General features: G+C 66.7%; 56 protein-coding genes and 2 tRNA genes (2 of these 58 only partly in view). 28 read left to right on the forward strand and 30 right to left on the reverse strand.

Going from position 1 to position 56,073, the window contains the following annotated elements:
• The 3 genes in view from NRB20_RS16595 to NRB20_RS16605 are tightly spaced (at most 56 nt apart) and all read right to left on the reverse strand, a layout consistent with a single transcriptional unit that may run on beyond the window.
• Positions 1–211 carry the beginning of a glycerate kinase gene (locus tag NRB20_RS16595; protein ID WP_153411020.1) on the reverse strand. 923 nt of this gene lie to the left of the window's left edge, so 211 of the gene's 1,134 nt are visible here — the first part of the coding sequence; the start codon lies at positions 209–211; the stop codon falls past the left edge of the window.
• 2 nt (positions 212–213) lie between these two features.
• On the reverse strand, positions 214–1,098 hold the full coding sequence (locus NRB20_RS16600) for an NAD(P)-dependent oxidoreductase (protein WP_319945005.1): 885 nt from the start codon (positions 1,096–1,098) through the stop codon (positions 214–216).
• A gap of 56 nt (positions 1,099–1,154) precedes the next feature.
• Positions 1,155–1,967, reverse strand: coding sequence for a hydroxypyruvate isomerase family protein (locus tag NRB20_RS16605; RefSeq protein ID WP_153411021.1), 813 nt, complete (start codon positions 1,965–1,967; stop codon positions 1,155–1,157).
• A 318-nt stretch (positions 1,968–2,285) separates the two neighbouring features.
• Here NRB20_RS16605 and uraD point away from each other — a divergent pair, with 318 nt between their 5' ends.
• From uraD to NRB20_RS16625, 4 genes are all read left to right on the forward strand, one after another.
• Complete coding sequence (uraD, locus tag NRB20_RS16610; RefSeq protein ID WP_227833574.1) at positions 2,286–2,783, forward strand: 2-oxo-4-hydroxy-4-carboxy-5-ureidoimidazoline decarboxylase; 498 nt, start codon at positions 2,286–2,288, stop codon at positions 2,781–2,783.
• Complete coding sequence (uraH, locus tag NRB20_RS16615) at positions 2,780–3,115, forward strand: hydroxyisourate hydrolase (RefSeq protein ID WP_153411022.1); 336 nt, start codon at positions 2,780–2,782, stop codon at positions 3,113–3,115. The genes uraD and uraH overlap by 4 nt, the downstream gene beginning before the upstream one ends.
• Before the next feature lie 3 nt (positions 3,116–3,118).
• Positions 3,119–4,027: a factor-independent urate hydroxylase gene (gene pucL, locus NRB20_RS16620; RefSeq protein WP_153411023.1), complete on the forward strand. Its 909-nt coding sequence runs from the start codon at positions 3,119–3,121 to the stop codon at positions 4,025–4,027.
• 125 nt (positions 4,028–4,152) lie between these two features.
• The gene (locus NRB20_RS16625) at positions 4,153–4,920 is read left to right on the forward strand and encodes an IclR family transcriptional regulator (RefSeq protein WP_319945006.1); all 768 of its coding nucleotides are present in this window, start codon (positions 4,153–4,155) and stop codon (positions 4,918–4,920) included.
• 115 nt (positions 4,921–5,035) lie between these two features.
• On the opposite strand, the gene NRB20_RS16630 is transcribed toward NRB20_RS16625, so the two are convergent.
• Entirely contained in the window at positions 5,036–5,728 is a 693-nt protein-coding gene (locus NRB20_RS16630; RefSeq protein WP_227833575.1) for a Uma2 family endonuclease, read from the reverse strand.
• 166 nt (positions 5,729–5,894) lie between these two features.
• Here NRB20_RS16630 and NRB20_RS16635 point away from each other — a divergent pair, with 166 nt between their 5' ends.
• Positions 5,895–6,902: a carbohydrate kinase family protein gene (locus NRB20_RS16635; protein WP_319945007.1), complete on the forward strand. Its 1,008-nt coding sequence runs from the start codon at positions 5,895–5,897 to the stop codon at positions 6,900–6,902.
• Between the two features lie 162 nt (positions 6,903–7,064).
• Here NRB20_RS16635 and NRB20_RS16640 read toward each other — a convergent pair whose 3' ends face one another.
• Positions 7,065–7,838, reverse strand: a complete 774-nt coding sequence (locus NRB20_RS16640) for a DUF5666 domain-containing protein (protein ID WP_153411025.1) — start codon at positions 7,836–7,838, stop codon at positions 7,065–7,067.
• Between the two features lie 254 nt (positions 7,839–8,092).
• Between NRB20_RS16640 and NRB20_RS16645 the strand changes: the two genes are divergently transcribed.
• On the forward strand, positions 8,093–8,797 hold the full coding sequence (locus tag NRB20_RS16645; protein WP_194289895.1) for a response regulator transcription factor: 705 nt from the start codon (positions 8,093–8,095) through the stop codon (positions 8,795–8,797).
• Entirely contained in the window at positions 8,775–10,490 is a 1,716-nt protein-coding gene (locus tag NRB20_RS16650; protein WP_153411027.1) for a sensor histidine kinase, read from the forward strand. Before NRB20_RS16645 ends, NRB20_RS16650 begins: the two co-directional genes overlap by 23 nt.
• A 246-nt stretch (positions 10,491–10,736) precedes the next feature.
• Here the strand turns inward: NRB20_RS16650 and NRB20_RS16655 are convergent, their stop codons facing one another.
• Both NRB20_RS16655 and NRB20_RS16660 read right to left on the reverse strand, forming a co-directional pair.
• Entirely contained in the window at positions 10,737–11,240 is a 504-nt protein-coding gene (locus NRB20_RS16655; RefSeq protein ID WP_153411028.1) for a hypothetical protein, read from the reverse strand.
• Between the two features lie 18 nt (positions 11,241–11,258).
• Entirely contained in the window at positions 11,259–11,699 is a 441-nt protein-coding gene (locus NRB20_RS16660; RefSeq protein WP_153411029.1) for a hypothetical protein, read from the reverse strand.
• Positions 11,700–12,014: 315 nt separating this feature from the next.
• On the opposite strand from NRB20_RS16660, the gene NRB20_RS16665 reads away from it, so the two are divergent.
• The 3 genes from NRB20_RS16665 to NRB20_RS16675 all read left to right on the forward strand — a co-directional run bounded on the left by NRB20_RS16665 (position 12,015) and on the right by NRB20_RS16675 (position 13,422).
• Entirely contained in the window at positions 12,015–12,188 is a 174-nt protein-coding gene (locus tag NRB20_RS16665) for a hypothetical protein (RefSeq protein WP_153411030.1), read from the forward strand.
• Between the two features lie 274 nt (positions 12,189–12,462).
• A complete protein-coding gene (locus tag NRB20_RS16670; protein ID WP_153411031.1) occupies positions 12,463–12,930 on the forward strand; it encodes a hypothetical protein in 468 nt (155 codons plus the stop codon).
• 12 nt (positions 12,931–12,942) lie between these two features.
• Positions 12,943–13,422: a hypothetical protein gene (locus NRB20_RS16675; protein ID WP_319945008.1), complete on the forward strand. Its 480-nt coding sequence runs from the start codon at positions 12,943–12,945 to the stop codon at positions 13,420–13,422.
• Between the two features lie 228 nt (positions 13,423–13,650).
• Here NRB20_RS16675 and NRB20_RS16680 read toward each other — a convergent pair whose 3' ends face one another.
• A complete protein-coding gene (locus tag NRB20_RS16680; RefSeq protein WP_153411032.1) occupies positions 13,651–13,974 on the reverse strand; it encodes a hypothetical protein in 324 nt (107 codons plus the stop codon).
• A 490-nt stretch (positions 13,975–14,464) separates the two neighbouring features.
• On the opposite strand from NRB20_RS16680, the gene NRB20_RS16685 reads away from it, so the two are divergent.
• On the forward strand, positions 14,465–16,504 hold the full coding sequence (locus tag NRB20_RS16685; protein WP_319945009.1) for an ArnT family glycosyltransferase: 2,040 nt from the start codon (positions 14,465–14,467) through the stop codon (positions 16,502–16,504).
• Positions 16,505–16,565: 61 nt separating this feature from the next.
• On the opposite strand, the gene NRB20_RS16690 is transcribed toward NRB20_RS16685, so the two are convergent.
• Positions 16,566–16,638, reverse strand: a tRNA-Gly gene (locus NRB20_RS16690).
• Between the two features lie 189 nt (positions 16,639–16,827).
• Between NRB20_RS16690 and NRB20_RS16695 the strand changes: the two genes are divergently transcribed.
• The 3 genes from NRB20_RS16695 (at position 16,828) to NRB20_RS16705 (ending at position 23,897) form a co-directional block, all read left to right on the forward strand.
• On the forward strand, positions 16,828–18,852 hold the full coding sequence (locus tag NRB20_RS16695; RefSeq protein ID WP_153411033.1) for an ArnT family glycosyltransferase: 2,025 nt from the start codon (positions 16,828–16,830) through the stop codon (positions 18,850–18,852).
• Between the two features lie 216 nt (positions 18,853–19,068).
• The gene (locus NRB20_RS16700; protein WP_319945010.1) at positions 19,069–19,455 is read left to right on the forward strand and encodes a CU044_2847 family protein; all 387 of its coding nucleotides are present in this window, start codon (positions 19,069–19,071) and stop codon (positions 19,453–19,455) included.
• Positions 19,452–23,897, forward strand: a complete 4,446-nt coding sequence (locus NRB20_RS16705) for an nSTAND1 domain-containing NTPase (protein ID WP_153411034.1) — start codon at positions 19,452–19,454, stop codon at positions 23,895–23,897. Before NRB20_RS16700 ends, NRB20_RS16705 begins: the two co-directional genes overlap by 4 nt.
• Positions 23,898–24,069: 172 nt before the next feature.
• On the opposite strand, the gene NRB20_RS39305 is transcribed toward NRB20_RS16705, so the two are convergent.
• From NRB20_RS39305 to NRB20_RS16750, 9 genes are all read right to left on the reverse strand, one after another.
• Complete coding sequence (locus tag NRB20_RS39305; RefSeq protein WP_319945011.1) at positions 24,070–25,284, reverse strand: DUF445 domain-containing protein; 1,215 nt, start codon at positions 25,282–25,284, stop codon at positions 24,070–24,072.
• 105 nt (positions 25,285–25,389) lie between these two features.
• Complete coding sequence (locus NRB20_RS16715) at positions 25,390–25,824, reverse strand: nuclear transport factor 2 family protein (protein ID WP_153411035.1); 435 nt, start codon at positions 25,822–25,824, stop codon at positions 25,390–25,392.
• Between the two features lie 209 nt (positions 25,825–26,033).
• The gene (locus NRB20_RS16720; protein ID WP_153411036.1) at positions 26,034–26,378 is read right to left on the reverse strand and encodes an MmcQ/YjbR family DNA-binding protein; all 345 of its coding nucleotides are present in this window, start codon (positions 26,376–26,378) and stop codon (positions 26,034–26,036) included.
• Positions 26,379–26,560: 182 nt separating this feature from the next.
• Positions 26,561–27,325 (reverse strand): enoyl-CoA hydratase, encoded by a 765-nt coding sequence (locus NRB20_RS16725; RefSeq protein ID WP_153411037.1) that lies wholly within the window; start codon positions 27,323–27,325, stop codon positions 26,561–26,563.
• Positions 27,326–27,387: 62 nt separating this feature from the next.
• Positions 27,388–27,777 carry a D-ribose pyranase gene (gene rbsD / locus NRB20_RS16730; RefSeq protein WP_153411038.1) on the reverse strand — a complete coding sequence of 130 codons (390 nt, stop codon included), beginning with the start codon at positions 27,775–27,777 and terminating at the stop codon, positions 27,388–27,390.
• A 41-nt stretch (positions 27,778–27,818) separates the two neighbouring features.
• A complete protein-coding gene (locus tag NRB20_RS16735; protein WP_153411039.1) occupies positions 27,819–28,766 on the reverse strand; it encodes a PfkB family carbohydrate kinase in 948 nt (315 codons plus the stop codon).
• Positions 28,763–29,623 carry an ATP-binding cassette domain-containing protein gene (locus NRB20_RS16740; protein ID WP_153411040.1) on the reverse strand — a complete coding sequence of 287 codons (861 nt, stop codon included), beginning with the start codon at positions 29,621–29,623 and terminating at the stop codon, positions 28,763–28,765. The genes NRB20_RS16735 and NRB20_RS16740 overlap by 4 nt, the downstream gene beginning before the upstream one ends.
• Before the next feature lie 9 nt (positions 29,624–29,632).
• The gene (locus NRB20_RS16745; RefSeq protein WP_319945012.1) at positions 29,633–30,628 is read right to left on the reverse strand and encodes an ABC transporter permease; all 996 of its coding nucleotides are present in this window, start codon (positions 30,626–30,628) and stop codon (positions 29,633–29,635) included.
• The gene (locus tag NRB20_RS16750; protein ID WP_227833576.1) at positions 30,625–31,617 is read right to left on the reverse strand and encodes a sugar ABC transporter substrate-binding protein; all 993 of its coding nucleotides are present in this window, start codon (positions 31,615–31,617) and stop codon (positions 30,625–30,627) included. Before NRB20_RS16750 ends, NRB20_RS16745 begins: the two co-directional genes overlap by 4 nt.
• Positions 31,618–31,785: 168 nt before the next feature.
• Between NRB20_RS16750 and NRB20_RS16755 the strand changes: the two genes are divergently transcribed.
• Both NRB20_RS16755 and NRB20_RS16760 read left to right on the forward strand, forming a co-directional pair.
• Positions 31,786–32,790 carry a LacI family DNA-binding transcriptional regulator gene (locus tag NRB20_RS16755; protein ID WP_153411042.1) on the forward strand — a complete coding sequence of 335 codons (1,005 nt, stop codon included), beginning with the start codon at positions 31,786–31,788 and terminating at the stop codon, positions 32,788–32,790.
• Positions 32,791–33,179: 389 nt separating this feature from the next.
• Positions 33,180–33,653: a ribonuclease domain-containing protein gene (locus NRB20_RS16760; RefSeq protein ID WP_227833577.1), complete on the forward strand. Its 474-nt coding sequence runs from the start codon at positions 33,180–33,182 to the stop codon at positions 33,651–33,653.
• Between the two features lie 70 nt (positions 33,654–33,723).
• On the opposite strand, the gene NRB20_RS16765 is transcribed toward NRB20_RS16760, so the two are convergent.
• A complete protein-coding gene (locus NRB20_RS16765; RefSeq protein ID WP_319945013.1) occupies positions 33,724–34,113 on the reverse strand; it encodes a winged helix-turn-helix transcriptional regulator in 390 nt (129 codons plus the stop codon).
• A gap of 57 nt (positions 34,114–34,170) precedes the next feature.
• Here NRB20_RS16765 and NRB20_RS16770 point away from each other — a divergent pair, with 57 nt between their 5' ends.
• The gene (locus NRB20_RS16770; protein ID WP_153411043.1) at positions 34,171–34,545 is read left to right on the forward strand and encodes a VOC family protein; all 375 of its coding nucleotides are present in this window, start codon (positions 34,171–34,173) and stop codon (positions 34,543–34,545) included.
• A gap of 57 nt (positions 34,546–34,602) precedes the next feature.
• On the opposite strand, the gene NRB20_RS16775 is transcribed toward NRB20_RS16770, so the two are convergent.
• Positions 34,603–35,709, reverse strand: coding sequence for an NADH:flavin oxidoreductase (locus NRB20_RS16775; protein ID WP_153411044.1), 1,107 nt, complete (start codon positions 35,707–35,709; stop codon positions 34,603–34,605).
• Between the two features lie 288 nt (positions 35,710–35,997).
• Between NRB20_RS16775 and leuS the strand changes: the two genes are divergently transcribed.
• The 3 genes from leuS to NRB20_RS16790 all read left to right on the forward strand — a co-directional run bounded on the left by leuS (position 35,998) and on the right by NRB20_RS16790 (position 40,740).
• Positions 35,998–38,496 (forward strand): leucine--tRNA ligase, encoded by a 2,499-nt coding sequence (gene leuS, locus NRB20_RS16780; protein WP_153411045.1) that lies wholly within the window; start codon positions 35,998–36,000, stop codon positions 38,494–38,496.
• A gap of 135 nt (positions 38,497–38,631) precedes the next feature.
• Positions 38,632–40,059, forward strand: a complete 1,428-nt coding sequence (locus NRB20_RS16785; RefSeq protein WP_319945014.1) for an MFS transporter — start codon at positions 38,632–38,634, stop codon at positions 40,057–40,059.
• A 105-nt stretch (positions 40,060–40,164) separates the two neighbouring features.
• Positions 40,165–40,740 carry a hypothetical protein gene (locus NRB20_RS16790; protein WP_153411046.1) on the forward strand — a complete coding sequence of 192 codons (576 nt, stop codon included), beginning with the start codon at positions 40,165–40,167 and terminating at the stop codon, positions 40,738–40,740.
• A 28-nt stretch (positions 40,741–40,768) separates the two neighbouring features.
• Here the strand turns inward: NRB20_RS16790 and NRB20_RS16795 are convergent, their stop codons facing one another.
• Genes NRB20_RS16795 through NRB20_RS16805 form a run of 3 tightly spaced genes read right to left on the reverse strand, consistent with a single transcriptional unit; the run spans position 40,769 to position 44,540 of the window.
• Positions 40,769–41,692, reverse strand: a complete 924-nt coding sequence (locus tag NRB20_RS16795; protein WP_153411047.1) for an intradiol ring-cleavage dioxygenase — start codon at positions 41,690–41,692, stop codon at positions 40,769–40,771.
• Positions 41,689–42,750, reverse strand: coding sequence for a maleylacetate reductase (locus NRB20_RS16800; protein ID WP_227833578.1), 1,062 nt, complete (start codon positions 42,748–42,750; stop codon positions 41,689–41,691). Before NRB20_RS16800 ends, NRB20_RS16795 begins: the two co-directional genes overlap by 4 nt.
• On the reverse strand, positions 42,747–44,540 hold the full coding sequence (locus NRB20_RS16805; RefSeq protein WP_319945015.1) for an FAD-dependent oxidoreductase: 1,794 nt from the start codon (positions 44,538–44,540) through the stop codon (positions 42,747–42,749). The genes NRB20_RS16800 and NRB20_RS16805 overlap by 4 nt, the downstream gene beginning before the upstream one ends.
• Positions 44,541–44,688: 148 nt before the next feature.
• Here NRB20_RS16805 and NRB20_RS16810 point away from each other — a divergent pair, with 148 nt between their 5' ends.
• Both NRB20_RS16810 and NRB20_RS16815 read left to right on the forward strand, forming a co-directional pair.
• Positions 44,689–45,615 (forward strand): helix-turn-helix domain-containing protein, encoded by a 927-nt coding sequence (locus NRB20_RS16810; protein ID WP_153411048.1) that lies wholly within the window; start codon positions 44,689–44,691, stop codon positions 45,613–45,615.
• A gap of 81 nt (positions 45,616–45,696) precedes the next feature.
• Positions 45,697–46,194 (forward strand): MarR family winged helix-turn-helix transcriptional regulator, encoded by a 498-nt coding sequence (locus NRB20_RS16815; protein WP_153411049.1) that lies wholly within the window; start codon positions 45,697–45,699, stop codon positions 46,192–46,194.
• 77 nt (positions 46,195–46,271) lie between these two features.
• Here the strand turns inward: NRB20_RS16815 and NRB20_RS16820 are convergent, their stop codons facing one another.
• A complete protein-coding gene (locus NRB20_RS16820) occupies positions 46,272–46,826 on the reverse strand; it encodes an NADPH-dependent FMN reductase (RefSeq protein WP_153411050.1) in 555 nt (184 codons plus the stop codon).
• 153 nt (positions 46,827–46,979) lie between these two features.
• Between NRB20_RS16820 and NRB20_RS16825 the strand changes: the two genes are divergently transcribed.
• Complete coding sequence (locus tag NRB20_RS16825) at positions 46,980–47,486, forward strand: VOC family protein (protein WP_153411051.1); 507 nt, start codon at positions 46,980–46,982, stop codon at positions 47,484–47,486.
• 56 nt (positions 47,487–47,542) lie between these two features.
• Positions 47,543–48,313 carry a pirin family protein gene (locus NRB20_RS16830; protein ID WP_153411052.1) on the forward strand — a complete coding sequence of 257 codons (771 nt, stop codon included), beginning with the start codon at positions 47,543–47,545 and terminating at the stop codon, positions 48,311–48,313.
• Positions 48,314–48,338: 25 nt separating this feature from the next.
• Here NRB20_RS16830 and NRB20_RS16835 read toward each other — a convergent pair whose 3' ends face one another.
• Genes NRB20_RS16835 through NRB20_RS16845 form a run of 4 tightly spaced genes read right to left on the reverse strand, consistent with a single transcriptional unit; the run spans position 48,339 to position 50,863 of the window.
• Positions 48,339–48,605 carry a hypothetical protein gene (locus NRB20_RS16835; RefSeq protein ID WP_153411053.1) on the reverse strand — a complete coding sequence of 89 codons (267 nt, stop codon included), beginning with the start codon at positions 48,603–48,605 and terminating at the stop codon, positions 48,339–48,341.
• Positions 48,605–48,847 (reverse strand): non-oxidative hydroxyarylic acid decarboxylases subunit D, encoded by a 243-nt coding sequence (locus tag NRB20_RS38925; RefSeq protein WP_264766353.1) that lies wholly within the window; start codon positions 48,845–48,847, stop codon positions 48,605–48,607. The genes NRB20_RS16835 and NRB20_RS38925 overlap by 1 nt, the downstream gene beginning before the upstream one ends.
• The gene (locus tag NRB20_RS16840) at positions 48,844–50,271 is read right to left on the reverse strand and encodes a non-oxidative hydroxyarylic acid decarboxylases subunit C (RefSeq protein ID WP_153411054.1); all 1,428 of its coding nucleotides are present in this window, start codon (positions 50,269–50,271) and stop codon (positions 48,844–48,846) included. The genes NRB20_RS38925 and NRB20_RS16840 overlap by 4 nt, the downstream gene beginning before the upstream one ends.
• Positions 50,258–50,863 carry a non-oxidative hydroxyarylic acid decarboxylases subunit B gene (locus NRB20_RS16845; protein ID WP_153411055.1) on the reverse strand — a complete coding sequence of 202 codons (606 nt, stop codon included), beginning with the start codon at positions 50,861–50,863 and terminating at the stop codon, positions 50,258–50,260. The genes NRB20_RS16840 and NRB20_RS16845 overlap by 14 nt, the downstream gene beginning before the upstream one ends.
• Positions 50,864–50,942: 79 nt before the next feature.
• Between NRB20_RS16845 and NRB20_RS16850 the strand changes: the two genes are divergently transcribed.
• Entirely contained in the window at positions 50,943–51,353 is a 411-nt protein-coding gene (locus NRB20_RS16850; protein ID WP_194289887.1) for a MarR family winged helix-turn-helix transcriptional regulator, read from the forward strand.
• Positions 51,354–51,515: 162 nt separating this feature from the next.
• On the opposite strand, the gene NRB20_RS16855 is transcribed toward NRB20_RS16850, so the two are convergent.
• Positions 51,516–51,589: transfer RNA gene (locus tag NRB20_RS16855), tRNA-Arg, on the reverse strand.
• A 107-nt stretch (positions 51,590–51,696) separates the two neighbouring features.
• Positions 51,697–52,125 carry a MarR family winged helix-turn-helix transcriptional regulator gene (locus NRB20_RS16860; RefSeq protein WP_319945016.1) on the reverse strand — a complete coding sequence of 143 codons (429 nt, stop codon included), beginning with the start codon at positions 52,123–52,125 and terminating at the stop codon, positions 51,697–51,699.
• A gap of 109 nt (positions 52,126–52,234) precedes the next feature.
• Between NRB20_RS16860 and NRB20_RS16865 the strand changes: the two genes are divergently transcribed.
• From NRB20_RS16865 to NRB20_RS16875, 3 genes are all read left to right on the forward strand, one after another.
• A complete protein-coding gene (locus NRB20_RS16865) occupies positions 52,235–53,320 on the forward strand; it encodes an FAD-dependent oxidoreductase (RefSeq protein WP_153411058.1) in 1,086 nt (361 codons plus the stop codon).
• 120 nt (positions 53,321–53,440) lie between these two features.
• Complete coding sequence (locus NRB20_RS16870) at positions 53,441–55,477, forward strand: cytochrome c oxidase assembly protein (protein ID WP_153411059.1); 2,037 nt, start codon at positions 53,441–53,443, stop codon at positions 55,475–55,477.
• Positions 55,474–56,073 carry the 5' portion of a serine/threonine dehydratase gene (locus tag NRB20_RS16875; protein ID WP_319945017.1) on the forward strand. 351 nt of this gene lie beyond the right edge of the window, so the window shows 600 of its 951 coding nt (coding positions 1–600); its start codon is at positions 55,474–55,476; the stop codon falls past the right edge of the window. The genes NRB20_RS16870 and NRB20_RS16875 overlap by 4 nt, the downstream gene beginning before the upstream one ends.

Here is a 56,073-nt window from a genome sequence, read left to right on the forward strand (position 1 = left end):
CCGTCGGCCCGGTGACCTCCACCTCGCACGGCTCGAACCCGGCCGCTACGGCCGCATCCACCGTCCCCTCCCCGCCATCGGCCACCGGAACCCAGGTGATCGACGCGTCGGGACGAACCCGCCGGATGCCCTCACCCACCGCGTCGGCCACCTGCCGAGCGGTCAGTGACCCCTTGAACTTGTCCGGTGCCAGGATGATTCGCGGTGCCATGACTATTTCCCGCCGATTCCGTTGAGATTCTCGACAACCTTCAGCAGCGCCGAATGATCCAGCGTCCCCAGCCCCTGTGCCCGCCCCGCGGCGATCAGGGAGGCGGTCAGCGCGGCGCTCGGCAGCGCGAGATCGGCCTGCCGCGCGGCATCGGCGACGATCCCCATATCCTTGTGGTGCAGGTCGATTCGGAATCCGGGCGTGAATTCCCGCGCCACCATCGATGCGCGCTTGCGGTCCAGGATCGTACTTCCCGCCAGACCGCCCGCGAGCACGTCCAGCCCCTTCCCTGCGTCCACGCCCAGCGACTCCATCAGCACGATCGCCTCCGCCACGAGCGCGTAGGTGCCGCCGACGACGAGTTGATTGGCCGCCTTCACCACCTGCCCCGCACCGTGCGGTCCGACGTGGATGAAGGTCTTACCGAGAACCTCGAAAATCGGTGTGGCCGTGGTGAAATCGTCCTCCTCGCCGCCCACCATGATGGACAGCACGCCTTCCTCGGCCCCGCCCTGACCACCGGAGACCGGCGCGTCCAGCACCCGGAAGCCGGCGGCCGCACCGGCCTCGGCCAGCGCGATCGAACTCTCCGGCCGGATGGTGGAGAAGTCGATCAGCAGCGCGCCCGCGGGTGCGTGGGCGAACACCCCGTCCGCCCTGAGCACCACCTCTTCGACCTGAGGATGGTTGGGCAGCATGGTGATGACGACTTCCGCATCCCGCACCGCATCCGCGACGCTGTCCGCGGAACTGCCACCATCGCCCCGCAATCGCGCGTACGCGGCCGGACTGTGGGTGTGGCCGATCACCTCGTGCCCCGCCTTGGCCAGGTGAGATGCCATGGGAGCACCCATGATTCCGAGTCCGATGAATCCGATCCTGGTCACATCTTCTCCAATGCTGTTGTATCCGAGGCAAGTTCGACAAGAGGGGCGATGCCGGTTCAGGGCGTCACGTGCATCCAACCGAAACTGTCGGCGCTCGCACCGGTCGGGATGTATTCCGCGGCAACGTATCCGCGATAACCGGCCGCGGCGATCCTGCCCAGATGCCCGAAGATGTCCACCTCGCCACTGCCCGGTTCGTGACGTCCGGGCGCATCGGCGATCTGCACGTGTGCGATCCGATCGCCGTAACCCTCGATCGCCTTGTCCAGGTCGTCATCGTTGACCGTCAGGTGGTAGAGGTCCGCGAGCAGACCCAGATTCCGCACGTCGTGCGCGGCGCTCACCCGGTCGATGACGCCGACCGCATCCTGCGCGGTCTGCAACGGATACGCCGGTATCCCGCTGACCGGCTCGATCAGCACGGTCCCGCCGATCTCCCCGAGCGCGCGGGCGGCCACCCCCAGATTGCCGATCGCCACGTCGTCCTGGATCCCGGGTACCTGGCCCTCGATCCGATTGCCGTAGAGAGCGTTGAACGCCGGGCAACCCAGGCGTCCGCCGATCCGCGCGGCCGCCGCGACACCGGCGGCGAACTCGTCCTCCCGGCCGGGCCAGGAAACCAACCCGCGATCACCGGCCGGCATATCCCCGGCGAACAGGTTCAGCCCGATCAGCCGCACCCCGGCCCGTTCGATCGCCGCGACGAAGGCGTCGACGTCGGCGTCGGGCGGGGTCGCGGTGGGGAAGGGCCACCAGAACTCCACCGCCTCGAATCCGGCGGCCGCGGCGGCGGCGGGACGCTCGAGCAGCGGGAGTTCGGCGAACAGGATGGACAGATTCACCGCGTAGGGCAGGGGGTGTCGGGTCATGCCGTATCTCTCCGTCTCGGGATGTTCGCCTGCGCGGTCCACTCCGCTGCCGTCTATTTCATCATGGATCGTGGCGATAAGTTTCGTAATATGGAATTTCACTTCCGTAATATGACGGTAACGCTCATCGGGCATGGTGGTCAACACTTTTCGTCGATGTCGGACGAACCGCGTCCGAACTGTTGACAGCGTGTCGCGCCCGCCTTAGATTCGCTATGACGGAACTAAGATTCCACAATGCAGAACTTTCGGAACGATTCGATCGTTCGGTCTCCGGCCGCGAGCCCGCCGGAACAATGGGACCCGGAGGTGTGGCGAATGCGGCAACCACTGATGATGACGCAGCTGAACGAGCTGCCCGAGCAGGACTGGCGGGCCGTGTTGCGCGAGGTCGTCGGCCTACCGGCATGGATCGAGGCGGTCGCCGCCGCCCGGCCCTACGCCGATCGCCCGACGCTGCTGGCCCTGGCCGAACGCGAGGTGCTCGCCCTGCGTCCCGATCAGGTGCGCGCCGCACTCGCCGATCATCCGCGCATCGGTGCGGCGACCGCCCCGGGCTCCCGGCCCGCGGGTGAGCAGTCCGGCGTCGATCGTGCCGATGCCGAACTGCTCGAGCGGTTGCGCGCGGGAAATCTCGCCTACGAAGCCCGATTCGGGCTCATCTATCTGGTGTGCGCCGCCGGTCGCACCGGACCGGAACTGCTCGCCGATCTCACCGCCCGCCTGGACAACGCCCCCGAGGACGAAATACTGGTCACCAGAGGGGAACTCGCCGCGATCGCGCGAAAACGCTTGGAAGGGACGGTAATCGCATGACCCGCAGCGCCATCACCACCCATGTGCTCGACACCGCCGAGGGGCATCCCGCCCGCGACGTCCCCGTGCTGCTCGAGCTGCGCACCTCCGAAGGCTGGCGGGAACTGGCCACCGGCCGCACCGACGAGGACGGCCGCTGCACCGCCCTCGGCCCCGAGCGCGTCGAGGCCGGACGGTACCGGCTCACCTTCGACACCACCGCCTACTACGGCGATCGCGCGCACTTCTTCCCCGAGGTGACGGTGACCTTCGCCATCACCGATCCGCAACAGCACCACCATGTTCCGCTGCTGTTGTCCCCGTTCGCCCTGTCCACCTATCGAGGGAGTTGACCCATGGCCATCCGGCTCGGGCCCAATCAGTACGGCAAGGCCGAGAACCGTCTCGTGCGCGTGTTCCGGGAGACCGAACGTCATCGGATCCGCGATCTCAACGTCTCCACCGCGCTGCGCGGCCGGTTCGAGGACGCGCACATCACCGGCGAGCAGCGCGACGTGCTGCCCACCGATTCGCAGAAGAACACCGTCTTCGCCTTCGCGAAGCAGCAGGGCGTGGCCGCGATCGAGGATTTCGCGCTCACCCTCGGTGACCACTTCATCGCCCGCTGTCCGGGGGCGGACGGCGCGCGCATCGAGATCGACGAGTACGGCTGGGATCGCATCCCGGTCGACGGCGCGCCGCACGACCACTCCTTCGTGCGGACCGGCGGGGGAGTGCGCACGACGGTGGTCAATATCGATGGGACCGGATCGGATCGGCGGGCGCAGGTGGTGGCCGGGATCAAGGATCTGGTGCTGCTGAAGACGACCGGTTCGGAGTTCCACGGTTTCTTCGAGGACGAATTCACCACCCTGGAGCCGACCACCGATCGGATCATGGCGACCTCCCTGATCGCGCGCTGGCGTTACGACCCCGTCGGCACGATCGATTGGGATGCGAGTTTCGACTCGATTCGCTCGATTCTGTTGCGGGAGTTCGCGGTTGTGCATTCCTACGCGTTGCAGCAGACGTTGTACAGCATGGGGCGCGCGGTGCTCGAGCAGCATCCGGGCGTCGCCGAGATCCGTTTCTCCGCGCCCAACAAGCATCACTTCCTCTACGACCTGGATCGGTTCGGTATCGAGAATCCGGGGGAGGTGTTCATCGCGGCGGACCGGCCGTACGGGCTGATCGAGGCCACTGTCGAACGCGATGACGCACCCGAACCCGGCAACGCCTGGCACGGTATCCCGGGCTTCTGCTGAACGGGATCTCTTGCCGCCACCGTGCCTCGGCGCGTTTCCCCGGAGTGAATTCCCCGGCCCGAACTTCCGTATGGCGGAACTTACTGGCAGGATGACGGAAACGCCTACCGAGGAGGACGAGCGCCGTGACCGAGACGCAGACGCGGGCCAGTGGCGGTGTGCAGTCCGTCGATCGGGCCTTCGAACTGCTGGAGTTGGTGGCCGACGCGGGCGGGGAGGCGACGCTGTCCCAGCTCGCGGAGGCTTCCGGGCTGCCGCAGCCGACGATTCACCGGCTGTTGCGCACGCTCATCTCGGGCGGTTACATCCGGCAGCAGCCCTCGCGGCGATACTCGTTGGGGCCCAGGCTGATTCGGCTCGGTGAGACGGCCAGTCGGGTGCTCGGCGCGTCGGCGCGACCGCACCTGACCCGGCTGCGGGATCTGACCGGGGAAACCTCCAATATGGCGGTGCTGGACGGGGATCAGGTCGTCTACGTCGCCCAGGTGCCCTCCCCGCACGCGATGCGCATGTTCACCGAGGTCGGCCAGCGCGTGGACCTGCACTGCACCGCCGTCGGCAAGGCCGTCCTGGCCACCCTGCCCCCCGCCGAGGTCGACCGCATCCTGTCCCGAATCACCATGAGCCCCCGCACAATTCACACCATCACCAACCCCGCGGTGATCCGCGCGGAGATCGACCAGATCCGCGAACTCGGCTACGCCCAGGACGACGGCGAACAGGAAATCGGCGTCCGCTGCTTCGCCGCCGCCATCCCCGACGCCCCCACCCGCGCCGCCCTCTCCATCTCCGGCCCCCAGGCCCGAGTCTCCGGCCTCGACATGAACACCATCATCCCCCTACTCCGAGACACTGCCACCGCCCTCGCCCGCGACCTCAACGCGGGCGGCTGACCCGACTCGCCTGCCGCGACACATCAGGCGATGATCATTCGCATATCGGCGCATTCGCTGGATCATCCGCACCCGATGTCGCTCGGCCGAGCCGCTTTCGTCCGGTGAGTCTGCGTCAGAATTCGAGTTCGCTCCAAGGGATTCGAATCGGGAAGGGAAACTCGAAAGTGATTCCGTCCGGATCGGATTTGTCCTGCACTGTGTTGTCGTTCGTGCCCGGTGTACCGGAACGCCACATCCCGGCGAGTACGTAGTTCGCCGGATGTAATGGTGTCACGCCTGCTGGCAACGTCCCATGGCCGGTTTCCAGCGCATACGCGCGGACAATCTTGATACGGCGAGGCGAATGTCCCATCTGTACCTCCCAGTACCACGGGATGCCTCCGCGCGCATAACGTACTTTCTTCTCTTCGATATCCCGGTCGGAGTTCGAGGGGGAAATGACCTCTCCGGCGACGTAGACATCCGCAGCGCGGATATCCTGAAACTCCTCCTCAAGGCAGCGATAGATCAGAAAGTCGGGAGTCACGTAATCGGACTTGCCGGTTTCTCCGAAGAAGATGTTCGTCTCGGTCGACACTCGCCAGCAATGTTCGAGATTGTCCTGCATGTCCTGCCGGGCGCAACGCCGCAGGCCCGACCAGAGCAGGTTCGTGAAGTCCTGATGTTCCGCCGGACCGCGCCGCGCCCACACCACACGCCCGTTCCACAGCTCGATCTGGCCCGCGATCTCTGCGGGAAGGAGTTCGAGCTCTTCCCAGGTCATATAGGCCGGGAGGTTCGACGGTGCGACATGTGGGACACCCATATCGGTCATGATAACCGCGGATCGGACGACGGTGTGAGCTCGTTTTCGATGGCTACCAGCGATGGACTCCGGCGATTCTTGGACGAGTTGCAGGTCACTGGCTATCGTCTCTGACGGCGTTGTCTTTTCGCGATGTGGTGATCGGATCGGTAAGGAAGTGTGCGCGGTGGCCGAAGTGAGCGCGGAATCCGGTGAAGCAGTAGGGCGGGGTGAGGGCGTTATCGCGGTGGCGGGGGAGGCGTTGGTCGATCTCGTGCCTGCCGATGTCGCGGGGCAGTTCGTGGCGATGCCCGGGGGGAGTCCGACGAATGTGGCGGTCGGGTTGGTGCGGTTGGGGGCGCCGGTGCGGATGTTGGCGCGGATCGGGGCGGGGGCGATGGGGGATCGGGTTCGGGATCATTTGCGGCGCAATGAGATCAGTCTCGATCATACGGTTGAGGCGGCCGAGCCGACCTCGCTGGCGATCGTGGACTTGGATTCGGATGGTGTCGCGCAGTACGACTTTCGGATCGACGGCACCGCGGATTGGCAGTGGACCGATGCCGAGCTCGCCGATGCGCTCGAGGGTGACGTGGTCGCTCTGCACACCGGGTCGCTGGCGATTACGCAGCAGCCGGGAGCCGATGCGCTGTTCCGTCTGCTCGAACGCGCCCGGCCCACCGCGACGATCTCCTACGACCCGAATATGCGGCCGCAGTTGATGATTCACGAGCAGGCGCGGGAGCGTTGCGAAGCGGTGGTGCGGCTGGCCGATGTGGTCAAGGTCAGTTCGGAGGATCTGGAATGGCTGTATCCGGGACGTTCGCCGCAGGACGTCGTGGTGGATTGGGCGAGTTGGGGCCCGGCGCTGGTCGCGGTCACCCTCGGTGGTGACGGTGCGCTGGCCGCCACCGCCGAGGGGCGCACGCCGATCCATCGCCCAGGCATGCCGATCGAACTGGTCGACACCGTCGGCGCGGGCGACGCCTTCTCCACCGGTCTGCTCGCCGGTCTGCACCGCCGCGACCTGCTCGGGGCGAACCGACGAAAGGCCTTGCGCGCCATCGATGAATCCGACCTGGATCAACTGCTGGGCGAGGCCGCCCTGATCGCCGCCCTGACCTGCGCCCGCCGGGGAGCGAACCCGCCGACCGCCGCGGAGGTCGAGGAGTACCGGCGCAAGGTGGGCCGCTGAACCCGACTCCGCGTCGGCGCGGTGAAGTGTCGTCGGCGGTTGCGGAACCTGATCCGCCCGCTATGGACATCCGGCCGGTCCGGCCGGACCGGATCGTCGGTGCCGACCTGCGGCATTCGGTACCTGCCCGTGTGGGCGTCGGGCCGGACGCGGCGGCGGTCGTCAGTTGGTCGTGGGCGCCTGCGCGTCCATCGGCGTTCCCGGACCACCGCCCATGCCGCCAGGGCCGAATTGTCCTGGCCCACTGGGCATCTGGTTCTGATCACCACTGGTGTCGTCGTTCGTGCCACCCGGTCGCCCGGACGTGTGGTTGTTGCGACGACTCAAACCGTTGCTGCTCTGACTGAGGCTGGGCTCGGTGATGACCGTCGCCGTGGACGTCCCGTTCGCATCGGTAGCCCGAATACTCACCGTGTCACCGACTTTCAGCCCGGACTCGGACTGCGTCGTGGTGTTGATGGTGTAGGTGTGGGTGTAGCTGTCGGTACTCTTCGCGGTGATCGAATCGGCGGAAATCGCTGTGACGGTTCCGGTTTGGGTGAGTTCGGTGGTGTATCCGCCGTTGCCGTCGGAGATGACGAACTGACCGTGCAGCGTCGGCGTGCCGATCGCATTGCCCGGCCCGGAGTTGCCGCCGCCCGGACCGGACGAATTCGCCCCGCCGCCCTGACTGTTCATACTCCAGCCGGGCCCGCCGCCCGGCCCGCCGAAGCGGTCGTGCTCGGACGAATTGCCCGACGCCGCGTAGATGACGCCGCCGCCCACCGCGGCGATCGCGGCCGCGATACCGACCGTGGCGATGGTCTTGCGCTTGTTCCAGGTCGAGGGTGTGGTCTGGGCCGCACCCCAGGTCGGCTCGGTGGCGACCGGTTCGGTCTGCGCCTGCTCGGCGTGTTCGGGCTGCTCGGGGCGCGGGGGCTGCTCGGGAGCGGTCATGATGGAGTTACTCCTTGGGTACGAGGCCCGACTGGGTCGTCGGTGTTGGCTCCACCGTGTGCGGCCAAGCTGGGTGCGGGCTGTGCGCGGCGTCAGTGTTCGATATGTGCGCCCTGGTCACGAATGGTTTTCCGGGTCCGCCGAGGTTTCACAGGTAGCGCACAGCAGGGACAAAGCCCGCTCCGAGCAGTGGGCGTGACCATGATGAGGTGACCGCTATGACCAGTGCCAATTCCCCGACCGAACGCCCCGTGATGCGCCGCGCCGACGGCAGTCCCGTGACCGTGCTGGTCGTCGACGACGAGCCGATGCTGGCCGAGATGTTGTCGATGGCGTTGCGGTTCGAGGGCTGGGAGGTGCACAGCGCCGGTGACGGCCGCACCGCCATCGCCCGCGCTCGTGAGACCCGTCCCGACGTGGTCGTCCTGGACGTCATGCTGCCCGATATGACCGGACTCGAGGTGCTGGGCAAGATGCGCGCCGAGATCGCCCATCTGCCGGTGCTGCTGCTGACCGCCAAGGATTCGGTCGAGGATCGGATCGCCGGACTCACCGCGGGCGGCGACGACTACGTCACCAAGCCGTTCAGCATCGAGGAGGTCGTGCTGCGCCTGCGCGCCCTGCTGCGTCGCACCGGAATCACGTTGCACGACAGCGGCGCTCAGATCGTCGTCGGCGACCTCATCCTGGACGAGGACAGCCATGAGGTGACCCGCGGCGGCGACCCGATCACGTTGACCTCCACCGAATTCGAGCTGCTGCGCTTCTTCATGCGCAACCCCAAGCGCGTGCTGAGCAAGGCGCAGATCCTGGACCGGGTCTGGAACTACGACTTCGGCGGCACCTCCAATATCGTCGAGCTCTACGTCTCCTACCTGCGCAAGAAGATCGACAACGGGCGCGAGCCGATGATCCACACACTCCGGGGGGCGGGCTATGTCCTCAAGCCTGCTACCTGAGCCCCCGGTCGCCGGCGCCGCGGCGGTGCCGTTGCGGCGGCACTACTCCGGGCACGATGCGCACGAATCTGCCAGGGACACAGCCGATTCCGGAACTTCTCGGCGGCATTCGCGGGCCGGTTCGGTTCGCGAGTCCGCGGGTGAATCCGACAGCTACCGCCGCTCGGGCCGCTGGTCTCCGCGACGCTGGTCGCTGCGCCTGCGGCTGCTGGTCGGCCAGGTGCTGTTGCTGGTGCTCGTCGTCGTCGGCATCGGCGCCGCGACAGAGCTTGCGCTGCAACAGTTCCTGGTGCATCAGCTCGACACGCAACTGATGGACACCGAGAAGCACGCCCTGATGGATTCCGGTGGCGGCTCCCTCGTCGGACCGCTCCCGGCCGACTGGTCCGCGCATCCACCGCCCCGCCTGCCGGATGCCACGACATCCGGTGCGGGCCCGACCTTCCTCAATCGCGGTGGCATCCAACCCGATTCGATCGGCGCGATGGTCGCCGACGGAAAGGTCACCGCTGCGGGCAAGATAGGTTCCGACGGTAGTCAGGTCGCGCTGAGTGACACCGCGAAGAGCCAGCTGGCGAGCCTCACGACCGACGGCAGGCCGGTCACGATCGATCTGGACGGCGTGGGCAGCTATCGCGTGGTGGCGAGCCAGACCTACAAGCACGTCACCATCGTCACCGGCCTGCCGATGGACTCGGTGAACGCGACACTCATGCGGGGACTTCTGGTTTCGGTGATCGTCACGATCGTCGCGCTGGCCGTCGCCATCACCGTGGGCGTCTGGGTGATCCGGCGCGCCCTGGCCCCGCTGGACCGGGTCGCCTCGACCGCGGCCCGGGTGGCCCGGCTGCCGCTGGATCGCGGGGAAGTCGAACTGCCCGTGCGGGTTCCGGCCGCGGACTCCGATCCCGGCACCGAGGTCGGCAAGCTCGGCGCCGCAGTGAACCGGATGCTGGAACATATCGCCGGTGCCCTCTCGGCCCGGCACGACAGCGAGATCCGGGTGCGGCAGTTCGTCGCCGACGCCAGCCACGAATTGCGCACGCCGCTGGCCGCCATCCGCGGCTATACCGAACTGGCACAACGCAATCGGGACGAGGTCCCGCCGATCGTGGCCGAAGCCATGGGCCGGGTGGACGCGGCCGCCCACCGGATGTCCGGCCTCGTGGAGGACCTGCTGCTGCTGGCCCGCCTGGATTCGGGCCGCCCGCTGGAACGCCAGCCGGTCGACCTGACCCCGCTGACCGTCGACGCCATCTCCGACGCCCACATCGCGGGCCCGGACCACCACTGGGACCTGTCGCTGCCTGATACGCCGGTGATGGTCCTCGGCGATGTCGCCCGCCTGCACCAGGTCCTGGCAAACCTGCTCACCAACGCCCGCGTCCACACCCCACCCGGCACCAGCGTCCTCGCCACCCTGCAGGTCGACACCGATTCCGCGGTCTGGACCGTACGAGACGACGGCCCCGGCATCCCCGCCACCCTGCAACCGGAGGTCTTCCAACGCTTCGCCCGCGGCGACTCCTCCCGCTCCCGCCACGCGGGCAGCACGGGCCTGGGCCTCGCCATCGTCGCGGCAGTGGTCAAGGCCCACGGCGGCGAGATCACCGTCGACAGCGAACCCGGCCGCACCGAGTTCAAGGTCCGCCTGCCCCTGGTGCGACCGAGCACGGCGGAGTCGACGGCCTAGGGTCTGTCCTGCAATTCGTTGTGGTGCGGCCCCTGTTGGTGAGGGCCGGGCACCAACGGCTGCCCCGAGACCGGAGTCGAAAGGCGGCGCCGAGCGCGAGGCCGGTGATGACGCAGCCGATACGGAGCGCGATCTTATGGCACAGCTTCATGGTCGTGTCCCTGCTGGGCTGATGAGGTCGTGAGATACACAGGGGTGCACCCCGGTCGCGTTGCTGCGGCCGGGGTGTATTTTTCGTCTCCAGGGTCAGTGAGTCGCGCGCACCGCGCGGCCGTCGCGGGTGTGCACGAATACAACCGGTTCGTCCTCGGCGTGGATCCGGGCGAACGCGAACGCTAGCCCGCCGTCGCCGATCGGCTCCCGATACTCGTGCCCGCCGACGATGACGGCGATTTCGGTTGCGTCCTCGGCGGCGAGCCCGGTCACGGCGTACCAGACATCCCCCACCCAGTTGCCTGCGGCGTCAACCTGTCCTGTGCGTTTGCGGTTCATGCGCGCCAACGGCAGATGATCGGGTGTGGCCGGTTCGCGTGGGCGTTCCGGTGGAGGGCTGCCGATGATTGCGCCCGGGGCGGTCCATATCCCGTCGGTGTTCTCGACGATCACGACGGCCCGAGCCTGCTCGCTGTCCATGACGACACCAGCAACATTGTCGTGAGGCAGAAAAGCTACGACGCTGAAGTCTCCAGGGAAGTTGCCGAGCGCTTCGTGCGCGACCGGGATCGCCGGGTGAAGTTCGGTACGGCTCACCGGGGCCATCCTTTCTGGTCAGCAGTCGAGTAGCGCGGGGTCGCTGTTGCCGTCATCGTGGCCAGCGGAGTAATCGTAGACCGCTGTGGCGATGGCTTCGGTGTGGAATTCCCATTGAACCGACGCATCCGAGCAGGATGCGTAGTAGATCTTCTCGTCCATTGCCTTGGTGCTGTGGTCGGTTCGTTCGGCGTGCATATAGATCTGTCCCGTGTGGACGTTCTTGCGCCACAGTTTGACGGTCACGGCCCGCGGATCAGGGTCACGTGGATAGCACGCGACTTTGAATCCGAAGCTGATCGGCGCGGTCGAGCCGTGTCCGATCTTGTGCGGCCCGATGGGGTGCACGAGACAGCCCGCATTGCTGACCGGGGTGACCGGTGCTGCCGCGACCGGTGCTGCCACGACACCCAGAAGCGTTGCGGCAGCTGCCCCCACGATTACGGTGACGATCTTCATTTGTTCTCCCCTGAATTATTCTGTGCCGCTGCGGTTCTCGCGGCCTTTCCTGGTCGATCCATACCGCGGTCTCGGTGCTGATGGCGAGGCGGATCCACGCCCACGTGCATGGGGTGTTGGCCGTCGATCATCCACGACCAGATCCATGGCCCGTCCATTCATCCTCCTGTGCAAGGGTTTTCGCGTGATCACGCTCGGCCCATGCATCGAGGCCGGTCGCTACGCGGATCAGCAGCGCGAAACTGGCTGACCCGGTTCGGTGTGGGGTTTCGGGCGCGCCGGGTATGCGGCGCGGCAGTTCAGGACTCATCGGAAATGGCCGTGCTCGATGAGGACGCCGCGCGCTGCGCGCTTACGCGGGCGCTGGTCCAGGTGGTCGCCTGGATCGTTCCCGTATCGAATCTCGATGCGCAGAAAGGGAATTGCGATTTTCTTCTGCGCAAGCTGTGTATCGGTCTCCATGAGGGTGCGCTGCCTTCTTCCGGCTGACGGATGGTGCGCGCCGCTGCCGAGGTGCCTCTCCACTCGGCGGCGGCGCGTGAAATCAACTCTCGCGCCGAATGATTCGCAAGAGAAGATCGGCGCGGGCCACGCTGGTATACGCTCGGTTCACGCTGGTACACGCAGCTCACACCGGGGACAGGGGATTGGGTATGCAGGTCATGTGGACTGGTGCCGACGCGACCGCGCTGCGCGATGCGCTGCGACTCTCCCAGCGGGATTTCGCTATGCGCGCTGGCGTATCCCTGTCGGTGGTGAAGAAGTGGGCTTTGGGCGGCCCTCAGCATTCCGGTGGGCGTGCGGCAAGGCATTCGACGAATTCTCCAACTCCGATCCGGCATCGGATCCTTACTGGATCAACTACTTCGACTCCGCGGAGCTGGTCGGCACTATCGGTGGTCGTCTGCTGGATATCGCCCGCCGAGACTCGACCTTTGCCGGTGAAGCCGCCGATTCGATCGCGTGGGCGATCGGTGCGCGGCGGCCGGAGCGGCTGCGCAGCTCCGCTCTGGACCAGCTCGGGATCGTCGAGGCCCGCATGATCGCCGGTGAGTACGAGGAGGCGTGCCGACTCGGCTTCGACGCGTTGGATACGGTCGGCAAGACCAGCTCCGACCGCGTGCGCAAGAAGCTCCAGAAGGTGTGCGACCGGACCGGACAGCTGGCCCAGGCCGGTCAGATCGCGGAACTGCGCGACCGGATCCGGCCCATGGTTGACGCAACGATGTAGAGGAGTCGAGCCGTGCGAATCGGTGTCACTGGACACATGAACCTGACCGCGGACACAACACCGTTGGTGTACGCGGAGATCACCCGCCAGATCACTGCGGTCGGTGGGGCCGCCGAGGTGACCGGTGTGAGTTGCATTGCGCGGGGAGCTGATTCGGTGTTCGCTCGAGCCGCACTCGACGCGGGCGGACGGTTGGAGGTTGTCGTGCCCTCGCGGAACTATCGGGAGCGGAAGGTGAAGCCGGATCACGCGCCGCTGTTCGATGAACTGGTGCAGCGCGCGGAACGCGTTCAGGTGATGGACTTCGATGACGCCGGCGCTGAAGCGTACGAGGCCGCGAACGAGGTCGTGGTCGGATCGTGCGATCGGCTGATCGCCGTATGGGATGGAGAAGGGGGCGAGCGCGGCGGCACCGGCAGTGTGGTCGCGCTGGCGCGTGAGCGCGGTGTGCCGGTGACGGTTGTGTGGCCGGAGGGCTCGGCGCGCGGCTGACCTCACTGTTCGCGAGGGGTGAGCGCGGGCCACCATGCTTCGGGAAAGGCTCGGATCGGCGCGAACGGGCAGGTACTGTCTCAACGGTGTGGGCGACTGTACTTTCCGCTTCCCTTTCTTTCCTGGCTGTCCTCGGGGGTTGTTGCCAACTTCCTCTACACGCAGAGGAAGACCGGTCAGCGCGAGATCGAGAAGTGGCGACGTGAAGAACTGCTGAAATTGACCAGCTCACTCCTCCGTCTGTCCGCCCGGCGCCAGGAAAACCTCATGGCAGTGCAACGAGGGGTCATCAATGGTTATACGCGTGTGAATCAGCCAGCGGAACCGGACACTGTGGAACTCGCTTTGCAGATGGGGCTGGACGTTGAGCAAATTCGGCTTCTGGATGGTGGGATGGCTCTGGCTGAGGCTGCCGCTGCTGTCTGGCAAGCGCACGCAGATACCGAGCGCGACTACTACCCTCAGCCGAGCACGTACGACGATGTCGACCAACTCATCATTGCGCCAAAGGTTTTGAATGCTCTGCACGCTGCTGTGGTCGATTGCTTCCATGAGAATGTAGGGGTGCGCAGGCGGCGTTGGGGGCCGCTCTCACCGAACGCCCGTAAGGTCGAGAGCAACAGAGAGAACGTAGCGGCGGCGATCCCCATCGCCTCTGTAACCAGCCAACAATCCGGTGGCGATTCGGCTGGCGGGCCGCGGGGGCGCGGAAAGGGCTGAGCGCGAAGGGGACACGTTGAGATCGACCGGCCCGAGTGGGCGTGATCCGAATCTGTTCGCTTGATTCGGGTTGGTGTAGGGCGGGCCGGTATCAGCCGGAGTCGGCGCGGTTCGAGCGGTATCGGGTCGTACCGCGTCGGGCGGTGTGGGCGGATGTGGCATGAAGACCTTCGAGCGTTGGGCGATATGCCGCTCACGCCGGAGGGCTTCGTCATATTCCGGCGGCGATGGTGACGGCCGATACGTCGGACCGCCCCACCCTCACAGCGAGTGCACAGCGGCAACCTAGGGGGCAATCACGAATGATCGCCAGAATTACAGCGTGACCTCGACATTGCTGGAACCTGTAGCCGCCCCGCCGGAGCCGCTGCCCGCTGTGAACCGGCGGCCGCGGTGGATTCGGCGCCTGAGTCTGGCGGCCCTGCTGGTCGCGACGGCGGTGTTGTATCTGTGGGATCTGGGGGCGAGCGGCTGGGCCAACCAGTTCTACGCCGCGGCCGTGCAGGCCGGGTCGTCGAGTTGGAAGGCGATGCTGTTCGGATCCAGTGACGCGGCCAATTCGATCACCGTGGACAAGACGCCCGGCGCGCTGTGGGTGATGGATATTTCCGCGCGGCTGTTCGGCTTCAACGCGTGGAGTCTGCTCGTACCCCAGGTGCTCGAGGGCATCGCGGCCGTCGCGGTGCTGTACGCCTCGGTGCGGCGGGTCGGCGGGCACTGGGCGGGCATCCTGGCCGGCGCCGTGCTGGCGCTGACTCCGGTGGCCGCCTTGATGTTCCGCTACGACAACCCCGACGCCCTGCTGGTGCTGCTGCTGACCTGCGCGGCCTACTGCACGCTGCGCGCGGTCGAGAAGGATTGCGCCGCTTGGTGGTTGCCGCTGGCGGGGGTCTTCGTCGGATTCGGTTTCCTGGCCAAGATGATGCAGGCGTTCCTGGTGCTGCCCGCGCTGCTGCTGGTGTATCTGCTTGCCTCGCACCGTTCTTGGCCGCGACGGCTGCTACAGGCCGGTGCCGCCGCGCTCACGATGGTGGTGTCCGCGGGCTGGTATCTGGCCCTGGTGGCACTGTGGCCCGCGAGTTCGCGGCCCTATATCGGCGGCTCGCAGCACAACAGCGTGCTGGAGCTGGCCCTGGGCTACAACGGCGTCGGCCGCCTGACCGGCGACGAGACCGGCGGCCTCGGCAACACCAACTACGACGCGGGCTGGAATCGCCTGTTCGCCGACTCGATGGGCGGCCAGATCGCCTGGCTGATCCCGGCGGCGGTGATCCTGGGTGTGGCCGGGTTGTGGGTGATCCGGCGGGCCCCGCGTACCGACCGCACCCGTGCGGCCCTGCTGGTGTGGCTGGGCTGGCTGCTGGTCACCGGCGCGGTGTTCAGCTTCGCGAACGGCATCCTGCACCCGTACTACACGGTGGCGCTGGCACCCGCGATCGCCGGCGCGGTCGGTATCGGCGCCGCGCTGATGTGGCGCAGCCGCAAGGACATTCGCTCTCGCGTCGTGCTGTCCGGGACGTTGCTCGTGACCGCCGCGCTGGCCTGGGTGCTGTTGCACCGCACCTCGGACTGGCTGTCGTGGCTGGCTCCCACCATCGTGGCCGTCTCGGTGGTCGCGGCGGTGCTGCTGCTGGTGATCGATCGACTCCCCGAAGTCGCTGCCGCGGCGGCGATCTCGCTTGCCGTGGTCGCCGGTCTGGCCGGTCCCGCCGCGTATACCGTCGCGACGGTGACGACCACGCACAGCGGTGCCATGCCCTCGGCGGGTCCGGACGGTGCGGGAGGCTTCCCCGGCGGTGGCCACGGCGGCCCCGGCGGCGGACATCGGAACGGCGGCTCGACCGCCAATGGCGCGAATGCCAACGGTGCCGCGAGTTCCGCAGGCGGACAGTCCAATTCGACCTCCGCATCGGGCACGGGCACATCCACGACGGGAACCCCGGCCGCCAACTCCCAGACCGGAAACCCCGGCGGACAACACGGCGGCCCGTTCGGCAGCGTCGAACCCGGCGCGAAAGTCGTTGCGGCACTGAAGAGCAACGCGAGCAACTACACCTGGGCCGCAGCCACCATCGGCTCCGACAACGCCGCCGGTTACCAACTGGCCGTGGACTCCCCGGTGATGGCCATCGGCGGCTACAACGGCACCGACCCCTCGCCGACCCTGGCGCAGTTCAAAACCTATGTGGCCCAACACAAGATCCATTACTACATCGACGCGTCGGTGATGGGTGGCATGGGTGGCCGCTCGTCCGGCAGCGGCAGCGAGGCGTCCTCGGAGATCGCGGCCTGGGTGAAGGCCAACTTCACCGCCCAGACCATCGACGGCACCACGGTCTACGACCTGACGGCCACCAACTAACCCTCGAAACGAATCCGGCCCCGCTCCTGAATCAGGAGGCGGGGCCGGATTTCCATTTCTGAGCGGATGACGGGATTCGAACCCGCGACCCTCACCTTGGCAAGGTGATGCGCTACCAGCTGCGCTACATCCGCATCTCCGCGTTTCGGCGGCGAGTAGAAACCTTAGCCCACCGCGCGGGGAAATATCGAATCCCCAGGTCACAAGGGTGTGCCGCGAACGCGCGGGTGAGATCTCCGGTTCACAGGATGCGCACAGGGCGGACCAATACCCGGCCCATCGCGGAATTCGACCATGGTGAGGACCGATGAGAGGACCTACCGATGACCATCACCGAAGCGCCCGTCCGCCGGGCCGCACCAGTCGAGCCCGTCGAGCCGCGCAAACAACCGCCGTGGCGTCGCTGGGTCTACGGACCACCCGATCAACCGCGCTGGGTCCGCCCGAGCCTGTGGGCGCTGCTGGCCGTGGCCGCGGTCCTGTACTTCTGGGGCCTGACCCGTAACGGCTGGGCCAACGACTTCTACGCCGCCGCAGTGCAATCCGGCACCAAGAGCTGGAAGGCGCTGCTGTTCGGTTCGCTCGATCCGGGTAACTCCATCACCGTCGACAAGCCGCCCGCCGCGATGTGGGTGATGGCCCTGTCCGGCAGGCTGTTCGGCTTCAGTTCGTTCTCGATGCTGCTGCCCGAGGCGCTGATGGGCGTGGCCTCGGTCGCGCTGGTGTACGCCGCGGTGCGGCGCTGGAGCGGTCCGGCGGCCGGTCTGCTGGCGGGTAGCGCGCTGGCGCTGACTCCGGTGGCCGCGTTGATGTTCCGGTTCAACAATCCGGACGCGCTGCTGGTGTTCCTGCTCGTCGCGGCGGCGTACTGCACGGTGCGCGCGACCGAGAAGGGCAGCGGTCGCTGGATCGCATTGGCCGGTGTGGCAGTCGGATTCGCCTTCCTGACCAAGTTGATGCAGGCGTTCCTGGTGCTGCCCGCGTTGGGTCTGGTGTTCCTGGTCGCCGCGCCGATCTCCTTCTGGAAGCGGATCGGCAAACTGCTCCTGGCGTGCGTCACGATGGTGATCTCCGGCGGCTGGTTCGTCGCCCTGGTTGCCTTGTGGCCCAGCGCTTCCCGGCCGTACATCGGCGGCTCCACCGACAACAGCCTGCTGGAGCTGGCGCTGGGCTACAACGGCCTGGGCCGCGTGCTCGGCGGTGAGGGCAACGGCGGCGGCGGAGGTGGCGGCGGGGGCACCATGTTCGGTGGCAGCACCGGCATCACCCGCCTGTTCGGCGACTCCTTCGGCACCGAGATCTCCTGGATGCTGCCCGCATCGCTGATCGGCCTGGTCGCGGGCCTGTGGTTCACCCGCCGCACCCCGCGCACCGGACGCACCCGGGCGGGTCTGCTGCTGTGGGGCGGCTGGCTGCTGGTGACCGGCATCGTGTTCAGCTTCATGCAGGGCACCATCCACCCGTACTACATGATCGCGCTGGCCCCGGCCGTGGCCGCCCTGGTGGGCATCTCGGTGATCGAATTGTGGCGCGGCAGAAGCAATCTCTCGGCGCGCATCGTGCTGGGCGCGATGCTGGCCTCGACCGGAATCTGGAACTACGTCCTGCTCGACCGCACCCCCGACTGGTATCCGGCGCTGCGCTGGATCATCCTGGTGGGCTCGATCCTGATCGCCGCGATCCTGATCGTCGGCGCGCACGCCCTGGGCCGGTTCACGGTGATCGTGGCGGCGGCCGGTCTGCTGTTCGGCTTCGCGGGTTCGGCGGCCTACACCGTCGACACCGTGGCGACCGTGCACACCGGTTCCATCCCGACCTCGGGCCCGAGCACGGGACAGGGCTTCGGCGGCGGACCCGGCGGTGGCGGCAGTTCGCACAAGCCATCGGGCACAACGAGTTCCACGGCACCGGGCGGTTCGACCTCTGGCACGAACGCTGCGACCTCGACCGACGCGAGCAAGACCGCGCCGTCCGGCGGCGGACAGGGCGGCCCGGGTGGCGACAGCAGCAACAACACCGAGTTGCAGCAGCTGCTGAAGAACGCCACCAGCTACCGCTGGGCCGCGGCCGCGGTCGGCTCCCAGTCCGCGGGCAGCCTCGAATTGTCCACCGGCGCTTCGGTGATGGCGATCGGCGGCTTCACCGGCAGCGACAACTCGCCGACCCTGGCGCAGTTCGAGCAGTACGTCGCCAACGGCGACATCCACTACTTCATCGCGGGCGGCCAGGGCGGCCCCGGTGGAAACTCCGGAGTCGCCTCCCAGATCACCAACTGGGTCAAGCAGCACTACACCGCGACAACGGTCGGCAGCACCACGGTCTACGACCTGACCAAGCCGATCTCCTGATCACCTCGACAAACCATCGGTGATCGGTACTCCGGGCCCGGAAGCCAAGGCACAGCCTGAGTTTCCGGGCCCGTGGCATGTGTGGGGCAATGTCTCCGAACCCGCGCGTCGGTCGTGATTTGCGTGGATGATTACGGGTGTAGTGGGGACGATTATCGCTGTCGTGCAGCATATTCGGATTCCGAGGGGACAGCCAACGGACGAACAGGAGCAGGCGTGAGCTATCTGGTGGAGCTACCGGTCGGCGACATGGACGGGGTGCCGCAGACGGTCGCGGTCGAGATAGATCAGGTCGACGAGGGTTTGGTGCAGGTCTCCCGGCCGGGCGAAGTAGTGGCGAGGGCCGGGCGGTCACTCGGCGAGATGGTGGCCGGAATCCGACCGGTCGCAGAACATTTCGTGCAGGGCTTGCGCGGTATGGTCCACGCGCCCGACGAGATCGGCATCGAGTTCGGACTGTCCCTGTCCGCCAAGGCCGATGTGATCATCACCAGTACCGCGACTCAGGCGAACTTCAAGGTGAGCCTGAAATGGCGTCGGCCCGGCGTAGAGGCCGCCGCCGACGAGCCTGCCCCGCCTGATCAGGAAAAGCCTAACGAATGACGAATCCGGAGCGGGCGACGCCCGATGCGACGGGTCCCGGTTCTCTCGACGCAGCCGTGTTGCGGATCTTCGATACGGCGGGTGGGGTGGTCGGGCTCGGCTTTCTCATCACCGAGCAGATCGCGTTGACGTGTGCTCATGTCGTCACTGCGGCAACGCATTCCGGGGCTGATGCGGAATCATCGACGGGTGCTTCGCTCGACGTCGACCTGCCGTTGCTGTCCTCGAATCATCGTGTGAAGGCGACGGTCGAACAGCTGATTCCGGCCACATCCTGGAGTTCCGGCGACGTCGCGGTGCTCCGGCTCGATGCACCCCTCGCCGACGCCCACCCGGTGCGGCTGATCGAGGCGGGACAGCTGTGGGGGCATCCTGCGCGGGCCTACGGGCTCCCACAAGGGCGGCCCGCAGGTGTCTGGCACAGCAGCGTGCTGCGACACCGGCAGGCCAACGGCTGGGTCCAAGCCGACCTCGCGGGTTCCGGGTATCAGGTCTCCCCGGGATTCAGCGGCGGCCCGGTCTGGGACGACGAACTGGCCGGTGTTGTCGGCATGATGGTGGCGGCCGAATCCGGTCAGCCACCGGTCAGCTATCTGATCCCGACCGAGAATCTGCTCGCGGCATGGCCAGGCTTGCGTGCGCATGTGGTGCCGCCCTCACCGTTTCGCGGACTGCGCCCGTTCTACGAGGCCGACGCCGCGGCGTTCCACAGCCGGGACGCCGAGAGCGACCGAGTGGCCCGAACAGTGGGCGAGCAACGGTGGACAACGCTCGTTGGGCCGTCCGGCTGCGGTAAATCCTCGCTGGCCATGGCCGGTGTTCTCCCGCGACGTCGAGCCGCCGGTGATATTCCGGTGGTGATGCGGCCGGGCTTGCATTCCGGGCCGCTGCACGCGCTGGCGGCGGGATTGCTTCCGCTCTTGGAGCCGGATCTGCCCGAGACTCGGCGTTTCACCGAAACCGAAACTCTGGCAGATGTTTTGGCGCGTCAGGGCTTGAGCGAGATTGTGCCCCGCATCCTGGAACTGCATCGGGCCGACCGGTTATTGGTCGTCGTCGACCAGTTCGAAGAATTCCTGGATCTGCCGCCGGATGTCGTCGACAGCATTGCCGACGTATTGTTCGGCGACGAGACACCCGCCGCGGTCAAGGTGCTGAGCACATTGCGAGCGGACTTCCTCGAGCCGTTGCTGGCTCATCCCCGGCTCGGACCGGTCGTCAGCCAGCGGGTTGTCGCGCTGGAGCCGATGCGCCCGGAACAGTTGCGCGAGATCATCACCAAACCCGTGGACGACACCCCGGGCGTGGCCTACCAGCCGAATCTGGCCGAACGGATCCTGACCGACGCCGGAGCCGAATCCGGTGCGCTGCCGCTGCTCGGTTTCACCCTGGAGCTGCTGTGGGAACGTCAGGACAGGGGCCTGCTCACCCATCGCGCCTACGAGAAGCTCGGCGGCGTCGCCGGAGCGCTCGGGGAATACGCTGACCGAGCCTGGTCCGAAAATGTACCCGAACAGGACGAGCAGGCCGCTGAACATGTTCTCGCGCAACTGATTCGGATTCCCATCGGCACCTCTGCGGCGACCCGCAGGATCGCATCTCGGTCGGAGTTGGGTGAGCAGGGCTGGCGCATCGCCCAGCGCCTGGCCGCGACCCGGCTGCTCGTCATCACCGTGGGCGACGGCCCCGATACGGTGGAGCTCGCGCATGAGGCCCTGATCACCGGCTGGGGCAGACTCGCCGTGCGAATCGTCACCGACCGCACCTTCCTGGACTGGCACGAATCGCTGCGCCACGATCTCGATCGCTGGCAGCGCAGCGGCCGCGCCCGTGACCTGCTGCCGACGCCGACAGCACTGGCCGTCGCCCGAGACTGGCTTCGCCAGCGCGGCAATGATCTCAGCGAGACCGAACGCGAATTCCTCGAGCGTGGCCGTCGCTATCACCGCTCGCGCCTGCGTCGGCGGCGTGCCTTCTACGCCATGCTCGGCGTTCTCATTCTGGCTATCGGTGGCGGCAGTGTCGTGCTGGTGCACGCGCGGCAGGATTCGGCACGCAAAGCCGCTGTCGTGCGGTCGAATACGCTTGCCGCCGATGCGCAGGCGCTGACCGTCAGCGATCCGGGGCTGGCCGCCCAGCTCGCGCTCGCGGCGTTTCGCTCCTCACCAACGGAGGCGGCCACGACGGCGGTTTACAGTGCGCTCCACGCGGCGATGCTCGACAACGTCCTTGCGACAACCAAGGATTCGGTCCTGCGGGTCGCGACTCAGCGCAACGGGCCGCTCGCCGCCGCGATGCTGAGTCCGGCCGATCACAAGTCCGGGACCGTTCAGGTGTGGAACCTCGGCGACCCCGCCAAGGCGGTCATGTTATCCACGATCCGAACCCCCGGTGCGACTGCGGTCGCCCTCGCACCGCGAACTCCGTTGCTGGCCGCGCCATGCGATGACGAGGGGTTGTGCCTGTGGAATCTCGTCGATCCGGCTCATCCGGTAGTGCAGGCTCATCTGCCGCCGTCGCCGCTGCATGGTGCCGTCACCGCGATGGCAATCAGTTCGGACGGCACGCTCCTGGCCGCCGCGATCGCCCCGGGCGGCACTGCGCTCTGGTCCATCGCCCAGCCCGATCGCCCCAATTTGATTGCGACACTGCCCAATCCATCCGATGGCAGCCAGCTCTTCGCCGCCGTCACCTTCGCTCCGAACGGCTCGCTTCTCGCTCAAACCCAGGAGAACGGAGCTACGAGCCTGTGGTCTCTCGCCGATCCGGCGGCACCAACCCGGATCGGCACGATCAATACCGGCTATCAAAGCATCGCGATCGACTCGACCGGCACCGTTCTCGCCGGTGCAGGTGACCTGAATCTGAACCTGTGGGACATCCGGAACCCGAGCGCCCCGGCGACGATCAACGTGGAAGATGCCGCCGGATTGTTGACCGTTGACCTTCAGGCACTGTCTGTGAGTCCTGACGGACGGACTCTCGCTGTCGGTGGTTCGGGTACAACCAACGGGAATTCCCAATTGTGCCAACTGGATCTGGCCGGGCTGACCAAGGATTCGGAGATGGCTGTCCCGAGCTGTCAGAGCACCGGCTCCTCCATGTCCACGATCGCATACACGAGCACCGGCGCACTGCTCGGTGGTGGATACGACAACACCCTGCGGCTCTGGCGAGACTCGCCGGCCCGCATTCCCAATACTGTTGTGTACAACGCGAATTCGACCCAGCTGGTCACCTCGGGCGAGCATGTGATGCTTGCCGCGATCATGGACTCACAGCGGGCTTCGGCGCTCGGCCTGTGGAATCTCGATGCAGTCGGTGGTCCGACCCTCGAGTCGACCATTCCGGTGGAGTCGGCGGCACCCGCGGAACCGGCCGGTGGTCTGTTCGCAAGTGGTCTGTTCGCGGCGTTCATCGCTACCGATGTGGTGCTCACCGAAACCGATGACGGCGACATCCGGATATGGAATATCGCGGACCCACACCATCCGCGTCGGACCGCCGAGTTGGGGCAGGTGAAAAACGGGCCGGGCGAAATCCCTGGCGGGGGTCCGCCGGACGTAGTCGGGTCGAATGGAAACATTCTGGCGGTCCTGGAAGACAAGGGCACGTTGCGCCTCTGGCATGTCGACAGCACGGGTACCGCGACCCAGGCGGGCGTCATCGTCGACCCCGACGCCACTGGGCCGGGAAGCGTGCTCGGTGGTGGTAATACGGCATTCTTGACCACGACGAACGGCATGGACTGGTGGGATATCAGCGACCCCGCGCATCCGGTGAAGACCGGCTTCTCGGCGCTCGCCGGTGCTGATACGGGGGAGGGGATAACCAGTTCGACCGGCGCGTATGTCGCCGCCACCAGACCGACGCTACTGCAGGGCGGCTCCACGCTCGCGCTGTACAACCTTGCCGAGGGGCGTGTGCTGTCCAGTGCGATCGTTTCCCGGCGTACCGGTTTCGTACTCACCCTGAGTCATGACGGAAATCTGCTCGCGGCCAGCGGTTTCGGCGGAAATGGGCTGAGCGTGTGGCGGACGAGCGACCCGCGCTCACCGCAGTTCGCGGTCTCGCTCACCACCGCTGCCGATCTCGCCGGCGTAGGCATCTCCGATGACGACACGATGCTGGTCGACTGGTCCGGCCGGACCGTACAACTGTGGGGCATAGGCGATCTCGGCGCGCCAGCCCTGGTCGGCAATTTCGATTCTTCACCGGGAGTGATCACGACAGCGGGATTCACCGGGGACGGAAAGTATCTCTTGTTGACCACCACGTCGTACGGATCCCCGTCGTCGGTCTATTTCCTCCGCACCGATCCGCGAGGGGCGGCCGACCAGCTCTGCTCGATCATCACAAGTCCCATCACCCCGGCACAATGGGCACAGGATGCCCCCGGCGTCACCTATCAGAACCCGTGCCCGGCTCCGCGCGACCGTTGACCACGTCCAGCCCTACTGGCAGGCGGCTCTCCCCGAGTCCGCGCCCACTCTCGAGGCCGGTGGGCGTGTAGATCGCACGGCGACGCCTGTGTCCCCCATCGGACGCAGGCGTCGCCGTTCTCGTGGAATCTAGTGCAGTTCAGCGGAATCCGCTGTGGTAATAGCGGGACGATCAGCTGAGCAGGAGGTGAACCTGGAGTTCACCGACCAGGAAGCCCAGGATGCCGCCGATCGCGACGAGTTTCCATTCGTCCTGCTTGAATGCCGGGCGCAGCAGGCCCTCGTATTCCTCGTCGGTGAGGTTGCGGGTTTTCTCCACCACCAGATTGCGCAGGTCCAGGGTCTGCATGGCCTGTTCTTCGAATCCGGCTGCGGCGGTGCGGATATAGGCGAGCATCTCCGGGACCATCTCGCGTTTGAGGGTGGCGATGGCGTCCCCGGCGACCAGGGTGACCAGCGGTTGCACGGGGGCGGACTGGGTGTCGATGAATTCGCTCATCCGCCGGGACAGAATGGCGGTGAGGCGGTCGGCGCGTTCGCCGTCCAGCACCGCTTCGAGCATCCTTGCGGGAGTGAGGATCTCGGTGGCGATCAGGGTGGCGTAATCATTGCAGACCTCTTCGCGGCGCTTGTGGAACAGGCCCTGCCACGGCACGATGCCCAGGATCCGGCGGCGGTTGATCGGCCGGAAGATCATCTGCAGCGCAAGCCAATCCGTACTCAGCCCGGTGAGACCACCGAACAGCGGCATCAACATCGGCGAATGCGTGAACGCCCAGGTGAGCATCTGCACGAAACCCAGCACCGTGCCGAACAGCAGTCCGGAGCGGACGATGAACCGCAGCTCGTTGGTCGCGATGTCGCGCACCAGCTTCACCAGCAGTGCTTTGTCGTTGACGAGCGTGTCGACCGCGACGGCGCGCAGATCCATCACGTGTTCGAGGTTGTCGCGCAGATCGTTGGCGATATCGTCGATCAGGGCGGGCACGTCCCGCTGCACGCGCGCGATCATGGTGGCGCGCGCGAATTCCGGCACGGTGACCCAGATGCGCGGCTCGTACCGCATCATCAGCTCGTGCACCAGGTGCGCGATGGCCTCGTTCATGGGTTCGCGCAGCGTGGTGGTGAGCTGGCCGACGTCGATGCGGCTGAGCAGTTCCTTGGGATCGATGAGCCGGGTGAACATCAGATCCACCGCGACGGTCGCCATCCGCGGCGCGGCCCTGGGCACCACGCCCTGCCAGCCGAACCACGGCCGGATTCCGATGAATTCCAGTGGCCGGAACAGCATCTCGACCGCGACCAGCTTGGTCGTCCAGCCGATCAGCGCCGCAACGAGGGGAATCGAGCAGTACAGCATCCAATGCTGGAGAAAATCGTCGATCACGCGACCGCTCCGCGCGCGACGGATGAATCTAGGCCCACGGCGGAACAGTAACAGGTTTCTAACGATGGCCCCGGAAACGGCCCGGGGATGTGAGGGCGAGTGCCATCACGCCGACGGCGCGACGAACATGTACCCCTTCTCCTCCTCGCGCCGCTGGATCCGCCACTGCCCGTCCACCCGCACGAACGTGTCGAGATACCACAGCCCGCACAGCATCAGGCTCTGCTTGCCCTCCGCGTCGGCGACGATCATCGGGTTGTGACACAGCGTCCGCCCCGTCGCGGTGTCCCCGTCCACACTGATCGACGAATTACTGATCAAATGTTGGAACGCAAGGAAATTCGGCAACATCGCGGCCAGAAACTCCTTCGTCGCCCCCAGATCCCCCGCAGACCCACCCATCGCGCTGTAGTCGATATACGCATCCGCCGTGAACACCTCGTCCAACAACCCCCACTGCCGCGTATCCACAGCATGCGAATACCGCACCATCAGATCCTGAATCTCCATCCGATCCGAAATCTCTTGCAGGGACAACATGATTACCTCCAACCAGCGCCGTGGATGATCATGTCATCAGCGATCGCGCTCCGTGGTGATGGTTTCGGCGAATTACGCTGTGTGACAGGTAGATCGACTGTCGATGGTCGTCCTCGTCGCGAGGCTCTCTACGAGGGAGTGAAGGCGCACTCGGCACGCGGGCGGTCCGTGGCCGACAGCTCCCGATATTCGAGCTGGCTGCGCGGTGGTTAGCGCCCGGAGTTCTCGTCGAAGGCGCGGACCAGGGTGCGGGGTGCTTTGTTGCGCCAGGCGTCGGTGAGGAGTTCGGTTAGTAAGGGGGTGGTGATTCGGGGGAGGGTTATGCGGGTGGCGGAAAGTCTTTTGCCCCACCATTTTTCCTCGCAGATGTCGGGGTGTTCGGCTACTGCCGCGTGGATGTCCTCCTCGCTGAGCATGACGTGGAGGTGGTCGGGGTCGGGGAGGGTGGCGAAGATCTTGCCGCGGATGCGGAAGGAGGCCATGTCGAAATGGGGCTGCTCGGTGGTTTCGGGCAGTCCGAGGGCGATGGTCCGGACGTCTGCGGAGTCGGCCATGCGGTCATTGTCGCAGGGTGCGGATAATGTGTGTGTGATGGGACACACTCCTGAGTCCGCCGAGTCGAGGAGGTGGCGAACCTATGAGGAGATCGCCGACCTCTGGGATGGTTCCGCGGACGAAGCTTGGGCAGCCGACCGCGACTTGATTGACCAGCGTCTGTTCCGCGATCGGCAGTAATTCACTTGGGCGAGCGAGCGATTCGGGCCTGCATGGCCGCGAGGCGTTCGGCGAACTCCGGGGAATCGATCGACTTCAGTTGCGGCGCGATCTCGGTGTCGACGGCGGTGGGGTGGTCGGGGAGTTCGCGGGTGATGCGGAGGGTGCGTTTGGTACTGATGAGGAGGTCTCGGGGGGCGTCGGCGGCGGGTTGGGCGAAGGTGACGGCATCGGCGATGAGGGTGTCGTGGTCGCCGAGGACCACGCGGTGGACCAGACCGGCGGTCTGCGCGGTCTCGGCGTCGAGGATTTCACCGAACAGGGTCATGGCGGCGGCGCGCTGCGGGCCCAGGGCGCGTTGGATCATCCAGGTCATGCCGCCGCCCGGATGCAGTCCGAGTTGCAGGAAACGGGCGTCGAAGCGGGCACGGGGACCGGCGATGCGGATATCGGCGGCCAGCGCCAGATTGAATCCCGCGCCCACCGCCGCGCCACCGACGGCCGCGATCGTCGGCAACGTGCAATTCGCCACCGCGAGAAACCCCGCGTAAACCGCCCGCAACCCCTCCTCCCGCGCCGCTCCCAGCAATGTCAGATCGGCCCCGGCGCAGAACGCGGGCGGCGTACCGGTCACCACCAGCGCATGTACCCCCGGATCCTGCTCCGCGTCGGCCACCGCCCCCGCCAGATCCGCCGACAAATCCCTGGTCAGCGCATTGCGCCGCTCGGGATCATGCACCGTGACAACAGCAACCTTGCCCTGCCGATCAACCAGGATCTCCGCCATCCGGCGATCGTATGTGACGGGACCGGCGTCGCCGGACGCGGCCTGTGCGCGTCGCTCGGAACTCAGGCCCAGGGGACTCCCGCGCGGAGCAGGACGTTGGCGTAGGGCTTGGCCTCGCCGGTGCGGACTACGAAGCGGCAGGCGGAGATTCGGGATTTGAAGGTCTCGTGGTCGAGGAGTTCGGGGTGCACGGTCTGGGTGAGAAGGATTGCGGCTTCGGGGTTTTCGGTGGTCACCTCGCGGCTGGCCCAGGCGGCTTCGATGGTCACATCCTGGAGGATGAGGTTCAGGATGGGCGCGAAGTTGGGGAAGCCGTAGGTGATGCCCAGGTCGATCACCGGAACGGCGGCGGGGACGGGGAGACCGGAGTCGCTGACGGCGAACAGATCGGTGTGACGTAGGCCGGTCAGGGCCGCGGCCAGTTCGGCATGGATGATTCCGGTGGTGCGCATGGGTGCTCCTGGTTGGGCTGACGCGGGCTCGCTGCTGCGAATTACGTTGTGAGCGTGCGAGGTTCCGGGACCGCGGCAAGCGCTTCGGTGATCCGCTCGCCGGTGGGGTAGGAGCCGTGGGTGCCGGGTGACTGGACAGCGAGAGCTCCGGCGGCCGTGGCGAAGGTGACGGCGGGGCCGAGTTCGGTTCCGGCGGCCAGCGCGGTGGCGAGGGCCCCGACGAAGGCGTCGCCAGCCCCGGTCGAATCGACCGTATTCACCTGGGGCGCAGGCTGATACGCGCCGACGACAGACGAGTCGGGGGTGGTACGGGCCCACACCGAGCCCGCCGCGCCGAGGGTGGCCACCACTGACGGCACTCCGCGCAGACACAGTGCGCGTGCCTGGGCGAATACGGCCTCGGGAGTCTCGGCAACGCTGCCGCTCACCGCCGCCAACTCGGATTCGTTGACGACCAGCGGGTCGCAGCGACGCAGCAGATCCTCGGACATCCGGGTGGCGGGAGCCGCGTTGAGTATGAATCGCCGGGCCCGCGTGGAAATCCATTCCACCACGCGCACAGGGATTTCGAACTGCGCGACGACGACCTGAGCCGCGTCCAGCAGTCCGGTCTCGATGCTCAGCCCATCCAGTTCGGCGTCGCTCTCCCAGACGAAGTTCGCCCCGGGATCCACGACGATCTGATTCTCCCCACCGGCCACGGTGATATACGCGGTACCGGTTCGACTGTCCGGCACTTCACGTACCGCGGTCAGTCCAATGCCGAACTCCAACAAAGACTTCCACAGTCCGGGATCGGCTCCCGCGCCCACCCTCGCCACGAACTCGACCTGTCCACCGGCCTGCGCCGCGGCAACGGCCTGATTGGATCCCTTGCCCCCCAGGTTCGTTCGCGACCCCGACGCCAGCACCGTCTCGCCGGGCGCGGGCAACCGCTCGACCTCACTCACCACATCCACATTCACCGACCCCACCACGACAACGGTCACGACGCCGCCTCGGAAGTGCCCGACGCGGCCGCTGCGCGCGAATCAGATTCCGCGTCAACGGAATCGGATGTTCGACTCTCCGTTGCCGCCTCGACATGCCGGGCTTCGAGATTGCCGGGAATCGCGCCGGTGATCAACCCGACCAGCCGATCACCATCGACCTCGGAAATCTTGTGCGCCGCAACAGATCTGCCTCGCCGCAGCACCACAACGTTGTCGCAGATCCGCATCACCTGAGCCAGATCATGACTGATGATCAACACCGTCACACCGCGATCACGCAGCCCCCGCACGAGCTTCTCCACCGCCGCGGTCTCCCGAACCCCCAGTGCCGCAGTGGGTTCGTCCATGATCACCATCGCCTTACCCCACGCCACCGCCCGCGCGATGGCGATCGACTGCCGCTGCCCGCCACTCATCCGCCGCACGGTGGTGCGAACCGAGGGCACGTCGACATCCAACTCGCGCATGATCTCCCCGCTGCGTGCGATCATGCCGCGCCGATTGACAATTCCCAACGGGTACACCAGTTCCCGATTGAGGAACAGGTTCTGCCACACCGTCAGATCATCGATCAGCGCGAGATCCTGATACACGGTCTCGATACCCATTTTCCGCGCATCCTCGGGGGAGCGCAGCCGCACCGGTTCACCACGGAACAGGATCTGACCGGTATCGGGCGACTGCACACCGGTCAAACAACGCACCAGCGTGGATTTCCCGGCCCCGTTGTCGCCGACGAGCGCGGTCACCTCACCTTCGGGGATGCGCAACGACACCCCGCCCAGCGCCCGCACCGAGTCGAAGGATTTGGTCAGCTCCCTGGCCTCGAGCAGGGGAGTGGAGTCAACAGTCATGGCGCACACCTACTTTCGGAACCGGGAGATCCCGGCGGCCAGCAGCAGCACCGCACCGACCGCGACCGGCTGGTAGTACTGCGAGATTCCCAGGATGGTGAACCCGTTGATCAGCGAGGTGAACAGCACCGCACCGGCAACGGTCCCCAGCACCGACGCCTTGCCGCCGGCCAGCGACGACCCGCCGAGCACCACCGCCGCAATGGAACTCAGCAGATACGTGGTCTGCAACGACGGATCCGCACCGCCGTTGCGTGCCACCAGCATCACCCCGGCGATCCCGCACAACAGCCCGGACATCGCGTACGCGAACAACCGGATCCGATTCACCGCGATACCGGTGTCGCGCGCGGCCTCCAGCCGCCCACCGGTGGCCAGCAGATGCGTACCGATCCGGGTGCGAAAGATGATGCCCGCCACCGCAAGTGCGGCGACCAGGGCCAGCAGCCAGAACCAGCGCACCGGACCGATACCGTCCAACGCGAGCTTCTGCAGGAAGGGCGAATTCACCGCCGTGGTGTTGCCGTGCGTGAGCAGCAACGTCAGCCCACTCAACACGCTGAGCATGCCGAGGGTGACCACGAAATCGGTCATGTGCAGCCGCCCGATCAACACGCCGTTGATCACGCCGACGACCAGTCCGCCCACGATCGCCACCACGATGCCGAGCGCGAGCGGATAGCCGTGACTGGTCGTATAGCCGAGAAGCGCTGCGGCCCAAGGCAGATTCGCGCCCACCGACAGGTCGATACCACCGACGGTGACCGCGAACTGCTGACCCAGGGCCAGCACGGTCAGGATCGTCGCGGAGACCAGCAGGTCGCCGATATTGGCGAGGGTCAGGAAGTCCGGGGTGGCGATGAAGAACGCCACCCAGAGCACGACCAGCGCGATCGGCGCCGCGAATTCGGCGAGTTTGGCCGTTACTTCGGTGCGCCCCTCACGCGCATCGACCTGTGCGGCCGGTCCCGGATCGGCGGGTGCGATATCTGCCGTGGAGCTCACTTGGTCAGGAGTCCTTCCAGCGGGTTGTCGAAGTTCACGATCGGCCGCGGGAACGCCGAGATCTGTTGTTCCACATTGTCTTTACCGATGAACGCGATCGGCGAGACCACCCGGTCCGGCAGCTTCTTGCCCTGATGCTGCGCCAGGCAGCCCTGCACCGCGAGTTGTCCTTCGGCATAAGGGTATTGGGTGACGGTCCCGTACAGCGTGCCTGCCTTGACCGCCTCCAGCGCGGCCTGGATGCCGTCGACCGAGATCACCTTGATCTGCCCGGTGCGGCCCGCGTTCTTGATCGCCTGCGCCGCGCCCAGACCCATGGTGTCGTTGGCGGAGAAGATGCCGGTGATGTCCGGATGTGCCTTCAGGATCGCCTCGGTGACCTGCAATCCCTTGTCCTGCTCGTAATCCGCGGGCGCTTCCTGGACGATGTCCAGCTTGCCCGCGACGGCCTCGGCGAACCCCTTGTCGCGGTTGATGCCGTTCTGCTCACCGGCGATGCCTTGCAGGACAGCGACTTTGCCGCTGCCGCCGAGCGCCTCGAGCAGCTTGCCGCCCGCGGTCTTCCCGGCCTCGATGTTGTCCGAGCCGATGAAACTCGCGTACGAGACCCCCGCGGACTTGGACGCGGCCGGATCGATCTGGGTGTCCAGGTTCAGGATCGGAATGTTCTTGCGCGCCACCGCGGTGAGCGGGGTGATGACGTTGGTGCCGTTCACCGGGACGACCCCGAAGCAGCCGAAGCCCTGCGCGGCCATGGTGGAGATCTGCGCGTTCTCGCCGTCGGCGTCGGTTTCGGACTGCCCGGCCTGCACGGTGACCTTCACGCCGAGCTTGGCCGCCTCGGCCATCGCCCCGTCGCGCAACGCCGCCCAGTACGGGTTGGTGAAGTTGCGGGTGACGATGGCGATCTTGAATTCCCCGGAGCTGCTGTTGTCGCCACGCCCGCAGGCGGCCGCGGCGAGCGCGCCGACGAGGACAAGCGGCACCATCGCACGCCTGAATCGAGCATTCATGGGTGTTCGACCTATCCCTCTGTGATCAACTCGTGTTGATCAACACGAATTGATGAGTAGTCTGTGACCCGAGTCACCAACTGTCAAGAGGTTGGTCCCAATAGCGTGGAATCGGACCGTGATCGAGGACGAGGAGAGCTCCGCATGGCAGTGACACGCGCGGATGTGGCGCGGCTGGCCGGTACCTCGCCCGCGTTGGTGAGCTATGTGCTCAACGGCGGGCCGCGGCAGGTCGCACCGGCGACCCGTGCGCGGATCGAGGCGGCCATCGCCGAGTTGGGGTACCGGCCCAATATGTCCGCGCGCAGCCTGCGGATGAATCGCGGGCACGCGCTGGGCATGGTGATTCCCGACGGTGCGAATCCGTTCTTCTCCGAGCTGTCCGCGGTCGTCGAGGCGGCGGCGTTCGCGCGCGGGTACCCGTTGTTCGTGGGTAACGCCGCGGGTGATTCCGAGCGTGAACAAGCCTATGTGCGGACCTTCATCGACCGGAGAGTCGAAGGGCTGCTGGCGATTTCGTCGTCCTGGGAGAGCGGCGTGGGTGATGCCTGTGTCGAGGCGGGGATGGCGTTGGTCGCCGTGGACCGCATCATCGATCCGGCCCGGTTCGCCCATGTGATGTGTGATTCGGTGGGGGGCGCGCGTGACGCGGTCGCCCATCTGATCGAGCACGGGCATCGCGAGATCGCCTGTCTGAGTGGGCCGCACGTTTCCACGGCCGAGGATCGCGTGCAGGGATACCGAAATGCGTTGTCCGAGCACGGATTGCCCGAAGGGCCGATAGTTCGGACGGATTTCGGCGGCGCGGCCGGTTACCGGGCACTGTCCGACCTGCTCGCCGAATCACCACGTCCGACAGCGGTTTTCGTCACCAGCGACCTTCAGGCGATGGGTATGCTGCGAGCCGCCTACGACGCCGGTCTGCGCGTCCCCGACGACCTGGCCGTGGTCGCCTTCGACGGCATCGAATACGCCCGCTACACTCGCCCCGGCCTCACCACCATGGTTCAGCCCACCCGCCGCATGGGCGAACTCGCCGTGGAACTACTGCTCGACCAGATCGACAGCGGTACAACGGATCCCGGCGTCCGAAACCTCGAAGCGGCACTCACCACCCGAGGCTCGTGCGGCTGCCCCGACGATTTCTGACCCCGTCGGTCGCACGAAGCTCCGGAGTGAAGTCGTTGCCCGCGAACAACATCGGCCCGGTGCGCTGTCGTCTACTCGGGAATCCCGCGCCGCGAGCCCGCTCCAACTGCTCATCCCGATGATTGCGCTGGTCTTGTCGCGCGGGTGATATCGATGTGCCGCTGGATTGCTGTAGCGGGACGGATCGGCGGTTTCCGATCGGTGGATCTGCCGGAACATCTCTGAGCAGCGAGGATGGTTTGCGGATGGCCGGTGATGGGAATTCGTCATCTGTTGTTGGCCAGTTGCTCGGCTGTGTGTTGCGCGATTTCGGTTGCGGCGACGGTAGATTCAGCGCGGGGTGTCGGAGCGGTGCCGGTGTATCGACGACCATTGCGAGGTATTTGATGATGAACGATCCGATGTCGCCGGACACGCTGTCGTCCGAAAGAGGCTGGACCAAGCCGTTCTCGCGGCTCGCCGCGATGACGCTGGCCACCATGGTCGCGTTGTCGGTGCTGCTGGGCGGCCTGGGCGCGACGCAGTCGACCGGTACCGCGACGGTGGCCACGCAACACGCCACCGACCTGCGGCTGATCGCCTGCACGGTCTCCGATCAGGCCCGCCAGACGCTGACCCTGATCGATTCCGGGCAGTGGCCCCCGCAGGACGGTTCCGGCACCAAGGGCGGCACCACCTGGAGCGACCGCGAAGGCAACCTCCCCAAGACCGACGCCGGCGGCAAGGCCATCCACTACAAGGAGTGGGACGTCAACCGCAAGATCCCCGGCCACAACCGCGACGCCGAACGCATCGTCACCGGCGACGACGGCTCCGCCTGGTACACCAACGACCACTACGCCACCTTCTGCCGAATGCGTTGACCCACAACCATTCCCACTGAACACCACCCGCGCGCCCGACCTTCGGATCGGGCGCGCGGTGTGTCTGTGGCTATCGCGGTCCGATCACATCCGGTTGGTCTGTCGGCTCGGGCCGGTGGGCCGGGGTGGCCAGGAGGTGGTCGAGGTGGGTGCGGGACCAGGTGCAGAGGGTGTGGACTGTGGTCAGGAGTTCGGTACCGGGGGTGGTGAGGGTGTAGTCGACGTGGGGGTTGGGGGTGTGGTGGTCGAATCTGGTTATCAGGCCGTGGTTTTCGAGGTCTCGTAGGGTTTGGGTGAGCATCTTGAAGCTGATGCCCTGGACCGCGCGGTGTAGTTCGCGGAAGCGGTGTCGTCCGCTGTCGATCTCCTCCAGGACCCGCAGTGCCCATTTGGTCGACACCACCGCGAAGACTCGCAGCGCGATGTCGTGTGCGTGTCGCTGTTCGTCGTCGGGGTTCACCGCTCACCTTCGAGTGCGTACTGCCGCTGTCGCCGGATCGGCCGTAGCGTCCGGCACATGCGAATTCTGAAGACCTATGCCCGGCTGTTCGTCGCCGATCTGGACACGGCATTGCCGATCTATCAGCAGCTCGTGGGGGCGGCGCCGGACCTTCGGGTCGGGTTCGAGGCCGCGGAACTCGCCGCGATCGGCGACTTCCTGCTCATCGCCGGCCCACCCGAGGCCGTCGACGGCTACCGCGCGACCATCGGTCCGGCGATCGTCGACGACCTGGATGAACTCGTGGAAGTCCTCACCGCCGCGGGCGCGACCCTGACCGGTGGCCCCTTCCACGGCCCGACCGGTCGACTCGCCTATCTCGACCACCCCGACGGCACGAACGTCGAATACGTCGAATGGACGGCATCGATACGCGAGCGCATACTCGGCTGAGTGCCGGTCGAAAACCGTTGGCCGGCACCGGATCATCCGGTGCCGGCCGTCGCGGGACTACCGGAACGGAACGATATCCGCGAGTTGCCGCGCGCGAATCTTGTTCACCCATTCCGGGTCGGCGAGCAGTGCCCGGCCCAGGGCCACGACGTCGAATTCCCCGCGTTCGAACTGGTCGGTGAGGAAGCGGAACCGGTCGGCCTGGGTCTCGTCGATGGTGTCGCCGCGGAATACGCTGTCCACGCCCACCGAACCGACGGTGATGACGGGGCGTCCGGTGATCTTCCTGGTCCAACCCGCCAGGCTCAGATCGGCTGCGTGGTCGGTGAATTCGGGCAGCCAGTGGCGGCGCAGCGAGGTGTGGAAGATATCGACTCCGGCGTCGACGAGCGGGGCCAGCAGTTCCTCGAGTTCACCGGGATTGTCGGCGATCCGGGCGGTGTAGTCGACGCCCTTCCACTGTGAGAAACGGTAGATGATCGGGAAATCGGGGCCGACCGCCGCGCGTACGGCCGCGACCACGCGCGCGGGGAACGCCGCCCGCCGACGCGGCGTGACGCCGTAGTCGTCGGTGCGCTGATTGGTTGTGGCCCAGAAGAATTGGTCCAGCAGATAGCCGTGCGCACCGTGGATCTCCACCCCGTCGAAGCCGAGTTCCTGTGCCAGCAAAGCGGATTCGACGTAGGAGGCGATCAGGGTGTCCAGATCGTCGACGGTCAACGCCCGGCCGACCGGCGCGCCCTCGTGATCCACACCCGACGGGCTCACCGACAACGTGTCCGGCTCGAATTCGGGCGTGTTACCCCGGTCGACGCCGGTGTGCCACAGCTGCGGCACGATCGCCGCACCCTCCGCGTGCACCGCCTCGGCCACCGCCTTCCAGCCCGCCGCGCTGTCCGTGCCGTAGAACCGCGGCACCGCCGAGAACGGCCCGGCCGCCGGGCCGCGCACATAGGTGCCCTCGGTGATGATCAGCCCGACCCCACCGGCCGCATGCTCCCGGTAGTACTCGATGTTCTCCGAATTCGGCACTCCGCCAGGCGATTTCACGCGCGTCATCGGAGCCATCGCGAACCGGTTCCGCAGTCGCAGCGATCCGGCGTCGAATTCGGTGAACAGTGCGTCGAGCTGGATCGCCGAGTCACCGGCCGATTCTTGTGACATGGAGCATATTTCCTTCCGATGCGGCATTCGATCGTGAAGATCCGATCGCCCGAACAACGCCGCAGACGTCCCGGCCATTCCTGCTCGGATGTGATCGCGGTAACCGGGCGCGCACTGCGCGGCTGTACGGTCCGGCGATATTCGACGGCCTGGGGCAGACGCATAACCGCTGCTCAGAGCCATTCTGGGCGGCTATAACCCGGGATATCCGGTAGCGCTCGAACCTCCCGATATGGTCGAGTGGTTGTCCCACCCGGATGCGATTTCCGAGCGAAGCGAGCCCGAGCGATGACTGCCGTCGAACCCCCGAACAGCGATGAGATCTACGACCCACAGGCCGTGATCGACAAGTGGCTCGCGGTGTGGGACGAACTCGGTACCTTCGAGGTGGACCGGACCGATAACGAGCCGGATCGGCCGCGGCGCTACGTGGTGAGCATGTTCGCGTACCCGTCCGGTGACCTGCACATGGGCCACGGCGAGGTGTTCTCGATCAGCGATGCGATCGCGCGCTTCGCCCGGATGCGCGGTGCCGAGACCCTGTTCCCGGTCGGCTGGGACTCCTTCGGCCTGCCCGCCGAGAACGCGGCGTTCAAACGCGGTCTGGATCCCCGGGAGTGGACCTACACCAATATCGAGACACAGGCGGATTCCTTTCGGCGGCTGGGGATCTCGTTCGACTGGCGCACCCGTCTGCACACCAGTGATCCGGAGTACTACCGGTGGAACCAGTGGCTGTTCCTGCGGCTGTTCGAGCGGGGGCTGGCGTACCGCGATGACGCCATGGTGAATTGGTGCCCGCAGGATCGAACGGTGCTGGCCAACGAACAGGTGGTGAGCGGTCGCTGTGAACGATGCGGAGCCGAGGTCGTCAAACGCGCACTCACCCAATGGTTCTTCCGGATCAGCGCGTACGCCCAGCGACTGCTGGACGACATGGATCGGATCGAACCGGGTTGGCCGCCGGAAATCCTGACCATGCAACGCAATTGGATCGGACGTTCGGAGGGCGCGCATATCGACTTCGCCATCGAGGGCCGCGACGAGCCGGTGCGTATCTTCACCACCAGACCGGAAACCCTGTTCGGCGCAACATTTTTCGTGATCGCCTTCGACGCGCCACTGGCCGCGCAACTGTGCGCACCCGAGTGCCGCGCCGCCTTCGAAACCTACGTCCGGCAGGTTTCCGCGAGCACCGATATCGAGCGCTTGGCCACGGATCGACCCAAAACCGGTGTGTTCCTGGGCCGGTACGCGATCAATCCGGCCACCGGCGAACGGATTCCGGTCTACGCGGCGGACTACGTACTCGCGACCTACGGCACCGGCGCGGTCATGGCCGTACCCGCACACGATCAGCGCGACCTGGATTTCGCTCGGACACAGGGGATTCCGGTGCAGACCGTGATCGACACCGGCGCGGCCGACCCGGCCCGAACCGGCGTCGCCACCGACGGCGCGGGAGTACTGATCTCCTCCGGACGCTTCACCGGGCAGTCCGATACCGAGGCCCGCGCGGCGATCGTGGCCGACCTGACCGAGCGCGGTATCGGCGCGAGCGCGGTCACCTACCGCCTGCGCGACTGGCTGCTGTCACGCCAGAGATATTGGGGCACACCGATTCCCATCATCCACTGCGACGACTGCGGTCAGGTGCCGGTGCCCGACGACCAACTGCCGGTACGTCTGCCCGAGAGCGGTTACGACCTGCGCCCGGACGACGGCCGCGCACCCCTGGCCAGCGCGCACGAGTGGGTCCGGGTGCCGTGCCCGCGCTGCGGTATCACCGCCCGTCGCGACACCGACACCATGGACACCTTCGTCGACTCGTCCTGGTATTTCCTGCGATACCCGAATCCGGACTTCACGCAGGGCCCGTTCGATCCCGCCGAGATCGCCCGCTGGCTGCCGGTGGACGAATACATCGGCGGCAAGGAGCACGCCACCGGCCACCTGCTCTACGCGCGTTTCCTGACCAAGGTCCTGCACGATCTGGGCCTGCTGCCGTTCACCGAGCCGATGACCCGCCTGACCAATCAGGGCCAGGTGCTGATGGACGGCAAGGCGATGAGCAAGAGCCTGGGCAACCTGGTCGACCTGCGAAGTCAGATCCGGCAGTACGGCCCGGACGCGGTGCGGGTCACCATGATCTTCGCCGGACCGCCCGAGGACGATATCGACTGGGCCGATGTCTCCCCGCAGGGCGCGGTCAAATGGCTGGCCCGGATATGGCGTCTGGCGGTCGACATCGGTTCCGCCGCAGGCACTTCCGAGCCCACCTCGAACAGTGCGACGCTGCGCCGGGACGTGCACGCGACGATCGCCGAAACCACCGCGCTGATGACCGGCAAACGCCTCAATGTCGCTGTCGCCCAACTGATGCGCTTGACCAACCTGCTGCGCAAGGCCGTCGACACCGGCCCCGGACCGGCCGACCCCGCGGTCCGCGAGGGCGTCGAGGCGCTGGTCCGGATGTCCTCCTGCTTCGCCCCCTTCACCGCCGAGGAATCCTGGGAACGCCTGGGCCATAACCCCTCGGTCTCCGACGCGGGCTGGCCCACCCCCGACCCGTCCCTGCTCGCCCACGACACCACGACCTGCGTCATCCAGATCGACGGCAAACTGCGCGACCGCCTGCAAGTCCCCGTCGACATCGACGAAACCGCCCTGCGCGCCCTGGCGCTGGCCTCGGCCACCATCACCGATGCGCTGGCCGGTCGTGCCACGACGAGAGTGATCGTGCGCGCCCCGCGACTGGTGAACCTGGTGACGAAACACGGGCGATAACAGTCTGCACGCCTTACCCGGGAAGTTCGCTCGAGATTCGCTCATGATCACCTAGCCTGGGTAGGCCGATCATGGCCGGGTGGTATTCGCCGAGGATCGGGATGGTTGACCCGCAGTCCGAGGAGGTCGTGTCCGGTGAATGTGCTGATCCCGCGCGAACGTCCGAGGCGCTGGTCGCTCGACGATATCGTCGTCACCGACCCGCCGATCATCCGCCGGGCCATCGGCGCGGCGAGCATCGGCAACATCACCGAGTGGTACGACTTCGGCGTCTACGCGTACTTCGAGCCGACCATCAAAGAGGTGTTCTTCTCGCACCTGGGCAACACCGCGGGCACGATCGCGACGTTCGGGTTGTTCGCGGTGGCGTTCCTGGTCCGGCCGTTCGGCGGCATGTTCTTCGGACCGCTCGCGGACCGCGTCGGCCGCAACAAGGTGCTGGCCACCACCATGATCCTGATGGCCGCGGGCACCTTCGCGATCGGCTGTATCCCGGATCAGGATTCGATCGGGCTGTGGGCGCCGATGCTGCTGCTGTGCGCGCGGTTGCTACAGGGTTTCTCGACCGGCGGTGAATACGGGAACGCGATGACCTTCATCGCCGAGTACGCCCCCGACCGCCGTCGCGGATTCCTCGGCAGCTGGCTGGAATTCGGGACCTTCACCGGATATCTGCTCGGCGCGCTGATCGTCACGCTCGCCGATGCGACGATGTCGCACGAACAACTGCTGTCCTGGGGTTGGCGACTGCCGTTCTTCGTCGCGCTGCCGCTGGGTGTGGTCGGGGTCTATCTGCGGATGCGGCTGGCCGACACGCCCGCGTTCGCCGCGCTGGAGAAGGAATCCGAGGATCGGGAGAAGGCCAACAAGACCGGCGACGAGGCCAGGATCCTGGCCCGGCTCTGGCCGTACGTGCTGGTCTGCATGGGCCTGGTCATCGTCTGGAACGTCACCAACTACATGCTCACCTCGTACATGCCGACCTATGTCACCTCGACGGTGCCCGACGCGACCGGCGGCGGCGTGTCCTCCACGACCTCGCAGTGGTTGCAGATCGCGGTGATGGCCATCGCGCTGCTGACCATTCCACTGCTGGGCCTGCTGTCCGATCACATCGGCCGCAAACCGATCATCTGGGGTGGGATCGTCGCGCTGATCGTGCTGGCGTTCCCGATGGTGCTGCTGGTGCGGATGGACAACGCGTTCGCGGTCTTCCTCGGGCTGCTGATCATGGGCCTGACGCTGATCTGTTTCAGCGCGACGATGCCGTCCACCCTGCCCTCGCTGTTCCCGACGAAGGTGCGCGGCGCGGGCCTGTCGGTGGCGTTCAACGTCGCGGTCTCGTTGTTCGCGGGCACCACTTCGGTGGTGGTCGGCGCGCTGGTCGGCGCCACCGGCGACCTGAACTGGCCCGCCTACTACCTGATCATCGCGGGCGTGATCGGCGCGGTGTCGGTCTACTTCCTCCAGGAACCCAACGGCCGCCGGATGTGGGGTTCGGCCCCGGCCGCGCAGTCCGAGGCGGAGGCCGAAGAGCTGGTCGGGGCACAGCGCGCCGGATAACCGACCCGAACCCGCCCCGCGACCATCCACCGAGGGGGTGGCGTGAATCGATGAGGCAATTACACTGTGGCTGCACTGTTTCCGTGGTCGGATGGAAGGCGTCACGTGAAGAGGTTCACTGTTCGGATCGGTTTGGCCGGAGCTCTCGCGGCGGCACTGGCATTCGCGTCGATGACGTACGCGACGCCCGGTGCATTGCCCCAGGCAGAGGCCGCGCCCGCCGCGCCGGTGGCGGATGAGCTGGTCACTCTCCAGGAGTTCGCGACCTTCAACGACGGCGCGCGCGACCCCCGCGACACCGGGTTCTACTTCGCCACCAAGCAGTCCGAGGCGTCCGCCGCGGTGAACAAGTTCCACTTCCGCAAGATCGAGGATCTCGGTCGCGTGCACACCACTCCCGGGGCCAACCGGGCCGCGGTGCACCGTCTGCGGCTCAAGTCCAGCGAGCACCCGTCGTACCTGCTCGCGATCTCGGACCGCGACATCAGGAACACCCAGTGCATCGATGAGGGCATCATCGGCTGGATCGACAACTCCCCGGAGATCGGCGACCATCCGCTGCTGCGCTACAGCTACAACAACACCCGCTGGGCCGCCGCGGTCGACACCTCGCCCGGCCAGGCCGCGCTGATCGCCCACGGTTTCCACTCCGACGGCCCGATCGGCTTCGTAGTTCCCTGATTCCCGGGGATTTCCCTGAGCCTCAGGCTCATTCGGCCGGGGCGAGCACGATGTCGAACCGCACCTGCGTCCAGGTGCGGTCGATCGTGCGTCCGTCAGGGGCGGTTCCGGCGGGCTGTTCGATGAAGTCCTTGACGAGCGACTCCTTCACTCCGAAGACGCTGTCGCGGTCGAGCAACTCGTCACCGCGGACGAAGATGTGGGTGACCAGACGGCGATAGCCCTCGACGGTGACCATGAAGTGCAGATGCGACGCTCGGTAGGGGGAGCGGCCCGCCGCGCGCAGCATCGCGCCGACCGGGCCGTCGTGGGGGATCGGGTAGGGGGTCGGGGTCAGCGCCCAGAAGCGGTAGGCCCCGTCGTCGTCGGTGAACAGGTGGGCGCGTCCGGCGATGCGGCCGTCGGGATACTGCACGTCGTAGAGTCCGTCGTCGTCGGCCTCCCACACCTCTATGCGAGCACCGGGCAGCGCTCGGCCGTCGGTGTCGGTGACGGTGCCTTCGACCCAGCACGGTTGTCCGGTCGCGCCGAAGGACATGTCCTCGCCGAGTTCGATGTGCGGGGAGTTCTCCACGAAGAAGGGGCCGAAGACGGTGGCTTCGGTGGCGTCCCGATGGATCTCGTTGTTGATGGCGATGGTCTGCATGGACACGCCCAGGGTGTCGGACAGCAGGATGAACTCCTGCCGCCGGTCGTCGGTGATATGCCCTGCCGCCGTGAGGAATTCGATGGCGCGCGCCCACTCGGCCTCGGTGGGCCGCACCTCGCGCAGGAAGTCGTGCAGATGCTCCACCAGCGAGACCATCACCTGTTGCAGCCGCGGATCGGGACACTGGTCGAACGAGCGCACCACCCGGTCCACCACATCCTGCTCGATCGCCGCCTGCCGGTCGGACCCGGCCGGACGAGGAATCTCGTTGTCGGAGTGCGTAATCGGCGTGCTTTCGGTCATCGGGGATCATCTCCTGCCCAGGCGGCCCGCAGCAGAACGGTGAGCCCGTCCGCGGTGACGGGGGTCGGATTGTTCGTCGGAATCGCGTTCAGAATAGGCGTGATCGCTTGGGAGATACCGCTTTCGGGCATTCCGAAGTCCTTCAACGCGGTCGGTGCGCGCAGGGCGGTGCGCAGTGCGTTCAGGCCCGCGCTCGCGGTCGCGGATCCGAAACCCTGAGCGATCCGGCGCTCGGCTTCCGGGGCGTTCGGGGTGTTGAACGCCAGGACGTGCGGCAGGACGACGGTGTGCGTCTGCGCGTGCGGCAGATCGAACATGCCGCCCAGCACATGACAGATCTTGTGGTGCATCCCGGAACCCGCCGAGGTGAAGGCGACCGCGGCCAGATACGCGCCGTACAGGGTCGGCTCGATGCTGTCCGGCCCGGTCGTCCCGTCGGCCAGCCGGGTCAGGCCGTCGGCGAGACCGCGGATGCCCTCCTGGGCCAGCGCCCGATCGATCGGATCGGCGCGCGGCCCCCACATCGCGTCGACGCAGTGCGCCAGCGCGTTGAAACCGCTGGCCACCGTCATTTCCGGCGGCAGTGTGGCGAGCAGTGTCGCGTCGTAGACGATCGAGGCGGGCAGAACCCGGGGATCGATGCCGGTTGTTTTCCGCCCGTCCTCGGTGAGCCCCCAGACGTTCGTCGCCTCGCTGCCCGCGTACGTCGTCGGCACCGCGACGATCGGCAGTCCCGTGGTCAGCGCGACCGCCTTGGCCAGCCCGGTCGCCGAACCGCCCCCGATGCTGACCAGGACATCCGCGTCGGAGGTGGTCGCCGTCCGCCTGGCTTGTTCGGCGACCGCGAGCGGTACGTGCATCACCACTTCGCGCTGATGCGCCACGACCGTCAACGCACGCACGATCGCCGCCGCCCGCTCGGCTTCTCGCTCCGACGCGATCAGCAGCACCCGCGATTTCCCGAGCGCCGCGATCTCGGCCGCAACCGCCTCGGCGGCATCACCAGCACCGAACACCACCCGCTGCGGCAGCATCTCGTGCACGAAGTCCAGGGTCATCGGCTCAATACCTTCGTAAGTGCCACGCGCAGTTGGGTTTCCGGGTCGTGCGGCATGTTCGTCGACCGCCACGCGATATGTTTGTCCGGCCGCACCAGCACCGCCCCCGACTCGTCGATCTCCCGCCGCCGCGCCCAGTCGTAGTAGAGATCCGTGGTCGCCTGCCCGGGACCGATCACCACGACCTCCAACGGCAGCCCCAGTTCCCGCCCGATCACATCGGCGGCATCGACCCACGCCGAACCCGCGATCCCGGTGATCAACGTCCACCGCGTGTAGGGAGCGAGATCCATCATCGCCAGGCGGGTGGTGTTGTCGCCGACCCACGCGTGCGGCAGATGCGCACCCGGCGATGTGCCCGCGGCGTAGTAGAGATCGGCATCCTGCTTACCGGTTTCGGGTGCGGGCCGCGTGCCGTCCGAGACGATCGCACCCGATTCGTAGAACTGCCCCAATTCGACTCCGTGCGCATTGAATTCGTAGTTCTTGGTCTCCATCGCATGCACCAGCGCGGCCCGTTTCGCCGCCCCCGCCGCGGTGTCCGCCTTACGTTCCTCGATCGCCGCGGCCATCTCCTCGCCCGCGAGACCGACCACGCCGAGCGCCTCGAAGATATCGCCGAACTCGCGCGCGGACCGGTTGGCGCGCGTGACGATCCGCCGCGCGACCGGGGCCCGCTCGGCGGTGTAGGAATCGAGCAGCGCCGGACCCGCCTGACCCCGCAGCACCGCGGCGAGTTTCCAGGCCAGGTTGTAGGAGTCCTGCACCGAGGTGTTGGAGCCGAGCCCGTTCGACGGCGGATGACGGTGGATCGCGTCGCCGACGCAGAACACCCGGCCCCGATGCAGTTCCGTCGCGTACATCTCGTTGACGCCCCACAGGCTGTACCCGGTGATCTCCGGTTCCAGATCGGGCATGCCGAGCAGGTCACGGATGATCTTCGTCGCCATCTCGTCGTCGAGATCCGGTGCGGGACCGTCGATGTCGTAACCCCACACGATCAGCCACTCGTCCCACGGCCGGACCATCCGCACCAGACCCGTGCCGATCCCGCCGACGTTCGAACCCGGCTGGATGACCCAGTACAGCACGCTCGGGCGATGATCGACCAGCGCCGCGATATCGGCCTTGAAGGTGATGTTCATGGATCCGGCGATATCCATCCGGCCCTCGTACGGCAGATCGATATCGGCGGCCACCGCGGACCGAGCGCCGTCCGCGCCGATCAGATAGCGGGCCCTGATCCGGTACTCGTGCCCGGTCAACCGGTCGCGCACCTCCACCGTGACGCCCGCGTCGTCCTGGACGTGCCCGAGATATTCGGTGGAGAACCGCGTCTGCGTGCCCGCGACCGTGGCGTTGCGCACCAGGATCGGTTCCAGATAGGTCTGCGGAATATCGACCGTCAGGCACGGCGAGGCCAGCCGATAGTCGGCCTCGCGATCGGGCCGGGTGCCCCAGGTGCGGATCCGGCCGATCTCCTCACCGGCGATCGAGGTGCAGAAGACGGTGTCGCCGACCAGGTCGTGCGGTGTCGCGTCGGCCAGCACCTGATCCTCGATGCCCATATCGCGGAAGATCTCCATCGCCCGCTGATTGGTGATGTGGGCGCGCGGAGTGTTCGCGGTCCAGCGGTACTTCGTGATCATGATGTTGGGAACGCCGAGCGTCGACAGGAACAGCGCGGCTGACGCGCCGGCCGGTCCGGACCCGACGATGAGGACGTCGGTGTCGACGAGCGCATCGGTGGGCAGTGCGGTCTCGGCGATGCCGTCGTTGAATACCGGCACCGGAACACCTTTCTCTCCGAGTCTTTCCAGGTCTTTCGAGGGGATGCGTTCAGTGTCGCCGGTCACATCGCCGTCGCCGCCGCACAGCGCCCACGGTGGCGGAAATGAGAACCTTGGCCGCCGACGTGACTCGTGTCACGATGGGAAAATGCCGGTGCCGCTGCCACAGATCTCGAACTTCGAGGTCGACGCGCTCGGGGGAGCCTGCGTCCGGCCGTGGGAGGAGTACAACGCGGCGACCCTGATCGAGTTGTCGTGTCAGGTGCCCGCCGGGCGGACGTTCCGGGCGAGTCTGGTGAATCTGGCGCTGGATCAGGTGCATCTCGCGCATGTGCGTGGCACCGCGCATCTCGTGCGGCGGGACCGTCCGATGGTGGCCGATCGGCCCACCGGCGCGATCGGCGTCTACGCGGCATTGCGTGGCGAGGTGCGCACCGAGTCCGGTTCGCTGCGCACGGTGATCCGGCCGGGACAGGCGCTGGTGTGCGACGTCGACAGTCCGTTTCGTCGCGAATTCGGTTGTGGGCTGGAGGAATTCGTGGTGAAGGTGCCGCGCGCGGCGCTGACCACGATCGCGGGGATGCGCGAGTTCGGTCCGCTGGTACTCGATACCGCCGCGGATCCCCACGCCCGCGCACTCGTTCGGCTGGTCGGGCGGGCGGTGGGTTCGCCGGTGCCGGTGCCCGCCGATGATCAGACAGTGCTCGAGCTGGTCGCGGTCATCGTCGGCGGTGGCCGGGTCCGGTTGCCGCTGGCGCATCGTGCGGCGGCGCGGGCGTTCATCGAGGACAATCTCGCCGATCCCTATCTTTCGGCCGCCGATGTCGCCGCCGGTATCGGAATCTCCGAACGTCAGCTGTCGCGGATCTTCGCCGAACTGGGCACCTCGGTTCCGCGGCACGTCCTGGCTCGACGCCTGGATCGGGCCCGCAGCATGCTGATCCACGCCGGATCCGATCGTCGCACGGTCGATATCGCGGCGCAGTGCGGATTCACCTCGATGCCGTATTTCTCGACGGCGTTCAAACGCCGGTTCGGGGTGGCGGCCGGAGAGGTGCGGCGGGCTTCACGATGAGCCCGGATGCGTGTCCGCGCGCGGTGCGGGTCATGTTTCCGCTGGTGGTTTCGCTGTAAACCATCCAGGTATGTTGGAGAAATGCACGTTTCCGAACCGCAGTGGCTCGAGCCGGACGAGGCCCGGACGTGGCGCGCGTACATCGATGCGTCCCGGCTGCTGCAAGGTGTGATGGAGCGGCAGCTGTCGCACGACAGCGGAATCGGGTTCGCCGACTTCGAGATTCTGGTCGCGTTGTCCGAGGCGCCCGACCGGCGTTTGCGGATGGCCGACGTCGCCGACCGGATCATGACGACCCGCGGCGGCGTCAGCCGTGCGCTGGCCCGGCTGGTCCGCGCCGGGTGGGCCGAGCGCGTCAACTGCGAGGACGACGGTCGCGGCGTGTGGGCGGTCCTGACCGATGCGGGCTGGGCGAAACTGGTCGAAACCGCTCCGGGACATGTGGATACGGTCCGCAGACAGCTGTTCGACGCCCTGAGTCCGGACGAGGTCGGACAACTCGGCGATGTGCTGTCCCGAATCGTCGAGCACCTCGACCCCGCCGCCGCACAGCGAGCCGCCGAGCGCTCTCGAACCTGACCGCGCCGCCACTTCGCCAGGCTGGCCGATGAGCGGAGTGCGCACCGGCCGACCCGACGTCCGTACCCGATCGAATCTCAGCGACGCATGCGGTCGGTCGCGTCGATCAGGTTGTCCAGCAGGCCGGTCAGCTCGCCCTCACGCCGCTCCATCGGCGCGAAACCGTCGGTACCGAAGTCGGTGAACAGCCCCAGCGCGACCTGGCTGCGGATGTCGACCATGTGGAAGTTGGCGACGATCTGACGCCACTGCTCGACCGCGCGGATACCGCCGTCGGCGCCGTAGGACACGAAACCGATCGTCTTCCGGGCCCATTCGGAGCCGAGCGAATCGAAGGCGTTCTTCATCGCGCCGGGCACGCCGTGGTTGTACTCGGGGGTGACCAGGACGAATCCGTCCAGCGCGTCGATCGCCCGGCTCCAGGCGGTGACGGCCGGGTCGTCGTACTGCTTGTTCGCCGCGCCGGGCACCGTGCCGGAGGTCAGGATCGGCACGTTGAAGCTCTTGAGATCGACCAGCGAGAACTCGGCGTCGGTGCGCTGTGCCGCGGCCTTGTACACCCAGTTCGCGACGGCCTCGCCCGCGCGCCCCTCGCGCACGGAGCCCACGACGATTCCGATCTTGGCGGACATATGAATTTCCTCTCGCTCGTTGCCTTCGACTCATTGAATCGGATCGCGGTCCGATGTGACCGCCGACGCTCGGAGACTACAGAGTGGTTGACTAGGAAACTACTTGGGGTATCGTGAGGAAGTCGCCTCGAGGCCGGGTAGGAGGAGCGGGAGATGAACGAGACCGAACAACGACGTTCCGCGGAGCGGGAAACGATGCGTGGACGGCTGCGGGAGCAGTACATGTCGCCGCACGGCGCCGCGCCCGCGTCGACCGCGCGCGGACTGCACCACACCGCACTGGTCTCCTCGGACGTCGAGCGAACCGTCCGCTTCTATCAGGACCTGCTCGGATTCCCGCTGGTCGAACTGATCGAGAACCGTGATTACCCCGGCTCCTCGCACTTCTTCTTCGATATCGGGAACGGAAATCTGTTGGCGTTCTTCGACTTTCCCGGTCTGGACCTCGGTCCGTACCAGGAGGTGCTGGGCGGGCTGCACCACGTGGCGATCAGCGTGGAACTCCCGCAGTGGGAGACGTTGCGGGACAGGCTGATCGCGGCCGGGGTCGAATTCATCGAGCACAGCGAGGTATCGATGTACTTCCGCGACCCCGACGGCGCTCGGATCGAACTGATCGCCGACCCGCTGGGCGAGATGTACGGGAGCCGGATTCTGTGAGCGCCGATCACCGGCCGCTCCGAAATGCACTGTAACGCACTGTGAAAGGCATCGTGATGACGTACGTCGAACCGTCCGTCGACATCCGCCGCGCGGGCGAGCGTCCCGCCACCGACGCGGGATGGCTGGACTCGAAGCATTCGTTCTCGTTCGGGGGACACTACGACCCCGACAACACCCACCACGGTCTGCTGCTGGTGAACAACGACGACATCGTCACGCCCGGAATGGGATTCGAGACGCATCCGCACCGGGACATGGAGATCGTCACCTGGGTGCTGCAGGGGTCGCTCGTGCACCAGGATTCGATGGGCAATTCCGGGGTGATCTATCCGGGGCTGGCGCAACGGATGAGCGCTGGAACGGGCATCCTGCACTCGGAGAAGAACGACTCCTGGCGGCTGTCCGACGCGGACTCCGCCCGTCACGACGATCCGGTGCATTTCGTGCAGATGTGGGTGGTGCCCGACGAACCCGGCATCACGCCGTCGTACGAACAGCTCGAGATCGATGGTGAGTTGCTTTCCGGCGGATTGGTTCCGGTCGCGTCGGGTATGCCCGAGCATGCCGACCATGCGGCCATTCGTATTCGAAACCGTTACGCCACAATGCATGTGGCGCGGATGCAACCGGGACACGACCCGATCACGTTGCCCGACGCGCCGTTCCTGCACATCTTCGTCGCGCGGGGGCAGGTCGCGATGGAAGGTGCCGGGGTCCTGGACGAAGGCGACGCGGTTCGGCTGCGCGGTGGCGGCCAGACCCTGACCACCGATACCGGTGCCGAGGTCATCGTCTGGGAAATGCACGCCACGATCGCGTCCTGATCCACCTCGAAATTCCGGAACCGCGTCAGCGATCAGAGCCGACCTCACGGAACAACCACTGGTGCGGCGGACGGCGCACCAGCCCGGTCGGTTCGGCCTGGATACGCGGCCGCACATGGCTTTTCGAGGACGCGATGAGCACGACGCGATCGTCCGACGAACAGTAGACCCGAATATCGCTGGTCTCGCCGAGCTCATCGGCAGCGGTCGCACGAACCCAGTCGAGCAACTCCGCACCACGGCCCGGGATCGCGGCGGCCTCCCACATGAGCGTCGGCCTCGGCCCGCTCATCACGAAACCAACGGTGGCACAGTCGGTATCGCCGGTGCCGCGGTCAGATCCGACGCGGTCAGGCGGAACGCCGCCGGATATTGCTTGCGGTCGATACGACGTGCGGGTTCGGTTGTGCGCCAGGTGAATCCGCACGGTCCGCATTGACGGACCTCCCAGACTCCCACAACGGGACTGGTCGCGAGAGTGTGGATCGTCTCCGATCCGCAACGTGCGCATACGGATTGCGCGGAGGTGGTCATCGTTGTGCTCCGATCATGGTGGTGAGGCGCTCGACCCAGGCCGCCGCTTCGGGCAGGTCGCGCACGGATTGGCTGAAGTGACCGCGATCGTCCGGGGTGACCGGCGTGGTGGCGTCGATGATGAGCTTGTCGGTGATGCCCGACGGCGAGGAGCTCGGATCGAGCGCCACCACGGACAGATTGGGCAATCGCACCACATCGCCCGCCGCATTGACCTTGGTCGACAGTGACCACATCACCTGCGGCAGATTGAACGGGTCGACGTCCTCGTCCACGAGAATGATCATCTTCACGTACCCGAGCCCGTGCGGCGTCGTCATCGCGCGCATACCCACGGCCTTGGCGAACCCGCCGTAGCGCTTGCGCGTGGAGATGATGGCCAACAATCCGTGCGTATACATGGCGTTGACCGCCTGCACCTCGGGGAAATCCGCCTTGAGCTGCTTGTACAGCGGCACACAGGTGGCCGGGCCGATCAGGTAGTCGACCTCGGTCCAGGGCATGCCGAGATACAGCGATTCGAAAATGGGATCGGTGCGGTAGGAGATCCGATCGATCCGGATCACCGGCATGCTGTGCCCGCCGGAGTAGTGCCCGGTGAATTCGCCGAACGGACCCTCGAGTTCGCGCCGCCGACCCTCGATGACGCCTTCGATCACGACCTCCGAGCCCCACGGCACGTCGAATCCGGTCAACGGCGCGGTGGCGATGGGATACGGCGATTGCCGGATGGCCCCGGCCATGTGATATTCGGACTGGTCGTAGCGCAGCGGCGTCGAGGCCATCAACGTGATGATCGGGTCGTTGCCCAGGGTGATGGCGATCGGCAGATCCCGGCCGCGTTCCTCGGCCGCATGCAGATGAATTGCGATGTCGTGCACCGGAACCGGCTGAATCGCCAGGTATCGCGGGCCTTTGACCTGCATGCGATAGATGCCGACGTTCTGCTTGTCGAAATTCTCCGGCTCGTCCGGGTCGCGCGAGACCACCGCGGCCTTGTCGAGATAGAAACCGCCGTCACCGTCGTTGAGCCGGAACAGCGGCAGCAGATCGAAGAGGTTGATGTCCTCGCCCTCGACGGTGTTGGCACGCCACGGCGCGTCTTCGCGACGTTCCGGCTCGATCGGGAACGCGTCCCAGCGCCGGATGAATTCCGCGACCTGGGCCCTGGTCGAGGTCGCCGGGTCCATGCCGAGCGCGATCGCGTGATTGGGCCAGGAACCGAGCGTGTTCAGCGCGACCTTGGCGTCGGTGAAACCGGCGATGTTGTCGAAGTAGAGGCCCGGGGCGTTCTCGCCGATCCGGCCCGCGGCATTCGCGGCGGCGGCCAGATCCGGCTCCGCCCGCACTTCGTCGGAGATCCGGAGCAGCTGACCGGCTGCCTCCAGTGCGTTCAGGAACGACCTGAGGTCATCGAATGGCATCTTCTCTCCAATCGGTTGTGGATTCGAGGTGGTGAATTCCGGCCCAGCGGCGGGCGCGGGGATGGGGCAGATCGAATTGATCGAGGACCCGCGCGACGACGTGATCGACGATGTCCTCGACGCTGCCGGGGTGGTTGTAGAACGCGGGCATGGGCGGCACGATGCGCACGCCCAGTTCGGCCAGCGCGGTCATGTTCTGGAGATGAATGGCGCTCAGCGGCGTTTCGCGGGGGACCAGCACGAGCCGGCGATGTTCCTTGAGCACGACGTCCGCGGCACGGCCGAGGAGCCCGTCGGAGTATCCGGCGCGGATGCCCGCCAGCGTTTTCATACTGCACGGGATGATGACCATCCCCTCGGTGCGGAACGAGCCGGAACTGATCGAGGCGGCCTGATCACCCGATCCGTGGACCACGTCGGCCAGCGCCCGGACCTCGGCCACCGAATAGGGAGTCTCGAGTTCGATGGTGGTGCGCGCCCATCGCGAGAGCACCAGATGCGTCTCCACGCCCGGAATGTCCCGCAACGTTTTCAGTAACGCCACACCCAGTGGCGCCCCCGTTGCCCCGGACATTCCGACGATAAGACGCATCGTATCCTCCATGGTTCGTATACGAACTATCTGTTTTCAGGCTAGTCTGTTCGTGTACGAACCACAATGGGGAGGTCGCGTGTTCGACGACACACCGTTTCACCTGATGCGCGTGATCCTGCAAGACCACGGCGCCCGCTGGTACGACCGCATGCCACACCTGACCAAACCGCAGTACGCGGTACTCGAGGCACTCGACGCCCACGACGGACTCGACCAGAAAGCACTCGGCGAGGCGAGCGCGACCACGAAGGCCACCCTCACCGAAATGCTCACCCGCATGCAGGAACGCGGCCTCATCGAACGCCGCGCCGACGCCGCCGACGGCCGCAAACGATCGGTACACCTCACCGCCACCGGCCGCCGAACCCTCACCGAAGCCCGAATAGTCGCCCGCGACCTGGAAAAGGAAATCCTCGGCACACTGACCCCCGACCAACTACGCCAGCTCTCATCCCTACTCGCCACCCTGCGCCACGCCACGTCCTGACCCGAACAACACCCCGGGATTCGGGTTTACGCGGTGACTCGCGGGGAAATTGCTAGAGACGCCCCACCTGGGATCCGCCCGAGAAATCCCTTGTCGTACGAGCGCCGAATAGACCGAAAGTCTCTGAACCCGACGGCATTGTCGCTGTTCAGAGCATCCGAGCGCCCCCGGCAGGAATCGAACCTGCGACCTAGGGATTAGAAGGCCCTTGCTCTATCCAACTGAGCTACGGAGGCAGTGCGGCACCAAACACCATGCCGCTTTGGAGGCCCGCTGTCCAGTAAGGGGAGTATAGCGACCGTCCAGGTTGGTCTTGGCTTACGGAGAGCAACCTTGGTGGGGGTCAGTGGGGGGTGGTGAGGATCGCGTCGGTGATCAGGGTCGAGAGTTGTTCGCGGTGGGTGGGGGAGACGCTGGTCAGGAGCGTGTTCAGTTGGGTGACGACCGCGCGGTGGGTGGCTTCGGCTCGGGTGGCGCCGGCGTCGGTGAGGGCTATTCGGAAGGCGCGGCGATCCGTCTCGTGGGGGATGCGGGTGACCAGGCCGCGGCGTTGGGCGCGGTCTACCAGGCCGGTCAGACTGGATTTCTCCAGTGCCAGCCAGCGTGTCAGATCGGACATACCGACCGGTCCGGCCGCGAGGCGGCAGAGCAGCTGAGCCTGCTGGGGGGTGAGGTCCTGGCTGCGGCTGACCTCGGCGAACACCTGCTGCACCCGATGCGACAGCCGTACCAGGGCCTCGGCGAGGGGGAGTTGCTCGACGGTCGTGGTCACGAAACCTCCTGGGATTCGTCGCCATTTTACTGCCGCTTGCATGTTGTTGGTTGTACGAACTAAATTAGTTCGTACAACCAACAGTTTGTAGTGCGAACTTGGAGGGCTCATGGTCGACGTGGTCGTCATCGGCGGGGGATTCGGCGGGACAGCGGTGGCGAAGGCGCTGGACGACATCGCGGAGGTGACCGTCGTCGAACCGCGAGACGCCTTCGTCTACAACGTGGCCGCGCTGCGCGGGCTGACCGATCCCGCGTGGACCGACCGCATGTTCTTCCCCTACGACCGGTTGTTGCGTCGCGGCCGCGTCGTGCGCGATCGGGCCGTGCGGGTCGACGCGTCGAAGATCGAACTCGCCTCGGGCGAGCGGATCGATGCCGACTTCGTGGTGCTCGCGACCGGTTCGGCGTATCCGTTCCCGGCCAAGACCGACGACGATCAGAGCCTCGACGCGAAGGCGAGATTTCATGCCACGCGCGCGAATCTCGTTGCGGCCGAACGGGTCCTGTTGCTCGGTGCCGGTGCGGTCGGCCTGGAACTGGCCGGTGAGATCGTCGCGGCCTGGCCGGGGAAGGCGGTCACGATCCTCGATCCGTCGCCGGAGATTCTCGGCGGTGGCTACCATCCCGACCTGCGCGTCGAGGTGCGACGGCAACTCGCCGAGTTGGGTGTCGAGCTGATTCTGGGTACCGGCCTGCGCGCGGATCCGCCCTCGCGGGCCGGTGAGCTCGAGACCTTTACCGTCGTCACCCGGTCGGGCGAGCCGATCACCGCCGATACCTGGTTCCGCTGCTTCGGCGTGCGGCCGATCACCGATTATCTGGCCGAGGAGTTGTCCGCGGCGCGAGGTCCCGACGGGTATCTGGAGGTCACGCCTGAACTTCGGGTGCGCGGCCAGGATCGGGTATTCGCCCTGGGTGACCTGGTGGCCAGCGCCGAGGGGAAGACCGCCAAGGCCGCGGGTCTGCACGCGGACGTGGTTGCGGCCAATATCCGAGCGTTGATCGAAGGTACGGACGAGTTGCGCGAGTACCGCCCCGGGCCCGAGGGGATTGCCCTGCCGCTCGGGCCGCACGGCGGTGCGTCCTATTCGCCCGAAGTGGGCGTACTGGGCGCGGAAGCCACCGCGCGATTGAAAGGCGCCGATCTCAGGATCACCGCGTATCGCGAAATGTTCGGGCTCGCCGCGCAGTGATCCGGGCTTGCGCCACAGTGAATCGAGAGCGACTCACAGGCGTGTCGGCGGGGTCACAGCGGGTGCGGTCAGGGCCGGGGCGGGGCCGCTGTGCGGGGCGGACCGCATTACCCTCGATGCATGTCGTCACCGCAGGACTCGTCCACCGAACCTGACAGCCAGGCCCCTCGGTCCGAGTCCGCGTCGACGTTTTCCGCGCTCACCACGATGGCGGTCGCGGTCGCGGCCTTCGTCGCGCCGCTGATCGTCGGGCTGTCCGCCGCGCAGGCACTGACGTTGCTGGGCATTCCCGATCCCGGTCCGCTGACCACCTACGGACTTCCGGCGCTGCGCGCGGTCGCGGATCTGTCCGGGGCGCTGGCCATCGGATCGCTGCTGTTCGCCGCGTTCCTGACCCCACCGCAACGCGACGGCCTGCTCGACGTGGCCGGATATCGCGCGCTGCGCCGGGCCGGGATCTGCGCGCTGGTCTGGGCGGGCGCCGCCGCGCTGCTGGTCCCGCTGACCCTCTCGGACACCACGGGACAACCGGTGCTGCGCACGCTGCGCCCCGAACAGGTCTGGCACGCGATCGGTCAGGTGGAGGTCGCCGGTGCGTGGCGGACGACGGCGATCATGGCCGTCGTACTGGCCGTCGCCTGCCGGATCGCGCTGCGCTGGGGGTGGACGCCGCCGCTGTTCGCGCTGTCGCTGGGCTGTCTGCTGCCGATCGCGCTGACCGGGCATTCCTCCGCGGGCGGTGCGCACGATCTGGCCACCAACAGCCTCCTGCTGCATCTGGTCGGCGTGACGGTGTGGACCGGCGGGCTGTTCGCCGTCCTCGCGCACGCGTTGCGCGGCGGTGCGCACACCGATCTGGCCACCCGGCGTTTCTCCGCGGTCGCCACCTGCGCGTTCGTCGTGGTCGCGATCAGCGGCGTGATCAACGCGTGGGTGCGGGTGCCGCTGAGCGATGTGTTCACCACGACTTACGGGCAGTTGGTGGTCGCCAAGACCGTCGCGTTGTGTGCCCTGGGCCTGATCGGATTCTTCCAGCGGCGCAAGGCGATTCCCGCGCTGGCCGCCGATCCGGGCGATCGGGGGGCGCTGATCCGGTTCGCCGGGGTGGAGGCGCTGGTCTTCGCCGCGACGATCGGGCTCGCGGTCGGACTGGGCCGCACCCCGCCGCCGGACCTGAAAACCGTACCCACCCCGGTCGAGGTGGAGATCGGCTACGACCTGCCCGGACCGCCGACGGTCACCCGGCTGCTGTTCGACTGGCGATTCGATCTGATCTTCGGGACGTTGTCGGTCGTGCTGGCGGTGCTGTATCTGATCGGCGTGCGCCGACTGCGCGCGCGCGGCGACGCGTGGCCGGTCGGACGCACCATCTCCTGGCTGTGCGGCTGCGCGATCCTGCTGATCGCGACGAGTTCGGGCGTCGGCCGGTACGCACCGGCCATGTTCAGCGTGCACATGGCCCAGCACATGATGTTGTCGATGCTCGCGCCGATCCTGTTCGCGCTGGGCGGTCCGGTGCTGCTGGCGCTGCGGGTGCTGCCCGCGGCCGGTCGCGACGCACCACCCGGACCCCGGGAATGGATCCTGGCCGCGGTGCACAATCCGGTCTCGCGGTTCATGACAAATCCCGTGGTCGCCGCGGTGTTCTTCATCTCCGGGTTCTACGCGCTGTATCTCGGCGGCATCTTCAACGCCGTACTCGATCAGCACGGCGCGCATCTGGCGATGAATCTGCACTTCCTGGTCTCGGGCTACCTGTTCTACTGGGTGGTGCTGGGCATCGACCCCAAACCCCGGCAGGTACAGCCGCTGACGAAGGTCGGCATGGTGTTCGGGTCACTGCCGTTCCACGCCTTCTTCGGTGTCGCGCTGATGAGTATGACCACGGTGATGGGCGGCTGGTTCTATCGCTCGCTGGGGCTGAGCTGGAATCACGACCTGCTCGGCGACCAGCACACCGGCGGCAGTCTGGCCTGGGCCAGCGGTGAGCTGCCGCTGGTCGTGGTCATGCTGGCGCTGCTGATCCAGTGGTCCCGCAGCGATTCGCGCGAGGCCAAACGCATCGATCGCGCCGCGGATCGCGATCACGACGCGGAACTGGCCGCGCACAACGCCATGTTCGCCGAATTGGCCAGGCACGACCGGGAACAGCGGTGACCGAGGTGGGGCGGGAGCCGCGGCTGTACCGCTCCGATGTGCGTGCCGCGCGGCGGCGACTGGGCCGGCACGTCCGGGTGACGCCCGTCTGCCATACCGACGTCGCCGGTCCGAACGGGCCGGTCGGGGTGAGCCTGAAATTCGAATACCTCCAGCACGGCGGCACTTTCAAGGTGCGCGGCAGTCTCAACGCGCTGCTCGCCGCCGGGGTGCGGGACGAGCGTCCGGTGGTGATCGCCTCGGGCGGTAACGCGGGTATCGCGGCCGCGCTGGCCTGCGCGATCCTGGGACGCTCGTGCACGGTGGTGGTGCCCGAATCCGCGCCACACACCAAGGTCGCGGCCATGTGGGCCTACGGCGCCGAAGTGCTCTGGCGCGGAACGACTTACGTCGAGGCGACCCGGCACGCGGAGGAACTCGCCGCCGAACGCCGCGCACTGCGGTTGCACGCCTACGGGATGCCGGAGGTGGTCGCGGGCGCGGGCACGATCGGGCTGGAGATAGAACGTCAGGTGCGGGCGCGCCCACCCGTGCTGGTGCCGGTGGGTGGCGGCGCGCTGGCGGCCGGGATCGCTGCCGCGCTGGGGACACGCGGA

The organism is Nocardia macrotermitis (assembly GCF_009604405.1).
In the GTDB taxonomy this organism is placed as follows: Bacteria; Actinomycetota; Actinomycetes; order Mycobacteriales; family Mycobacteriaceae; genus Nocardia; species Nocardia macrotermitis.

What these genes read in the sequence shown, in the direction of transcription:
- NRB20_RS16605 (WP_153411021.1), bottom strand. Translation starts at nt 1,967, where the DNA reads ATGACCCGACACCCCCTGCCCTACGCGGTGAATCTGTCCATCCTGTTC.
- uraD (WP_227833574.1), top strand. Translation starts at nt 2,286, where the DNA reads ATGCGGCAACCACTGATGATGACGCAGCTGAACGAGCTGCCCGAGCAG.
- uraH (WP_153411022.1), top strand. Translation starts at nt 2,780, where the DNA reads ATGACCCGCAGCGCCATCACCACCCATGTGCTCGACACCGCCGAGGGG.
- pucL (WP_153411023.1), top strand. Translation starts at nt 3,119, where the DNA reads ATGGCCATCCGGCTCGGGCCCAATCAGTACGGCAAGGCCGAGAACCGT.
- NRB20_RS16630 (WP_227833575.1), bottom strand. Translation starts at nt 5,728, where the DNA reads ATGGGTGTCCCACATGTCGCACCGTCGAACCTCCCGGCCTATATGACC.
- NRB20_RS16640 (WP_153411025.1), bottom strand. Translation starts at nt 7,838, where the DNA reads ATGACCGCTCCCGAGCAGCCCCCGCGCCCCGAGCAGCCCGAACACGCC.
- NRB20_RS16645 (WP_194289895.1), top strand. Translation starts at nt 8,093, where the DNA reads ATGCGCCGCGCCGACGGCAGTCCCGTGACCGTGCTGGTCGTCGACGAC.
- NRB20_RS16650 (WP_153411027.1), top strand. Translation starts at nt 8,775, where the DNA reads ATGTCCTCAAGCCTGCTACCTGAGCCCCCGGTCGCCGGCGCCGCGGCG.
- NRB20_RS16660 (WP_153411029.1), bottom strand. Translation starts at nt 11,699, where the DNA reads ATGAAGATCGTCACCGTAATCGTGGGGGCAGCTGCCGCAACGCTTCTG.
- NRB20_RS16665 (WP_153411030.1), top strand. Translation starts at nt 12,015, where the DNA reads ATGGCCGTGCTCGATGAGGACGCCGCGCGCTGCGCGCTTACGCGGGCG.
- NRB20_RS16680 (WP_153411032.1), bottom strand. Translation starts at nt 13,974, where the DNA reads ATGGAAGCAATCGACCACAGCAGCGTGCAGAGCATTCAAAACCTTTGG.
- NRB20_RS16695 (WP_153411033.1), top strand. Translation starts at nt 16,828, where the DNA reads ATGACCATCACCGAAGCGCCCGTCCGCCGGGCCGCACCAGTCGAGCCC.
- NRB20_RS16705 (WP_153411034.1), top strand. Translation starts at nt 19,452, where the DNA reads ATGACGAATCCGGAGCGGGCGACGCCCGATGCGACGGGTCCCGGTTCT.
- NRB20_RS16715 (WP_153411035.1), bottom strand. Translation starts at nt 25,824, where the DNA reads ATGTTGTCCCTGCAAGAGATTTCGGATCGGATGGAGATTCAGGATCTG.
- NRB20_RS16720 (WP_153411036.1), bottom strand. Translation starts at nt 26,378, where the DNA reads ATGGCCGACTCCGCAGACGTCCGGACCATCGCCCTCGGACTGCCCGAA.
- NRB20_RS16725 (WP_153411037.1), bottom strand. Translation starts at nt 27,325, where the DNA reads ATGGCGGAGATCCTGGTTGATCGGCAGGGCAAGGTTGCTGTTGTCACG.
- rbsD (WP_153411038.1), bottom strand. Translation starts at nt 27,777, where the DNA reads ATGCGCACCACCGGAATCATCCATGCCGAACTGGCCGCGGCCCTGACC.
- NRB20_RS16740 (WP_153411040.1), bottom strand. Translation starts at nt 29,623, where the DNA reads ATGACTGTTGACTCCACTCCCCTGCTCGAGGCCAGGGAGCTGACCAAA.
- NRB20_RS16750 (WP_227833576.1), bottom strand. Translation starts at nt 31,617, where the DNA reads ATGGTGCCGCTTGTCCTCGTCGGCGCGCTCGCCGCGGCCGCCTGCGGG.
- NRB20_RS16755 (WP_153411042.1), top strand. Translation starts at nt 31,786, where the DNA reads ATGGCAGTGACACGCGCGGATGTGGCGCGGCTGGCCGGTACCTCGCCC.
- NRB20_RS16760 (WP_227833577.1), top strand. Translation starts at nt 33,180, where the DNA reads ATGAACGATCCGATGTCGCCGGACACGCTGTCGTCCGAAAGAGGCTGG.
- NRB20_RS16770 (WP_153411043.1), top strand. Translation starts at nt 34,171, where the DNA reads ATGCGAATTCTGAAGACCTATGCCCGGCTGTTCGTCGCCGATCTGGAC.
- NRB20_RS16775 (WP_153411044.1), bottom strand. Translation starts at nt 35,709, where the DNA reads ATGTCACAAGAATCGGCCGGTGACTCGGCGATCCAGCTCGACGCACTG.
- leuS (WP_153411045.1), top strand. Translation starts at nt 35,998, where the DNA reads ATGACTGCCGTCGAACCCCCGAACAGCGATGAGATCTACGACCCACAG.
- NRB20_RS16795 (WP_153411047.1), bottom strand. Translation starts at nt 41,692, where the DNA reads ATGACCGAAAGCACGCCGATTACGCACTCCGACAACGAGATTCCTCGT.
- NRB20_RS16800 (WP_227833578.1), bottom strand. Translation starts at nt 42,750, where the DNA reads ATGACCCTGGACTTCGTGCACGAGATGCTGCCGCAGCGGGTGGTGTTC.
- NRB20_RS16810 (WP_153411048.1), top strand. Translation starts at nt 44,689, where the DNA reads ATGCCGGTGCCGCTGCCACAGATCTCGAACTTCGAGGTCGACGCGCTC.
- NRB20_RS16815 (WP_153411049.1), top strand. Translation starts at nt 45,697, where the DNA reads ATGCACGTTTCCGAACCGCAGTGGCTCGAGCCGGACGAGGCCCGGACG.
- NRB20_RS16820 (WP_153411050.1), bottom strand. Translation starts at nt 46,826, where the DNA reads ATGTCCGCCAAGATCGGAATCGTCGTGGGCTCCGTGCGCGAGGGGCGC.
- NRB20_RS16825 (WP_153411051.1), top strand. Translation starts at nt 46,980, where the DNA reads ATGAACGAGACCGAACAACGACGTTCCGCGGAGCGGGAAACGATGCGT.
- NRB20_RS16830 (WP_153411052.1), top strand. Translation starts at nt 47,543, where the DNA reads ATGACGTACGTCGAACCGTCCGTCGACATCCGCCGCGCGGGCGAGCGT.
- NRB20_RS16835 (WP_153411053.1), bottom strand. Translation starts at nt 48,605, where the DNA reads ATGAGCGGGCCGAGGCCGACGCTCATGTGGGAGGCCGCCGCGATCCCG.
- NRB20_RS38925 (WP_264766353.1), bottom strand. Translation starts at nt 48,847, where the DNA reads ATGACCACCTCCGCGCAATCCGTATGCGCACGTTGCGGATCGGAGACG.
- NRB20_RS16840 (WP_153411054.1), bottom strand. Translation starts at nt 50,271, where the DNA reads ATGCCATTCGATGACCTCAGGTCGTTCCTGAACGCACTGGAGGCAGCC.
- NRB20_RS16845 (WP_153411055.1), bottom strand. Translation starts at nt 50,863, where the DNA reads ATGCGTCTTATCGTCGGAATGTCCGGGGCAACGGGGGCGCCACTGGGT.
- NRB20_RS16865 (WP_153411058.1), top strand. Translation starts at nt 52,235, where the DNA reads ATGGTCGACGTGGTCGTCATCGGCGGGGGATTCGGCGGGACAGCGGTG.
- NRB20_RS16870 (WP_153411059.1), top strand. Translation starts at nt 53,441, where the DNA reads ATGTCGTCACCGCAGGACTCGTCCACCGAACCTGACAGCCAGGCCCCT.